Genomic DNA, 57,671 nt, shown 5'->3' with positions numbered 1-57,671 from the left:
TGCCGGTGGAATTTCTTCCCCATCACGCACCACGGTTACACCACGTAACACCACATCCTCAAAATCAATATTGATATTGCCGTCTTTCTCTTTGCATAACAATTTCAACAAATTGACAAGGTTTGTGCCGTAAAGTTGGGAAGATTGGGTTGGTAAACGGCTTGGGAAATCCGTATAACCAATCACTTTCACTTGATTTTCCGTGGTCACCACTTTACCCGCTTCGGTATATTCGCAGTTACCGCCTGTTGCGGCAGCTAAGTCCACAATCACCGAGCCCGGTTTCATTGAATCCACCATTTCTTTGGTAATTAAACGTGGTGCCGGTTTACCCGGGATCGCCGCTGTTGTAATGATAATATCTACTTCTTTGGCTTGTTCAGCGTAAAGTTCCATCGCACGGCGGTTAAACTCATCGGACATTACTTTCGCATAGCCATCGCCGCTACCGCCCTCTTCTTTGAAGTCAATTTCTAAGAAACTAGCGCCCATACTTTGCACTTGTTCTTTTACTTCAGGACGAGAGTCAAACGCTCGAACAATAGCACCAAGGCTGTTAGCCGCACCAATCGCAGCCAAACCGGCTACACCCGCACCAATCACCAATACTTTCGCCGGCGGGACTTTACCGGCTGCGGTAATTTGTCCGGTGAAGAAACTACCAAACTCGTGTGCCGCTTCAATCACCGCACGGTAGCCGGAAATATTCGCCATCGAACTGAGTGCATCCAAGGCTTGTGCACGTGAAATACGCGGAACCGCATCCATTGCAAGTACATTGATTTTTTTCGCCGTTAATTTTTGCATTAACTCAGGATTTTGCGCACGCCAAATGAAACTCACCAGCGTTGCCCCTTCTTTCATTTGTGCGATTTCGTCATCGGTTGGCGGATTCACTTTAAAAATGATATCCGATTGCCAAATCTCGGCTGCCGTGCCGATTTTTGCGCCTGCCTCTACAAATGCCTGATCCTCAAAACTTGCTTTAAAGCCTGCATCGTGTTCTACGATCACCTCAAAGCCCAATTTCAGGATTTGCTGAACCGTTTTCGGCGTTGCCGCCACACGCGCTTCATTATCAAGCAGTTCTCTTGGTACACCAATTAACATACTGTTTCCCTCTGTTTGATGATTGGGTTGATGATTTTGTTGAATGAATTTAGCTTCATTCTTCCGATAAATGACAAAAAGTCAGATCTCGCTAACTGTATCATTTTTCAATTAAAATGAGATATATTTTTTAACTGTTTTTACAATATATTGTGATAGGGATCACAAAAAATAAACAAAAAAGTGCGGTTGATTTTCAGAGTGTTTTTTCGCTACTAAATCGTATGCTGATACCTGCTTCCACTATTTTGGAATTAATTCAACCCAAATCGGTGAATGATCAGATGTGGTGACTTTTTTCGACTTTGCTGTCAAGACTTTCATTCCCCGAACAAATACATAATCAAGCGGATAATGAAAAAATCGTACCCGTTCATCCTGAGGAAAAGACACTTCACTTAACCCCTTTTTCACAATAAATTCATCTAAAATCCGTTTCCTCTCCGCATTCCACGCATTAAAATCGCCTGCCAAAATAACCGCACTTTGATAGGAAGGAATGAGAGAAAATATCCGTTCTAACTGCTCACGGTAGGCTTTGACGCCCCACTCAAAATTGATTAAATGGGCGTTGATAACAAATAATTCATTGCCATTATTCAATGGAAATGACATCACACTAGCAACTTTTGGAATGCGAATCCAAGGTTCAGGCTGCGAAATGCCGCAATAGCTTTTCGGCACAAATTGACTGAACGTTTTCACACCTGATTGCTGCCCTTTATAAGCAAAACTTGAAATAGAAAGTGCGGTGGAAAACGAAGGTAAATTTTGTTCGGGCGTAGCTTCTTGCAAAAGTACAAAATCTTGATTTTGTGAAAAACTGACTAAATCTTGCTGCCAGCCTTTATCCACCCCTTTATGAATATTCCAACTTAATAATCGAATATGTTTTTTTTCTAAGCCGGGCATGGATTCCTTACGGGAAAAACAAAATGTATTTATAGGAGTAAAAGAAAATTGAGAGGGCGTTTTTAAATTAATTTGGAGTGATTCAAAAATACGAAATTGACTAAAAATATAAATTCCAAATGCAATACCTACCACGAGTAAAAACGCAAAAATTTTATTAATCTCTTTCATTATTTTATTTCTCTCAATCCAAACTTTATAAATGATAGCAGTTTGCTTATACTAGACAAACACTTAATTTAATCATGCCTATTATTCTTAGTTTGGAACTAAACCATGAATATTTACACCTATCTCTGTTTTCTTGCCACTATCGCCATTTTAATTAGTTTTATTACACGAAAGATCAACGATAATATTCAATACACTATTGCGATTACTGCGACTTCTATGCTGGGCTCTTTAATATTGGTTTTATTAGGATATTTAAATTGGTTTAATTTAGATGAGATTGCAACAAAAGTCGTTGAACGAATTAATTTTAAAGATTTCTTATTAAACGGTATTCTCGGTTTCTTACTTTTTGCCGGTGCATTAGGCATTAAACTCCCGGTATTAAAAAACCAAAAATGGGAAATCACTACCTTCGCTCTCTTTTCTACCTTTGCTTCTACTTTTTTTATCGGTTTTATGCTTTATGGTCTCTGTCAATTATTCGGTTGGCATATTGATTTAATCTACTGCATTTTATTCGGTGCATTAATCTCCCCTGACGACCCCATCGCCGTACTCGCCATTATTAAAAACTTAAAAGCACCAAAACGTTTAGCGATGCAGGTTGAAGGTGAATCTTTATTTAATGATGGGATCGGACTAGTGATTTTTACTACTGTTTTTGCTGTTGCCTTCGGAGGGCAAGAACCAACTGCCGGCGGTGTATTACATCTCTTTTTTAAAGAGGCCCTAGGTGGTATTGCTTTTGGTTTTGTTCTCGGCTTACTTGCGCATTATTTAATTTCTGCAACCGATGACGGCTCCTTAGAAATTTTGTTGACACTGACAATCCCCACTGCCGGTTTTATGTTAGCGAATTTACTTCATGTTTCCGGTGCACTTGCGATGGTGGTTGCCGGTATTTTAATCGGTAACTGGACACGTTACACCGGATTTTCAAAACAAAGCCGGCATTATTTCAATCATTTCTGGGAAATGATCGATCACTTCTTAAATTCACTTTTATTTATTTTAATCGGCTTAGCCATTCTCCTGATTCATGTGTCATGGCAAGGTTTGATTTTGATCCTCCTCGCCATTCCGGTTTGTTTGATTTGCCGTTACATCAGTGTATGGCTTCCTTTCCAAGTGATGAAACGCTATCGCAAATACAATCCTTATACCCTACGAGTGCTGACTTGGGGGGCATTACGCGGTGGATTGGCGCTGGCAATGGCACTTTCTATTCCTATGGGACAATCTTACATTGAAGGTTTAGATATGGATGTACGCGATCTCATTTTGGGAATGACCTACGCCGTAGTGACCTTCTCTATCCTCGTGCAAGGGATGACTATCGAAAGCATGATACGTAAATCAAAAGAAGTAATAATGCGTGAACGTGGCTATGTTGGCGTAGGTTTAGCGAAAAATAATAAAGAATAATCCCTAAAAGTGCGGTTAAAAATTCGGTTAAACGGTTGCATAACACCAATTTAAAAAAATAAGGTAGCGTTTAAAGGTTTATAATATGCGAGTTTCAATAATTTTACCTCTAAGTTTCCCCTCATCTTTTGGGCAACAACCAAACTTCCGTTTATACTCTCGGCTAAACTGACTCGCACTTTCGTATCCCACCTGAAATGCCGCTTCACTGGCTAGGCGATTTTCCTGCACAATCAATCGCTTGGCCTCCATTAAACGCAAAGATTTTTGATATTGAAGTGGCGACATGGTTGTTATTTTTTTGAAATGGCTGTGAAAGCCGGAAACCGACATGCCACATAATGTTGCAAGCGTCTCAATCGTAACGATTTCTTGCAAATGTTGGCGTAAATACTCCGTTGCTCTCGCAATTTTATGGGTATTTGAATCAACACTTGCCATTTGTTTGAGCTTTTGATCTTGTTCACCCGTTAACAAACGATAGTAAATTTCTTGTTGAATTAAAGGTGCAAGAAAATCAATATCTCTTGGATTTTCATGCAAGAGCAAAAGCCGTTCAAAAGCCTGCCCTAAATTTTGATCAAGTTTCCATTTTCCAAAGCCGTCCTTGCTTTCATTTTTTGAGATAGGCAGCGCAGTTTGCTCCCAAAGAATTTTTTGAACCATTGGAATATCTATTTTCAGTGACATCACTAAAAACGGCTCATTTACCGTTGCCTGTTTAATTTCACCACACATGGGTACATTTACGGGGCAAAACATATAGTGTTGGCTATTAAATTGGTAACATTGATCGCCAAGTTGAACCTCTCTTTCACCCGTTAATACAATGCAAATACTGGGTTCTTGGATAATCCCCTCATAAGAAAAAGGTCGATCAGAATGACGAATAATCAAGCCTTTAATTGGAGAAATATAACTATCATTATGAGGAATAACATTTAAAACACGTTGAATAAATGAGCGTGAAAACATAAGAATTTGTAGAAATAGGCAAGTGTTTTGCAGAAATATTATACCACTTCAAATTTAAACTCAATAAAATAACCCTATCTTAAGTAACTTAACAAAGAGGAAAAACGATGAAAATCTTTTATAAAACTTCAGCAACTGCAACGGGTGGACGTGATGGGCATACTCAAGTCGATGACCATTCAATCGGGTTTGATTTGGTTGGATTTCAAAACGAAAACGGTAAGCAAGGCACGAACCCAGAACAACTTTTTGCAATGGGCTATGCGGCGTGCTTTGATAGTGCAATGAATCACGTTGCGCCAACGTTAGGCTTAAAACCAACTAAATCTTCGACCAATGTTACCGTGGGAATTGGTCAGAAGGTAGATGGTGCATTTGGCTTAGATTTAGACATTACCATTACCGTTGCAGGGTTAAATGAGGAGGAGGCTCGTACGTTAATCCAACGAGCCCATGAGGTTTGCCCTTATTCTAATGCGATTCGTGGTAATGTTGAGGTTCGCTTGCATGTAAATTTAATTCAAACTTTTGATTTATAAAGTTGTGATAGTGGGCTTTGATGCCCACTATTTGTTACCCATCACTTTACTTATTTTCATCTCCTGTTTGATACAAGCGATTTTTGTATAGATAACTTCCCAACAAAGCATAGGCTAGTGCTTCTTTTTTCATTTCTTCCGATACACTTTTGGCAGTCAATGTGTCTGTGGCTTTATCATAATAATAACCTTGTGCGGTTTTGTTTGGCATTTGAATCACCACATCACGATTTCCTTTCATTAAAGCTTGAGTTTGATCAAATTGCATAATGGCACGATCAGGATTGACATTTTGCGTTAAATCATAACCTATCATCGGATAATTACCGCTCACACCTGCTAAAGATAATAATGTTGTCGGCATATCAATTTGGCTAACTAAACGATTATCACGGCGTGGTTCAATTCCCTCACCTAAAATCAATGCGGGAATATGGAAGTTTTTAATTGGTACTAATGAGGCACCGGCGGCTCTTGAATCATGATCGGCAATTACTAAGAAAATCGTATCTTTCCAATAATTGGATTTTTTCGCTAAATTGAAAAAATGTCCAACGGCATAATCCGCATATTTTGCGCTATTATTTCGTGTCGCCTTTGGTTGCTCATATAATTCAATTTTTCCATCGGGAAATTCAAAAGGATCGTGATTACTAGAACTAAATACCAGACTGAAAAAAGGTTTTCCCTCATTTTGCAGTTTTGTAAACGTTTCATCCGCTTTATCAAACAAATCTTCATCACTCACACCCCAAGTGGCGGTGAATTTCGGATTTTGATAGTCTTGCTGATCAATAATCGTTTTAAATCCATTGCCATAGAAAAAACTTGCCATGTTATCAAAGTGCTTTTCACCGCCATAAATAAATGAGGTTTCATAGCCTTGTTTAGCTAAAAAATCGGCAATGGTGAAAAAATTACTTTGTGCATTATTGAGTTTGACCACTGCACGTGCCGGCGTTGGCGTAAAGCCCGTAGTTACCGCTTCAATACCTCGCACAGAACGGGTTCCCGTAGCATAGATATTTTCAAATAACCAGCCTTCTTTAGCCAATCTATCAATATTTGGTGAAAGAGGTTTACCGCCTAGGGTACCGATAAACTGTGCACCAAGGCTTTCTTGTAATATGATGACAATATTTTTAGGTTTACCTTGATAGGTTGCGATATTTTTAGTTAATGTCGGGAATTTTTCAGAAATATAATCACTCACTGCTCTACCACGAGCAGTTTTCACCATGTGTAACATTTCATCTGTATCCATTTTACCGTATATTTCAGAGGATTTTTCTTCATCCTTGAATTGCTGTGCGGCATAAACTACTGAATAACCGGAATTTAATACTAAAGAATTCACTAATGCATCGGAAGAAAATGCCACCATAGCAGGGTTAATCCCTCGGTGCTGAAGGCTTGAACGTGCGCCGATAAAACTCACCGCTATCACCAACAGTGCCACAATCGGGCGGAATTTCCAGCTCATCGGGCGTAAATTTTTCACCACCCAACCGGATATTTTCCAATAAATCAGTGTAGCTAAGGCAGTAAAAACGAGGCTAAAAATGACCGCACTTAGATGCCCTTCCATCAGCATTGAAAAAACTTCTTTAGGGTAAATTAAGTACTCAATAAACAGGCGGTTTGGTCGATAATCGTAGGTTTCAATAAATGCCGGCGTCGCAATTTCCATAAAAATAATGAAAACACTACTAAATGTCAGCCAAATTCGCAGGATCTTTTTCCATAAATCACTGGTGTGGAAAAACACCGTGAATAATGCCGGTACGCCAAATAAGTAGCATAATGCCACAATGTCAATACGTAATCCCTGTAAGAATAATTCTCCCCATCCATTTACAGCGGAAACACGTTCCATTTGCCATAAAGATAAACCCAAACGGGACAAAGAAAAAATAATGAGGTTGATAAATACAAAAACGACGATTGGAAATAAGGGAAAACGTGTTTTTTTCATAAAAAAATATTCTTATTGTTAGGGATATTATGCTCAGTAAAGATTCCTTAATCTTTGCTCAGCTGCTTGCTTGATTTCATTCGGCATACCGTTTGAAACCAAAATCTCACGATAAATTAATGCCGCAAGAGGTTTATTCATTGAAGTACCAATACCTTTTTCGTAGTAAATACCCAAACGTAATTTGGCATCAGGATTCTCTAAATCCGAAGCTTTTTTAACCCATTCAAAGGATTTTGCTCCGTCTTTTTGCTTAAGATAAATTTCAGCCAACATCATCATGGCATCCAAATCTTTGGCTTTTGCCGTAGTTTCAAATAATTTTATGGCTTGTGGAATATCCTTTTTCACATAATCACCACTGTAATACATCATCGCCAAATTATTAATGGCTCGGATACTTCCCATCTCTGCGGCTTCACTAAACCACCAATAAGCTTTTTCTTTATCTTTCTCCACGCCACGACCAAGATTATAAAGCATCCCTAAATTGCCCTGCGCTTGGACATTTCCTTCTAGTGCGAGAGGACGCATAATTTCAAATACAGCCCGCCAATCTTGTTTATTGGCAAAATCCTGTGCGATATTCATACGTTGTTGATCCGTTAATTTGTCTTTCATTTTCGCTTCTTCGGCATAGCTCGAAAAAGTGCTTGAAAGCCCCAAAAGTGCGGTAAAAATAACGAGTGATTTTTTCATTAAATTATCCTGTTAATGTGCCGAGTAAAAGAAATACAAAGAAAATAGCCGTTATTACGAATTCCGTTAGACCGATTTGTTTAACAGAAAGTTTCTTATGCGGTAAATAAATTGCACGGAGCCAACCGATAAAAAATGCTGATGCAAGATAAAATTGCCCCGTTCCGACAAAATATGCGACGAGGAAAGAGTGAAAAAGAATAGATGCGCGTAAATATTTCCGATTTTTCCGTTCACGCATCATTGATTTCACATAAATTGTTGTACCGATGAAAAACAATGAAGGATAAATGGCAACCCAGCAAATTTTCATATCAAAAGTACGCTCAGGAAAATAATATGCGCCCATTCCGGCAAGAGCAAAAATGGCAATTCCGGCAAGATCATTCAATAAATTACGTTCATCTTTTTGCTTAATGTAATAGATATTCACTAAAACAAAAGGCAACATTGCCACGATAAAACAAAGAATTTGCCAGTTATAAAACAATGCAGGAAGGGAGAAAATGAGTGTTGCCAGCCCATAAATGAGAGTCCATTTTCGATATTGCTCGACATTTTTACCTTTGAACAAATTTAAAAAAGGATAAGACATCAAATAAAGCGAGAACCATGCAATCAATAAAAAGGCATGCGCCCACACAGGACTGCTAAGCAACATTCCGTAAAAGAAAGGTAGTAATGCCATGACAACGGCACCATGTTGATTAGAAATTAACAGCTTCATATTAACCTAAAGTGAGAATAATTCTCGAACATTCTACTCCTGTAAACTCGAATTTACAAAGCGTCAGCCACCCTTTAGAATACAATTGGTTTATTTTTAAAGGAAAATATTATGACGATCAAACGAATTCATTCCAGCGAGCGTTTTTGCGAAGTTTCTATTTATAATGGTATTGCCTATTTCGCCGGACAAGTGCCGGAAGCAACCCTGGAAAAAAACGCTTACGAACAAACGAAAGAAGTGCTTTCCCTTATTGATAAATTGCTTGCAGAAATAGGATCTCACAAGGGCAATATTCTCAATGCGCAAATCTTTCTTGCCGATATGCAAGATTATGCACAATTAAACCAAGCCTGGGATGAATGGGTCGATCGTTCAAATCCACCAAGCCGGGCAACTGTTGAAGCAAAATTGGCCGTACCGGAATGGAAAGTGGAAATTGTGATTACAGCGGCAATTTAAATATTAAATTTGTGATCCATAGCAAAGAAATTTTTTTTCATTTTTATTACAATTAAAACATCTTCATAAACAAGTATAGGGAGTAAACTATGCAAGCGTGGACAACTGAAATGTGGCAAGCTGCCGGTATCGGTTTGGTAGTGGGCGTTATCCTCGGCTATTTAATTTTACGTTTAACCAAAGGATCGGTGAAACAACAAGTTCAAACGGAAACTGAGCTAAAAGCGGTGAAAGCCCGACTTGAAACTCAAAACGAACAGCTCGAAAAACATTTCGCAGAGAGTGCGGAATTGTTTAAAACCCTCATCAGCGATTACCAAAAACTCTATCGCCATTATGCTAACTCTTCTAATACTTTATTAGGGGAAAATCCGAAAGGTTTATTCACTCAACAATTAATCACTGCCACGGATAAACCACAAAGTGAACCTCCACTTGATTATTCTGAAGGCTCGTCAGGGCTACTTAAAACAGAAAAAGAAAATCATTAAACAATCCTAAATGCGGTCAGAAAAAACAATTTCAATTCTGACCGCACTTTTTTTAATTTTTTTCTCAACTCCCTTGTTTTTCTTGAACATTTCACTTATTCCTTTGTCTGATGAAACACCATTTAGGTATGAACCTTTCTCTTTCACAAGAAAGATAGTTTTACTTGGAGATTCTATGAAAAAAAGACATTTTATATTAAGTAGTATTGCATTAGGTTTAGGCGTTTTAGGCACATCTATGAGTGCGCAGGCGGACTTGCCAAGTATTGTTATCCAACAAAATAGCCTTGCCCCAATGCTTGAAAAAGTGCAGCCTGCAGTGGTCACAATTTCAGTGGAAGGCAAAGCAAAAAATAGCGGTCGTTCTTTCCTACCCGATGATATTCCTGAAGAATTTAAATTTTTCTTTGGAGATCAGTTTGCCGAACAATTTGGCAACCGTGGGAATGGTCGCAACTTTCGCGGCTTAGGATCCGGTGTAGTGATTGATGCGGATAAAGGTTATGTATTAACTAATAACCATGTGATTAATGATGCCGATAAAATCAACGTAACCTTACAAGACGGGCGTGAATTTAAGGCAAAATTAGTCGGGAAAGATGAACAGTCGGATATTGCGTTAATTCAAATTGAAAAACCATCAAATTTAACCGCACTTAAATTTGCTGACTCCGACAAATTGCGTGTAGGTGATTTCACTGTTGCTATCGGTAACCCATTTGGGTTGGGACAAACCGTCACTTCCGGTATTGTTTCCGCTCTCGGGCGCTCAACAGGCTCTGACAGTGGCGCTTATGAAAACTACATCCAAACTGATGCGGCAGTGAATCGTGGGAATTCCGGTGGTGCGTTGGTGAACTTGAACGGAGAGTTAATCGGAATCAATACGGCAATTATTTCTCCAAGCGGTGGGAATGCCGGGATTGCCTTCGCCATTCCAAGTAACCAAGCCAATAATATCGTTCAACAAATTTTAGAATTTGGTGAAGTACGCCGTGGATTATTAGGGATCAAAGGTGGTGAATTAAATGCTGATTTAGCCAAAGCATTTAATGTAAATGCACAACAGGGAGCCTTTGTGAGCGAAGTATTGCCTAATTCAGCCGCAGAAAAAGCGGGAATCAAAGCTGGTGATGTGATTACTGCAATGAATGGTCAAAAAATCTCAAGCTTTGCGGAAATGCGCGCTAAAATAGCCACTTCCGGAGCGGGTAAAGAAATTGAGCTCACTTATTTGCGTGATGGCAAATCACAGGATGTGAAAGTGAAATTGCAAGCGGATGACGGTAAAGGTCAAAGCGCAAGCAGCATTGAATTGCGAGCCTTAGACGGTGCGGAATTAAACAACTATAATGCGAAAGGGATAAAAGGGATTGAAATCAGTAAAGTTCAACCTAACTCCCTTGCCGCTCAACGTGGTTTGAAAGCCGGTGATATTATTATTGGTGTCAACCGTCAAGCCGTAGAATCAACCCAAGATTTACGTAAGATTTTGGAAGGAAAACCTTCCGCTGTGGCACTAAATATCTTGCGCGGGGAAAATAATTTCTATTTATTGGTACAATAGATTTAAAAGTGCAGTCTGTTTGAACGCAATTTTACTAAAACGGTGTTTTATCAAAGATAAGCACCGTTTTTTCATGGGAAAAACTAGGGAAAAATCCTCTCTTATGCTATAATTCCTACAATTTTTTGATCAAAAAAGGAATACTCATGACGGATTCAATCCAATCCTCAATTACCCCTGTCAATATTGAAGAAGAACTCAAATCCTCCTACCTTGACTATGCGATGTCCGTGATTGTCGGACGTGCCCTACCTGATGTACGTGACGGTTTAAAACCCGTACACCGCCGTGTGTTGTTTTCGATGGATCGTGAAGGCAATACGGCAAATAAAAAATATGTCAAATCTGCACGTGTGGTCGGGGATGTAATCGGTAAATATCACCCTCATGGTGATTCAGCTGTCTATGACACCATCGTCCGTATGGCGCAGCCGTTCTCTCTTCGTTATATGTTGGTGGACGGGCAAGGTAACTTTGGTTCGATTGATGGCGATGCACCGGCGGCAATGCGTTATACCGAAGTACGTATGCAAAAAATCACCCAAGCGTTGCTCACGGATTTAGATAAAGAAACCGTCAATTTCTCGCCAAACTATGATGGCGAATTAATGATTCCTGATGTATTGCCTACCCGTATTCCGGCACTGCTTGCCAACGGCTCATCCGGTATTGCGGTAGGGATGGCAACCAATATTCCACCACATAACCTCAATGAAGTATTAAATGGTTGCTTAGCCTATATTGATAATAACGAAATTACCATTGATGAATTAATGCAGCATATTCCAGGGCCAGACTTCCCTACTGCCGCATTGATCAATGGTCGTAAAGGTATTGAAGAAGCCTATCGTACCGGTCGTGGTAAAGTGTATGTTCGTGCACGTGCAACCGTTGAAACCAACGATAAAGGTCGTGAACAAATTATCGTGTCGGAATTGCCTTACCAAGTCAATAAGGCAAAATTAGTGGAGAAAATTGCTGAACTTATTCGCGAGAAAAAAATTGAAGGGATCAGCAATATTACCGACCTTTCAAACAAAGAAGGGATCCGCATTGAGATCGATATTAAACGTGATGCGGTAGGTGAAGTAGTATTAAATCATCTTTATTCGCTTACCCAAATGCAAGTAACCTTCGGGATCAATATGGTGGCGTTGGATCACGGTCAGCCACGCTTATTTAATCTAAAAGAAATCATTGAAGCCTTTGTGTTACACCGCCGTGAGGTTGTGACTCGTCGCTCGATCTTTGAACTTCGTAAAGCCCGTGAGCGTACCCATATTTTAGAAGGTTTAGCGGTCGCGCGTTCTAATATTGATGAAATGATCGCCATCATTCGCAATTCTAAAAACCGAGACGAAGCCGCTAGCACCATTAGTTCACGCCCTTGGACATTACACTCGGATATTATCAATTTACTTGATATCACCGCCCGTCCGGATGATCTTGAGGAAGGGTTGGGTATTCAAGGCGAACAATATTATTTATCGCCGGCACAGGTCAATGCGATTTTAGAACTTCGCTTACACCGTTTAACCGGCATCGCTTTTGAAGAAGTGGTGAAAGAATACCAAGAATTATTGGTGAAAATTGCCGATCTTCTCCATATTTTAGGAAGCCCTGAACGTTTAATGGAAGTAATTCGTGAAGAATTGGAAGAAGTGAAATCACAATTTGGTGATGAACGTTTAACAGAAATTACCACGGCGTCAGGAGATATTGATTTAGAAGATCTTATCGCCCAAGAAGATGTGGTTGTGACGCTTTCCCATGAAGGTTATGTGAAATATCAACCGCTAACCGACTATGAAGCACAACGCCGTGGTGGGAAAGGAAAATCAGCCACGAAGATGAAAGAAGAAGATTTCATCGAGAAACTCTTGGTTGCCAATACCCACGACACCATTCTCTGCTTCTCAAGCCGTGGGCGTTTGTATTGGTTGAAAGTGTATCAACTTCCACAAGCCAGCCGCGGCGCACGTGGCCGTCCAATCGTAAACATTCTGCCATTACAAGAAAATGAACGTATCACCGCTATCTTACCGGTTTCCGCTTATGAAGAAGATAAATTTGTGGTGATGGCAACGGCAGGCGGTATCGTGAAGAAAATTGCCCTCACCGAATTTAGCCGTCCACGTTCCAGCGGTATCATCGCGTTGAATTTGCGTGATGAAGATGAGCTTATCGGTGTGGATATTACTGACGGTAGCAATGAAATTATGTTGTTCTCCTCTCAAGGTCGTGTTGTGCGTTTCGCTGAAACCGCCGTACGAGCAATGGGACGTTTAGCCACCGGGGTTCGAGGTATAAAACTCGCCTTAACCAACGATATGTCTGAAGATGAAAGTGCGGTCGAAATTGAAGAAATTTCTGATGAAAATGCAGAAGATTCCTTAGATCTCAATATCGACAAAGTGGTCTCCTTAGTTATTCCAAAAGGCGAAGGCGCAATCTTGACCGCAACCCAAAACGGTTACGGTAAACGCACACAATTAAGCGAATATCCAACCAAATCCCGCAATACCAAAGGGGTGATTTCCATTAAGGTGAGTGAGCGTAATGGTAAAGTTGTAGCAGCGACCCAAGTGGAAGAAACCGATCAAATTATGCTGATCACCGATGCCGGTACGTTGGTTCGCACCCGTGTGAGTGAAGTGAGTATTGTCGGTCGTAACACACAAGGCGTTCGTTTAATCCGCACTGCAGAAAATGAAAATGTTGTCAGTCTTGAACGTGTCTGTGATGTCGATGAAGAAGAAATGTCGGAAGATGTCGGTTCTGAAGAATAATTTCTAATATAAAAAGTGCGGTTAAAATTAACCGCACTTTTTTAATGTTTTCCTTAACGATTCACGCCCCAATGACGGGTGTCTTTATCAAATTTCATCCCGGAATGAGATCCTTCCGAACCATTAAAATACACGTCTTTATTGGCACAAGCAGAAATAAGCAATGCTCCCACAACAACGAATAATAATTTCTTCATGACATCTACCTTTGTTTACTATGATTAAATCGCCTCAAATTATAACATAACCCAACGACTTTCAAGCAATAATAATGATTTCCCCTCGAGTACTTTTATTTACATCAAAAATGATAAGCCCCTTGATAAAGTCTATTATCCCTTTTACAATGCCCACCCTTATGTAGTTCGCAAACCTCCTACACAAAAAAACTAGGTACAATCATGAATATTTCAAACCCAAACCGCAATCGAAAAGCGATTGTGATCTTTTCAGGCGGACAAGATTCCACCACCTGTTTATTCCAAGCCATCGCCGATTACGGCAAAGAAAATGTCGAAGCGATCACCTTTCAATACGGTCAGCGTCACGCTATTGAACTAGAAAAAGCACAGTGGATCGCCCAAGATCTTGGCATCAAACAAACTTTAATCGATACCTCCGTCATCAAAGCCATTACCCACAACGCATTAATGGATGAGCAGGCGAAAATCGAACAAAAAAATAACGAAATCCCCAATACCTTTGTCGATGGCCGAAATGCACTATTTTTACTTTATGCAGCGATTTATGCGAAAGGACAAGGTATTCAAGATATCATCACAGGCGTATGCGAAACGGACTTTAGCGGCTATCCGGATTGCCGTGATGTGTTCATCAAGTCGATGAATGTCACCCTCAACCTTGCCATGGATTATCCCTTCACGATTAAAACGCCCCTAATGTATCTCACCAAAACCCAAACCTGGCAGCTCGCCGATGAATTAGGCGTATTAGATTATGTACGCCACCACACCCACACCTGCTATGAAGGCGTAGAAGGCGGCTGCGGGCAATGTCCAAGTTGTCGATTACGCAATCAAGGCTTATCGGAATATCTCGCACAAAAAGGCGGTAACAATGTTTAAAATTTCCAAAGAGTTTAGTTTTGATATGGCGCATTTGTTGGACGGTCACGATGGAAAATGTCAGAACCTGCACGGTCACACTTATAAATTACAGGTAGAAATTATGGGCGATTTGTCTCCACTTGGTGCAAAAAAATCCATGGTGATTGATTTTTCCGATCTCAAAACTATTGTAAAAAAAGCTATTTTAGAACCGATGGATCACGCCTTTATTTATGATGAAACCAACGAGCGTGAAAACAAAATCGCCAAACTATTACAATCACTTGATTCCAAAACTTTTGGCGTACCTTTCCGCACCACTGCAGAAGAACTCGCACGTTTTATTTTCAATCGCTTGAAATACGATGAAAAACTGGCTGTTTCTACGATTCGCTTATGGGAAACGCCAACTTCTTTTTGTGAATACTCGGAGTAAAGTGCGGTGAAAAATCAAAGAGTTTTAGAACCGCATTTTAATATCGTGGAAATTTTTGAAAGCCTGCAAGGGGAAGGCTTCAATACGGGTATGCCGAGTATTTTCGTGCGTTTTGGCAAATGCAATCTCACCTGCCCTTGGTGCGATACCGCCTATAACCAATTTGAACGCCAATCCGCTTCGCAAATTCTGGCAAAAGTGCGGTCATTTTCCGCAAAGAATATTATCATCACCGGTGGCGAACCCACTATCGTGCCGCATATTGAATACTTACTCGAACAATTCAAACAGGCAGGCTATTTTCTTGCCATTGAAACGAACGGATTAAAACCCGTTCCCCCGCAAATTGATTACATCGCCACTAGCCCCAAAGGACTTTATGCACACAAATACGAAAAACAATGTATTGCCTCTGCCAATGAGGTGCGTATTGTGGTGGATGAAAATATCCTGCCTTTTTGTGAGCTGATCGAACAGAAAATTCAGGCCGAGCATTACTATCTTTCCCCTTGTGAAAGAGAAGGGAAAATGAATTTACTGGAAACCATCACCCAGTTAGGCAAACTCAATCAACGCTCTCATACCCACAAATGGAAGCCCAAATGGCAACTGAGTTTACAAACCCATAAATTAGTGGGAATTGAATAAAGCAGTAAATGGCTAACAAAGCAAGCGCAATATGCTCAATCAATGTTTTGGGCTAGCCATTTTTTATTAAATTTCGTACTATACGCTATCTTTTTCTCATTTCTCTTTGACAATGAATAATCTTGAACTTGAACAACTTCTTAACCAAACCCTCAATTCAAACCAAATTTCCGACTATGCGCCAAACGGTTTACAAGTCGAAGGCAAAGCAAATATCAAGAAAATCATTACCGGCGTCACTGCCAGCCAAGCGTTAATTGATTATGCGGTCAGCCAGCAAGCAGACGCCCTACTCGTCCATCACGGCTATTTTTGGAAAAATGAAACGCCTTGTATTCGGGGAATGAAAGGCAAACGGATAAAAACCCTGTTAATCAATGACATTAATTTATATGGCTATCACCTGCCTTTAGATGTGCATCCCGAATTAGGTAACAATGCACAACTTGCCAAACTTTTAGGTATTGAAAACTTACGCCCTCTCGAAAATAACACTCCAAGCATTCCTGTTTGGGGCGAATTAAATCAACCGGTAACGGCGGAGGAATTTGCTTTACGCATTGAACAAGTCCTTCACCGTAAACCGTTAATTTGCACGGAAAACGGACCGCACTTGATCCGTAAAATCGGCATTTGCACCGGAGGGGGGCAAAGCTATATCGACTTAGCCGCCGCACAAGGTTGTGATGCCTTTATTACAGGCGAAGTGTCAGAACAAACCATTCATTCCGCCCGTGAACAAGGCATCCATTTTTTTGCCGCCGGTCATCACGCTACCGAACGTTACGGCATTAAAGCCTTAGGCGAATGGCTAGCTAAAGAATATGGTTTTGATGTGGAATTTAAGGATATTGATAATCCGGCGTAATATACTGGTTCAACCAAAAAGCCGTTTCATTGCTCAAAATTGGCAAAACAGGTATAATCCACACAATTTTTCATTCAACCAATAGGAAAAAATATGGGTTTCTTAACAGGTAAACGAATTTTAGTCACAGGTCTTGCAAGCAATCGTTCTATTGCTTACGGGATTGCAAAATCAATGAAAGAACAAGGCGCAGAGCTTGCGTTCACTTATTTAAACGAAAAATTACAACCGCGTGTAGAAGAATTTGCTAAAGAATTTGGTTCTGACATCGTGCTTCCTTTAGATGTGGCGACCGATGAAAGTATTCAAAACTGCTTTGCAGAATTAAGCAAACATTGGGATAAATTTGACGGTTTCGTACACGCTATTGCCTTTGCACCGGGCGATCAATTAGACGGTGATTATGTGAATGCCGCTACCCGTGAGGGCTATCGTATTGCGCACGATATCAGTGCGTACAGCTTTGTGGCAATGGCACAAGCCGCACGTCCTTATTTAAATCCAAATGCGGCATTACTGACCCTTTCTTACTTAGGGGCAGAACGTGCTATCCCGAACTATAATGTGATGTGTTTGGCTAAAGCCTCATTAGAAGCGGCCACTCGTGTAATGGCGGCTGATTTAGGTAAAGAAGGTATTCGTGTCAATGCCATTTCTGCAGGTCCGATCCGCACATTAGCGGCATCAGGCATTAAAAACTTCAAGAAAATGCTTTCAGCCTTTGAGAAAACCGCCGCATTACGCCGTACTGTTACCATCGAAGATGTCGGTAATTCCGCTGCGTTTTTATGTTCTGATCTCGCTTCAGGGATTACCGGTGAAATCGTTCATGTGGATGCCGGCTTCAGCATCACCGCAATGGGCGAATTGGGTGAAGAATAATTTTTCTTATGATTTATTTCCAGGCAGACTTTTTGGTCTGCCTTTTCTCTTTTTTAAGATATAACTATGTTCCAAGATAATCCACTACTCGCACAACTCAAACAACAAATTCACGAAAGCAAAGAACGTGTAGAAGGTGTAGTAAAAAGTACCGATAAAGCCTATGGTTTTTTAGAATGTGATAAAAAAACTTATTTTATTGCTCCACCTGCCATGAAAAAAGTGATGCACGGCGATAAAATTACCGCCACCATTGAAAAACAAGGCGATAAAGAACAAGCGGAGCCGGAATCCTTAATTGAGCCGATGTTGACTCGCTTTATTGCCAAAGTGCGGTTCAATAAAGACAAGAAATTACAAGTATTGGTGGATCATCCAAGCATTAATCAACCTATTGGTGCACAACAAGCCAAATCGGTAAAAGAAGAATTGCAAGAAGGGGATTGGGTAGTGGCCAATTTGAAAACTCACCCATTACGAGATGATCGCTTTTTCTACGCCACCATTAACCAATTTATTTGCCGTGCTGAAGATGAATTCGCCCCTTGGTGGGTCACCCTCGCTCGCCACGAACAATCCCGTTATCCGGTGCAAGGGGCAGATCACTATGAAATGCTTGATCAACAAACTCGTGAAGATCTGACCGCACTTCATTTTGTGACCATTGACAGCGAAAGCACACAAGATATGGACGATGCGCTCTATATCGAACCTGTGGCGCAAAATGGGGAGCAGACCGGTTGGAAATTAGTAGTAGCGATTGCCGATCCTACCGCCTACATCGCTCTTGATTCACAAATTGAAAAAGATGCGAAACAACGTTGTTTCACCAACTACCTCCCCGGTTTTAATATCCCAATGTTGCCACGGGAACTTTCCGATGAACTCTGCTCTTTAATGGAAAATGAAACCCGCCCTGCCCTAGTTTGCTATATTGAAACGGATTTACAGGGCAATATCACCGCCAAACCGCATTTTGTTTCGGCTTATGTTCAATCTAAAGCCAAACTTGCCTATAACAAAGTGTCTGATTATTTGGAACAAGCACCCGATGCGTGGCAACCGGAAACCGCTGAAATCAACGAGCAAATTCAGCGTTTACACCAATTCACCCTCGCCCGTATCAACTGGCGTAAAACCCATTCATTGTTATTCAAAGAAAAACCGGACTATTCTTTTATACTGGCTGAAAATGGCAAAGTGCAAGAGATCAAAGCGGAACACCGCCGCATTGCTAATCAAATTGTGGAAGAATCTATGATTATTGCCAACATTTGTGCGGCAAAATTCTTAAACGAGCAAGCTCACACCGGGATTTTCAACACCCATAGCGGTTTTGATAAAAAATTCGTGGAAAACGCTCACCAATTCTTAATGGCAAATTTAGCCAATGAAGAAAACCAAGCAGAACTGAATGAGCGTTATTCGGTGGAAAATTTATCCACCCTAAGCGGTTATTGCCAAATGCGTCACGATATTGAACCCATTGAAGGGGATTATTTAGAGTTACGCTTACGCCGCTATTTAACCTTCGCTGAATTTAAAGCGGAACTCGCCCCGCACTTTGGTTTAGGCTTGGAAGGCTATGCCACTTGGACATCACCAATTCGTAAATACTCCGATATGGTAAACCACCGCTTAATCAAAGCCGTGCTCACCCAACAACTTTGTGAAAAACCACAAGATGAGGTATTGGCACGACTACAAGAAGCTCGCCGCCAAAATCGCCTTGTAGAGCGTGATATTGCCGATTGGTTATATTGCCGCTATCTTGCCGACAAAGTGGATGAAAATGCCGAGTTTGATGCGGAAGTGCAAGATGTTATGAGAGGCGGATTACGGGTACAATTATTAGAAAATGGCGCATCCATGTTTGTTCCTGTCTCAGCCCTGCACAACAATAAAGAGGAAATCCAAGTGAATTACGATGAACTCGCCCTTTATATTAAAGGTGAACGCACCTACAAAATCGGGGATATTGTAAGAGTGAAACTCACGGAAGTGAAAGAAAGTACAAGAAGTATTGTGGGTTCTGTGGTGATGTAATATAAGTTCCAGCATAAAAAATGGCGTTTTTAAACGCCATTTTTGTTTGGAAAACTAACCTCACTTTTCTCTCAATCACAATGCAATCTCATCCAAAGATCGCCCGAAACTTGGCATAAATACTTGTAAGAAATAATCCATTTCTTGGCTGTGCCATTGCTGCATTAGGGTTTCTAATCTTGTTTTGGCGGTTTTAAATTCTTGATTGCCGTTATCCAGTTCAAACTGGGCTTTGACATAGGCGCAGATGAGGTCGGCTTGTTTGACGAGGTGTTTTTCCTCTTCAGAAAAGGTTTCGCTATCTAAATAGGGGGCAAAATCCTCTTGTAATTCTTGCGGTAAAAGGCTGATTAAATGAAGCTCTGCCGCACTCTCAATTTGTTTATAGGCTTGGGTAATTTCAGGGTTGAAATATTTGATAGGGGTAGGTAAATCACCGGTAAAAATTTCGGATGTATCGTGATACATCGCCATCACCGCAATACGTTCCGGGTTCACTTTTCCGCCAAAAAATTTATTTTTAATAATCGCCAAGGCTTGCGCCACAAAGGCGACTTGCAGGCTATGTTCCGCAAGATTTTCTTTTTCAATATTACGCATCAACGACCAACGTTGAATCAAACGCAAGCGATCCAAACAAGCAAAAAAATGGCTGGTTTTAATTTCCATACAACCTCTAGTTAGACGGTAATTCTTCCACCATCACAGACAAATCAAACACTCGTCCTAAACGCATCACAGTCACCGTCACTTTTGTATTCGGCTTAGTATTAGAGATAATTTGCATCATTTCACGGGTTGAAATTCCCTCTTGATTATTAAGCTTTAAAATGACATCACCCACTTGAATACCGGCTTTTGATGCAGGGCTATTAGGCGTAACGCCTGTAATCAAAATTCCCGGTTCCGAACTGGAATTAAGTTCACTTTGTACACCAAAATAGCCTCGAATTACCCGACCATCACGAATAATTTTATTCAATACATCATTTGCGATATCCATTGGAATAGCAAAATTCAAGCCTTCGGCAATTTCAGTTGAAGTCTTACCAATACTCAATGTACTAATACCAACTAATTCACCGGCGGAATTAATCAATGCCCCACCTGAATTACCACGATTAATTGAAGCATCCGTTTGAATAAAATTCTGTCTGCCAAGGGAATCCCCCACTGCACTTCGACCTACGGCACTAATAATCCCCTGAGAGACACTTTGCCCAAGATTATAAGGATTACCAATCGCCAAAGCGACATCTCCAACATGAACTTGACGCTCTGCGTTTTGTGGAATAGTCGTCAGATTATCCGCTCGGATTTTTAGCACGGCAAGATCCGTCAAATTATCAGATCCAATGAGGTTTGCTTCATAAATATTGCCATTTTGGAGCGCTACAACGATTTGATCCGCATTTTGAATCACATGTTTATTGGTGAGAATGTAACCGTCTTTACTCATGATCACCCCAGACCCCAAATTATTCACTTGCAGTTGATCATTATCGTTAATACTGGCGGAGGAAAAAGATCGGTTATAAACATTGACGACAGCTGGCGATGCGATACGTACCGCATTTTTAAAAGAAACAATGTCATCAGAAGTAAAAATGTTGTTGCTATTTATTCTTGGCACCGCAAAGAGAATTATTCCGGCAGCGGCTAATCCCCAAAGGGCGGAATAAAAAAGTTTTCTAAGCATTTAAGATCCTTTTGGTGTGTAAAGTAATTTTATGTCATCACCAATTTGTTGAATTTCGTCAAGTTGCCACAAAGGAGCATCGGATAATTGTGTTAAAGGCAAGCTGCATAGACCACGGGCTTTTTCGCCTAATAATTTCGGAGCAATATAAAGGATCAACTCGTCCACCAATTTTTGTTCAATCAAGCTACCGGCTAAATTTTTGCCTGCCTCAATCCAAAGGCTATTAATTTGACGTTTGCCTAATTCAACCATTAATTCGGATAAGAGATTCTCTTTAGGTAAAATAATTTGTTCACAAAAATCGGGAAAATTCGCAAGATCGCGCGCTTCACTTGAAACCAACCACACCGGGGCATCTGTTTCAAACAATTTATGGCTTGGCTGAATACGATGTTGCGAATCTAAAATAACCCGTACAGGCTGACGAACCTTTTCTTTCACATATTCTTTTTTAAGATCATTGGGAAAATCTTCCCAACGCACATTTAAACTAGGATTATCGGCTAAAACAGTAGCAGATGTGGATAAAAGTGCGGATGATTTTGCCCGCATTTTTTGCACGTCTGCACGTGAGGCTACCCCGGTAATCCACTTACTTTCTCCGCTTGCCATGGCAGTTCTACCATCAAGGCTCATAGCTAATTTAAGTTGTATAAGAGGGGTGCCCTTCCGCATACGTTTTAAAAAACCTTTGTTGAGTTTTTCTGTAGAATCACTCAATAAATTGACCGCACTTTCAATGCCCGCTTCAGCGATCATTTTCAAGCCCTTACCCGCCACCTGTGGATTCGGATCTTGCATTGCAGCGATAACTTTCCCGACACCGGCTTCAATTAAACCTAATGCACAAGGCGGTGTGCGACCATAATGGGAGCAAGGTTCCAAAGTCACATAAGCGGTGGCTCCTTTTGCATTTTCACCAGCTTGTGCAAGAGCAACTCGTTCCGCATGAGGCTGCCCCGCTTTAAAATGAAAGCCTTCTCCCACTATCTCACCATTCTTAACCAAAACACAGCCCACAGCGGGATTCGGCGTAGTGGTATAAACGCCTTTTGCCGCTAAATCCAAAGCGCGTTGCATAAATTGGTAGTCTTGAGCGGTAAATTGATCCGACATAATTAATCCTTCAGGCTTTCAATTTCTTTGGTAAATTGGTTGATATTATCAAAACTCAAATATACCGAAGCGAAGCGAATATAGGCGACTTTATCTATTTCTTTTAATTCATTCATTGCCAATTTACCGACTAATTGGCTCGCCACTTCACGCTCACCGGTAGCGCGTAATTGCAAAATAATATGACTAATCGCTTTTTCCACATCATCCGAACTTACCGGACGTTTTTCCAAAGCATGCTGAATACCGCTACGAAGCTTATCTTCATTAAAAGGCTCTCTTGAGCCATCACTTTTAATAATTTTAGGTATAACCAATTCGGCAGTTTCAAACGTAGTAAAACGCTCGTGACAATGACCGCACTCACGACGGCGGCGAACTTGATAACCATCCGAGACTAATCGGCTATCAATGACCTTTGTTTCTTCAGTGGAACAAAATGGGCAGTGCATAGGGGTATCCTCCTAAAAATGGGTATCTATCTTAGCAAAAAAAGTCTATTTTGACGATTCACTTCATGCCTTTATTCAAGGATTTTGCATCATTTTTTTGCAAATAATACGCCAAACCAATCCGTCGTTTGTTTTAGTAATGCCAGCAAATTTTCCCGATTTTCAAATTCCGTAGTTTGCGCCAACAAACGCGCCCAATAAGGATCTGCTTTTTTGGTATAGTTATTCCGTTTTTCATCTTCCGCCAATTTTTGTAATTTCACCAAAACGCCCTCAAAATCAACCGCACTTTCATCTTTTATAATGAAATCCGATATTTTCCCTATAGTGGGTATTGGCTGAATTTCCAGCTGACTTTGTAAATAAGCCTGCACATAGATTTGCAACTGTACCAATGCGATTTCAGGTGATACCGGTGGAAATTCAATGGTTTGATCTTTGGTAATTAATTTTGGCGGTATCGCTGTTTCTTGTGTCACACATTGGATCAAATAATAAAGCCAAGGGCGAATACGATAGCGATCTTTGTAGCCGGCAAAATGCCATTCAATCACCTGTTGTGTATCATTGAAAAGATTATCCATATAACCAAACAAGCGAATAGTCTGTTCTTTTTCTTGCCAAATCACATTCAGTGTAAAATCAACCGAACGATGAGCCGACTCGCCGAGATCAACAATTTTTTCCTTAAATTCCAGCACTATATTACGGGTATTTTCCGCCGCCACTCGCCCAAATTGAGCACGAGGTAGCACACCTTTTACTGCGGATTTTGCGAAATATTCATCAAATTGTTGTTCATCGGCATACACCAAATCATTATTGAGCCTATAGTTATCCAATCCGTCCAAAGTGAAATTCTCGCTATCGGCAATGCGATCATCTTCATCACGGAAATACACGCCAAGTTGTTTTTCAAAGAAAAATTTTACAGGGTTTTCCACAAATCCAACGAAACGATCCAGTTCAATTTCCGTTATCTTTTCTTGATGTTCCATTAAAGAGGCGAACTCTTTTGGCTCAGCCTTCCCACCATTTTTTGCCATAGGTAACCATTTCGTGGCAAAAGAGCGGTTGAAATTATCCTCATTTTTGAAATTGCTCGGGCTGAATGCCGTCATTGCATGCTGCAGCACTTGGAGTTTTCGATCATCCTCTTTCTCTTGATTGATATAATCAATCAGTTGGCTCACCAACACGGAAGGTTCTCTCTCTTGATTATCAATAATAGAACGCCCGATATAGCTGATATAACAATAATCCCGTGCGGCAAGCAGAGCTTCAAGGAATAAATAACGATCATCATCACGGCGCACACGATCGCCTTTTTGATGATGATATTGCATTAAATCAAAACTGTTTGGCGTTTGGCTGCGCGGATAGTCTGCCTCATTCATTCCCAATAAACAAACTACTTTAAAAGGCACTGCCCGCATAGGTAGTAAGGTACAAAAATTCACTTTACCGGCTAAAAATTTCAAACTATTCGGAGATTCTTCCAATTTGTCAGTCATTACATCGGCTATCACGTCCACTTGCAGAGGCAAATCAAAATGAAGTGAAGAAAGCTGCTGCGCTATCTCGTTAATTTTCTCTTGAATGTAAAAGAGGGTGTCATGGGTTTCTTCGTTTTGTGCAAAGAAATCTGCCAAAAGTGCGGTCAATATTTCATGCCATTTTTCTATGGGATGGGCTTGTTGGAGCGTTTCATGCCAATGAGAAAGCACGGTGAAAAAACGTGATAAATTCCCTGCCAGTAAACCTTTTAAACCATAACTACTATCAAACCCTAGACTCTCTTGCCAAATTCCATGTTCTTCACGCATCGCATAGCCTAATACCATCCGCTCTAAACCTGCCTGCCATGAGTTGAAATTAATGCCTTCCCGGTTTTTCTGCAAACCAAAACGAATGCCCGCATCCGCCACCCACTCTCGCACTAAAGGAAGCTCAGAAAGGGAAATCTCAAAACGCTCACGCAATGCCGGAATATCTAATAAAGTGAGTATTTCTTCTGCACTAAAGGGACTTTCTTTTAAACGCAACAAGGTTAAATAGCAAGAAACCAGCACGTCGCTTTCTGATAATTTATTATCAGAAATAGAGAAAGGAATTAGTGGTGCTTCACCATTTCTCTGACCGAAAACCGCTTGAATATAAGGGCTATATTGGTTAATGTCCGCCACCATCACGACCACGTCTTTCGGTGTGAGTGTCGGATCTTGGTTGAATAAATGCAACAAATAATCTTGCAACACTTCCACTTCCCGCATCGCACTATGGCAAGCATGCACAGTCAAAGAGCGGTCATTTTTTTCAATATTTAAGGGCTGATTTTCTAAATGCAAAATATGAGATTGTAATTGCCCAAGCAAGGTAGAGGCTGAAATCTCTTCATAAGCATTCACCGAATAAGTGGGAATCCGCTCTTCATCCCGAATCAATGTGTAAAGGAAATCACGTCCCATTTTTCCCCAAGCTGCCAATAACGGGTTACCCACTTGCAAATGTTCATTATGATAAGTGATTTCAACTAATCCTTGCATTAAAGCGACATATTGCTCTTCTGAAAAGAGCGGTTGAATTTCAGCCTGTTTTTGATGGTTTCGACGTGTACGGTTAGTAAGATAATCCACCTTCAAATCACGAATATCCCCCCAATATTCTTGGCTGGGATTGTTAAAAAATAGGTGAATATCAATCTCCGATGACATGGCTTGCAAAATAGACAGATAAGCAGTCGGCAATGCCGGAATACCAAAAATAAAAAGTCGATTGGGTAATTTTTTCGGTTGGTTTTTATTATTTAATAAGGCAAGAAACTGCTCGTGTAAGGCGGCACGGTGAGTGGCATTTTCTCCCACATCGGCTTTAATCTCCGCAACCAAAGCTCGCCATAATTCCCCTTGCCACGCCACATTGCCGAGAATTTGTTGTAGCAAGGTTTCATTTAAATGAGCCTGTTGTGCCTTAATTTGTGTGGTAATAATCTCATCTTCCCCTTTTTCCCAAGCAAAAATCCATTCAGGGCGATAAACCAAATATTGGTCAAATAAATCCGCAATCTTGCGGCTTAATTGATAGCGTTTATATTGTTCAGAATGAGGCGAGGAAGCCAAATAATGACGTAAAGGGGAAAAAACTTCCCGTTCTAAAAAATCGGGCATCAATTTCATTAAACGCCACATCATGGAATCCTTATCAAAAGGATTTTGTAGGGAAACCGCCGGTAAATTCTCCGCATAAAGTTGCCAAATAAAGGTTGCCGGCATAGGAAAAGCTAAATGGGCGGAAATGCCATTTTTCTTTGCTAATTCCATCTGTAACCATTGTGCCATACCGGGACTTTGTACCAAGATAATATCTTGTTGAAAGGGATCTTCTCGTGGCAGCGTTTTGAACAATTCAGCAAGAATATCTTTTTGTTTTTCAAGTTGATTGGAATAGTAAACGATAAACACAATGGCAACCTATCAAAATAAGCAAAAATGGGGGTCATTTTACCCGTTTTTTACTCATTTTTCAGTGAAAATTCACCTAAAGGAGAGCGAATCACCACTTGATTACCTTGGCATTGTATTTGAAATGCTATGCCATTTTGTTTTACTTGTTGTTCACAAGGTAAACCTAAAAACTGTCGCTGAGCCTGATTTTCCGCAATCTGTAAGGCTTGAAAATCATGATAGATTTTCACCGCACTTTGGCGTTGATTTGCCGTCCAGCGATTAAACACAAGAAACAATGTGCTAAACACCATAAGCGTAAACAACACGGAAGTCAGCGACATTCCCTTATTCACTCGGGGCTTTAAAATCACTCCAACTTTTCTCCGCTAATTGCCATTTACTGTATTGTTGCACCAAAGGCTCAATGATCTTTTTACCATAGGCAACGGTCACACCTTCTAATAGGAGCTTTCCGCCTGTAATCACCGCACCACTCACCCGACCTTTACCACGCAGGGTTAAATCCCCTTCCGCGACCAAAATGCCTTGTACTATGCCATTCACTTCCCATTCGGTTTGCTTTCCTTGAAACCAATATAGCTGTGGCGTTTTATTCGTGACTAAAGGATGGGGAGGCGTTGAAAAGTGCGGGCGAAATTCATCAAGATTTTCTAAGTGAATAAAATTTGCCAACAAACCTTGATTATCACCTTTCGTTGGTGATTTTTTAAATATCGTAGTACGCTGACACCAGAGCGAATACTGAATGGCATCTTCTGTGTCCGCCATATGTATAGAAACCTGTCGAACACGATCCGAATTATCCAAAGGCAATGATAAACAAGCGTTTTCTTTTTCTTGCGATGTCATTTTTTGTAACACTAATGCTCGTTCCACATAATTTTTACGCTGCATTTGCAGTGCACGAAAAAAACTCAGGGTACTATCATCAAAAAGCAAGATCACCGCCAATAATCCTGAAAGAAAGATCAAAATATTGAGTGTTACTATGCCCTTTCTTCCCCTATACAGAATCATTGATTCCACAATGCCACCACCATAGCCGTTTCATATTGAATAGCCGGATAGCTTTTTAAATTGCCGGCAAGCTGAATTTCAACCCCTTTCCCCTCCGCCACCCAATTAAATTGCAAGTGAGTAATTTCATATTCATTTTCATCCAGTAAATCCGTCCAACCTCCCCCGGCATTACAAGCGGTTTGTTGAAGTGCTTTTTGACATTCAGTTGATTGGCACTTGCTATTAATTGCACTTTTATAGGTTTGTTTCGTTTCAATCATTTTACTATTCAATTTATAGCCAAAAAGCTCTTTTTCGATGCTTTTTGCCACATTTTGCCCCCCATTTAAACAAGTATTTTTCGTGAATTTTTCACCGATACATCCGTTTGCATTGAGATCGTAAAAAAATAAAGCACAACTATTTCTCGGTGCATTGTCTGCTTGAGAAATAAACAGTGCCAAGCCTTTTCCGTCTAACTCAAATAAACTGACATTGCTTTCAATTAACTTATTATTTAATGCCCGAAACCCTGCACGACGAAGATCTTTACCGATAAGCTGAATCGTTCGTTGCAATTCCGCCTGAAGTTTCAATCTCAACAGCATCTGTCGATTCTGAACTTGTATATTGGTGTAAAACCGTGACACCACCAACAAAAGTGCGGATGAAATAGCTAATGAAATCATTAACGCCAATAATGTTTGCCCTTTTTTCATCTTATTATCTCGCACAAGCACTGGCTGATTGATTTGGTTTCAATTTCAAACTACCTACATTAAAAAAGGAAAATAAGGTACGTTCCTCGCCTGCTTGCAATAAAAAACAGTTGGAATCAATGGTATTGCGTATGCCATTAAAACGCGCCACTTCCACGGGATAAATCTTCGGACTGATGAGCATGGTTTTCTCCGCAAAATAGGGATAATAAAAGTGGGCATAAACTGCTTTGGGGCAAGCTGTGGGATTCAAACAATCACAGAGTTTGTCATTTTTCACTTGAGCTGTCATACACCAACGCTTCGTTGTGGGATGACGGTTTGCCAAAATAAACCAAATCTCGGAAGAATTTTCCGCCCGCCCCTGGATTTGTCGCAAAAATAAATAAAGGCGATGCTGCTCTTTCGCTAAAATTCTCTTGGGATTATCAGTTTTCCAGAGGGGGACAGTAAAACTCAATGCAATACTGATAATCGCCAAACCGATTAATAATTCAATCAATGTCGCACCTTTTCGCATAAAACTTTCCTCAATTTCGACCGCACTTTAATGACTTTTCTCGCAAGTACAACAGTAATGAATCATTTTTTCGATTCAGATCGCAAAAGCCATAAAAAGATAAGGAAAAAATATTGTTTTATGATTTTCAGCTGGTTATTTTCATAAATGCCGTTATAATGGCGCGGAAATTTTCTGTTCTTTAAAATCTGGTGGAATTATGAATCCAATGTTAAATATCGCCATTCGCGCGGCGCGAAGAGCGGGCAATGTCATTGCTAAAAATTATGAACGCCGTGATACTATCGAAACAACGCAAAAAGGTATTAACGATTATGTGACCAACGTAGATAAACTTGCTGAAGCGGAGATTATTGAGATTATCCGTAAATCTTATCCTGATCACACAATCATCACTGAAGAAACCGGTGCCATTGAAGGGAAAGAAAGCGATATACAATGGATTATCGATCCACTAGACGGCACCCGTAATTTTATGAATGGTTTGCCGCACTTTTCTGTATCAATCGCTATCCGTGTGAAAAACCGAACCGAAGTTGGCGTGGTTTATGATCCTATCCGTAATGAATTATTCACTGCCGTGCGTGGTGAAGGTGCAAAATTAAATGAAGTGCGTTTACGGGTTGATGCAAAACGTGAACTTCAAGGCTCAATTCTTGCCACCGGTTTCCCATTCAAACAACCCAAACTGATGCCAACCCAATTTGCTATAATGAACTCATTAATTGAAAATGTTGCGGATTTCCGCCGTACAGGTTCTGCCGCATTAGATTTATGCTATGTCGCAGCAAGCCGTGTTGACGGTTATTTTGAAATGGGTATCAAAGCCTGGGATTGTGCAGCAGGTGATTTAATTGTACGTGAAGCCGGGGGGTTAGTTTGCGATTTCGAAGCAGGCAACGGCTATTTACGTAGTGGAAATATCATTGCCGCTCCAAGCCGAGTATTAAAAGAGATGATAAACAAAATTCGTCCTTGTTTAGGCGCTGATTTTAAAAACTAAAAAACTTTGAAAAAAACAACCGCACTTTTTATATCTCAAAGTGCGGTTATTTTTTTATCGTTTTTTCAATATCTTTGGAAAAAAAAGATATTCCCCTTTAATTGTTTTTTCCACTCCCCCATCGGATCAAACGTTCAACTAAATCCAATAATTCACTGCGCTTATCATTTTCTAATTCTTGTAATAAACGCTCTAAACGACGGGCTTGATCCATTGATCGATTGCTACTATCAATCACAAGGTCGGCAACCTCACAATGAAAAATCTCTGATAGTTCTACCAAACGAAGAATAGTAGGAACGGTTTTCCCTCGTTCCATTCGCGATACTGCATCATTGCTCATATCTAAAATTTCCGCCAATTGCGCCTGAGTCAACCCAGCTGCCTGACGATATTTAGTAATAGCACGACCAACAGTAAGCATTAATTGTTGTTTCTTGTCCGGCATTGCTTTCCCCTATATTGAAAGCAGCAATAATAAACCTTGACTTTCTCACATAAACAACTTTTAATTCCTTCACTAGACCTGAAAAGTCTAACAAAATCAAAATATTCAGAATAATAAAAAAATTTTTGTTTTCGACACAACCTGACACTTAAAATGAAAAAATTTTTGATAAATTATGTGACATCAATTCACAACGATGTAAAAAATGAAAAAGAATAACCAACTCGCACAACGTTTAGCAAAAATATTAAGCAAACTCAATCAAGGGATTCGCCTTGATATTCACCAATTAACCGAAGAATTTAATGTGTCATTACGCACCATTCAGCGTGATATAAACCGCTTTGATTTTCTTGAATGGGAAGAAAAAGGCGCAAGATACTACAAAATTAACCGTCAAAGACTGGGGTTTCTCACGGAAGAAGATATTCAACGCTTTGCCCTTTTTGTGAGCGTGGCAGATTTATTCCCTAAAATCGACCAACAGTTTTATCAAGAAAAACTGACCCAAAGTGTGCAAGTTAAAGGTTTTCAATATGAAAGCATTCATCATCTTGAAAAAGAATTTAACCAACTGCAACAAGCCATTCAACAACGCAATTTCGTTAGTTTTAAATATAAGAAATTGAATACCGAAGAAGGCAAATATTACAAAATCGCCCCTTATAGCCTGATTAATAAAAATGGTATTTGGTATCTCATCGGGACAGATCAAGATAAACAAAAAACCTTTTGTTTTACCCAACTAAGTGCGGTCGATATTTTAGATGAATTTTTCACGCCTAATCCGCAACTGCTAGAGGAAATCACAAAAAATGACAGCATTTCCCACGGCAACCAATTAAATGAAGTACTTATTAAAGTCTCCGCCTTCGCCGCTCCCTATTTCTTACGCCGAAATTTACTGCCGAATCAAAAATTGGTACATAAATCTGAAAACGGTGAATTGATTCTCGCCAGCGAAAATGTCCACGAACTGGATATTGTACCACTGGTGCAGTATTGGATACCCCATTTGACGATTATTAGTCCCGAAGCACTACAAGCTAAAATGATAGAGAAATTGAGCGTATATGTGGCTAATAATTAGGTAATATAATTGAACACTAAAATTAACTTAAATCTCAAAAAGGAAAATTATGAAACATCATATTCAACTGACCTATAATCCATTTTTAACAGAAAATAAAGCGATTTTTAAAATTGATGGGGTGGAACAAGAGAGAGATTACAGACACCTTAATCTACAATCTTGGATTAGCGACTTTTTTAATACAGAGTCAGAGAGATTAGAGGGTTGTAAATTATTTGACTTTGAATTTACAGGTTTAGAAGTAGATTGTCGGGATATGAGCGAAATAGTGGAAAGAGCTACTAAATCTCAAGGATTTGACATTAACTTTAAAGTAAATGCAATCCCATTTTCAGCTTCTGAGCGTTTAGAGAAGTTAGAAATACTTTTAGAAGACATGAAAGGAGATCCAATTTTTAAAGAGAAAATGGAAAAACACAATTCCTTTAAAACATTGGAAGAAAAGGTATTTGATGTTCTTGTTATTGCTACAATGTCTGCTGGTAAATCAACATTTATTAACACAATGTTAGGCTGTGATTTATTACCTGCTCATAAAAAAGCAACTACTGCAGGAATTACAGAAATTTTACATAATCCTGTGTTAAAACAAGGTGAGTTTATTGTCTCTCGTAAAAATATAAACGGTGAATATCTAGATAAAAATATTCAGTTAGATTTAACTAAACCTGAAAAAGCTCAGGAGGCAAAAGGATTAATAGCTAGTTGGAATAAAGAAATTGATAATGAAGAAATAAGCGAAGATAAAAGAACTGCAACCATTCATTTAGAAGGAAATTTAATAAACATTGATGTTCCATATAAGTTAAAATTACGTTTAAGTGATACACCGGGACCAAATAGTGCTAATAAGCTTAGGCATTCAGATATAATGTTTAAGAAAGTTAAAGATACCCAAAATAATCCTTTAATTGTTTATTTGTTAAACAGTGAAAACCCTGAAGCAAACGATGATGATAAATTATTAAAAGCTATATCGAAAGAAATGAAGAGTAAAGGGAAATTAGCTTCCGATCGTTTTATGTTTGTGCTAAGCAAAATGGATGAATGCTTTACTGACGATGAAGATATAAATCAGACGATTATAGATATGAAGGATTATTTAATTAGGCATGGAATTAAAAACCCTGAAATTTATCCTATCACTGCGGAGTTGGCAAAATTAGCCAGAATTGAAGAGCTGGATATTAAGTTATTAAGTGAAAATCAAAAGCTAAGACTTGATGGCTTAAAAAAATGTATTTTATCAGAAGAACGTTTTGATTTATCAAGATATATGCCAATGAGAACTGACTTAAGAGATCTAGAAGATAGCCTTTTAAAGCGTTCTGGTATACCAGCAGTTGAAATGGCGATTTCGAATTATATTAAAAAATATAATGAACCATATCGTATTATGCAGATGATAAAAGCAATGGAAGAAATAATTTCAGAGATCAAAGCGAATGTTGATACTGATATTTATCTAAAGGGAAAAAGTCTAGATGAACTTAATGAGTTAGCTAAAGGGCTCAAGAACGTTCAAGATAAACTAAAAAAATCTAACTATATTGAGCAAAGAATTGATGAGCTAAAAAAGGATGAAGAAGGACTAGATAATGAGATAGCAAATTTTTTCAATGCAAAGAGCTCCGCAATTTCATCTGAAATTGCGAAGTATCAAGAAAAGCTTAATAAGCAGGAGGACGAATTATCTTTAGATGAAGCTAACAAGTTAATGAGTGAATTGGCTCAAGAATTAAACTATCTAATTTTTGATTTACGTGCTGGAGTAGAAAATTTGGATTCTGAACTTCAAACTAAGACTCTAGAAAGGCTAAATGATGAGTTTGAAAAAATAGTTTCTGATCATTTTGATGATTTATTTGATAATCTTAGTGATACTGAAATAATGAAAAATATCAGTATACAAACTATAAATCTACAACATTATTTACATTTAGATGATGTAGAAATTTATGAAGAAGAAAAGATTGTAGGTAAAAGAAAAAAAAGCGTGTGGGAAAAAATTAAAGGTTTTTTTAAGTTGGATTTTTCTGATTACGAATATATAAAGCGTAATTTTAAATTTGTTGATATATCTAAATTTAAAGAAAAAATAATAAGTATAGACGTTAATTTTTCAAACGAGATTTATAGGTTGAGTGATAATTTAAAACAAAATGCGGCTAATTTAACTGAAAATTATTGTAAGCAATTAGAACAGAATCTTAAAAAGGAATTAAAAAAAATACTTGAAGATACCCAGAATAAAATTGCGATAAAAATTGATGAAAAAGGTGAGGTTCTAGAAAATATCGTTAAATCAATTGAAGCATTGAATAGCAAATTAAATTATTTTATAGAACAATTAGAAAGAAATAAGCATTTACAAGGAGCTTAAAATGAGAAATGAATATATCAATCAATTACTTTCAGATCAAAAAGAAAAATGCAAGGAGAAAATTGCACAATATGCTAAAAATCCAGATTCTAATATTAAAGAAGCCTTAAAAAGTGGGAATGTTAATTTATTGCGTTCAATTATTAAATTGGATTTAAATGAACCTAAATTATCTTTTGAAGAGTTAATGACTAAAACGCTATTTTTAGCTGAACAGGATTTACCTATTTTTATTCCGTTTGAAGTGTCAAAACTTCACTTAGATATTGAGATAGATAAAGAACTCTGGACAGCAGATTACTTCTTAAATCATAAAAGTTACTTAACTGTGAATTTTTCATTAGAAAGAATGATTCATTTAATTGATGTTAAAAGATATTTACAGGGCACTCTAGAAGATGAAAAAATCATTGTTGACCCAATGAAACATCATCCGAAAGGAATGACCGAGAAAATACAAGAAGAATTTGGTAAATTTAGACAAAACCCAACAAAATGGATGAAAGAAAATCCTAAGAAAGCGATTGGTGTTCTCGTAATTTTTGCAATCTTAACTTGGTGTTTATTATAGTATGAGGTTTTTATGTCAAACATAGCTACAAAGTCTGAAAATAACTCGGCTAAAGAGATATTCAATAAGGCAATAGCAATACTAGATATAGGTGAAAACTGGTTAAATAAAAATTACTTATCTGATTTAGAAAAATATAAAGTAAAAGATTTTGATGAAAAACAATTACTTAAATTAGGTATTAGTGATGTTAGCTTATTTCGATTAGAGCGAATAAATCTTGAAAATAAACAATCAATGTTAGAAAGTTTAACTTCGACTTATTATGCGTTAGGTACACAAGGCTATACCGTTTTTCTCCTGCTTGATTGTAAAAATAATGTTACTCAACTTTATTTAGGGGTAAAAAAATCAAAGGGGCAAGGAAAAGAAGGGGGCGATTTACTTAATGCTGTATTAAAAGGTCATTTTGCAGGAAGCCAATATACGAAAGAAGCAAAACCATCGGAAATACTTGAATTGTTGTCGCCTGAGCTTGATTTCTATCGATCAGTGACCAGCTTAACTAGCGTGCCTTCATTAGCTTTAGATGAACGTGAGCATTTTATGCAAGGCTTAGAAAAGTTTATTGATGCAGCAGAGCAACAAGATTTTCAAGCATTATTTTTAGCAGAACCCGTTTCTCTCATTGATTTAAATAGTGCAGAAAAACAATATGCAAATATAGCGACCCAATTATCTCCGTTAATTAAGCAGCAGCTTTCATTTAATGATACTGCAACACAAAGTATTGGTGAAAGCATTAGCAATGCTATTACAGAAAGTTTAACCCAAACTGAAACAACAGGGACTTCCATCACGCTTACCGTAAATGAATCTAAAACTAACAGTATAAACTTGGGAGGTGGAATAAATATAGGACACCCCAAAGTTGGTATAAATTTGAATGGTGGATTAGGTAAGGCCAGTGCTTATGGTGTTGCTAAGGCAGAAGGGGAGAATAGTTCCAGCGCTGTTGGAAGAAGCAAAGGAGAAACTAAAACTCTCGGACAAAATATAGGGTTTAGTGAAAGCACATCTCGTAATGTTGCTTTTGATACGCTCAATAAAGGTATTGAAAGAGTGATGCAATTGGTAGATACACACCTAGAACGTATCCAAGAAGCAAAATCTTACGGTGGTTGGTTAACTGCTACTTACTTTATTAGTCAAACAAAATCTCAAAGCCAAGCACTTGCGAGTATCTATTTAGGGCTTATGCGAGGAGAAAAATCTCATACTGAAATAGCTACCTTTTCAACTTGGCGAGATGAAGATGCAAAAGCTATTTTCAAATGGCTAAGAAATTTAACTCATCCCTGTTTCCATTCAGATTGGTATGATAATGATATTACTCCGGCAACACTTGTTTCTGGAAAAGAGATGGCTGTTCAATTAGGGTTTCCTCGTTGTTCTACTTCTACAGTATCTGTAGTAGAGACACTGCCATTTGGTCGTTCCATTCAAACAACAGGTACAGAAAAAGAAAGGCCAGAAAAATCGGTGCATTTAGGTACGATTTACCACTTATGGCAAGATACAAAACTAGCAGTTAATTTAGATGTAAAAAAATTATCTAGCCATTTATTTGTAACTGGCTCAACAGGCTCAGGAAAAAGTAATACGGTCTATCAACTACTTAATGAATTAGATCAGCATAAAATTCCATTTATGGTGATTGAGCCTGCAAAAGGGGAATACAAACACGTTTTTGGACATTATGAAGATGTTTCAGTATTTGGTACAAACCCTTTACAAGCACAATTACTTAAAATCAACCCATTTAAATTCCCTAATGGGATACATGTTTTAGAGCATATTGACCGATTGATTGAAATTTTTAATGTCTGCTGGCCAATGTATGCGGCAATGCCTGCGATATTAAAAGATGCGATGCTCAATGCTTATGAAACAAGCGGTTGGGATTTAACAACTTCTTGCAACTCAGTGTCAGATAGTCTTTTCCCAAGTTTTATAGATTTATTAGGTGCATTGGAAAAAGTCATCAACTCATCAGCCTATTCTGACGAGATGAAAAGCAATTACATTGGTTCGCTTGTTACACGAGTGCGTTCTTTAACTAATGGCTTAAATGGTCAGATTTTCTCGGCAAATGAGATCGACAATACCGTATTATTTGACTCAAAAGTAATTATTGACCTAAGCCGTGTCGGTTCGCAAGAAACAAAATCTCTGATTATGGGGATTTTAGTGATGCGTTTAAGCGAACATAGAATGTCTAATGCAGATGGCATGAACCAACCACTTAAACATGTCACCGTTTTAGAAGAAGCTCACAATATTTTAAAACGAACCTCGACAGAACAGAGCAGTGAAGGCTCAAATGTTGCAGGTAAAGCAGTGGAAATGCTATCAAATGCTATTGCCGAAATGCGTACTTATGGCGAGGGCTTTATTATTGCAGACCAGTCACCAAGTGCGGTCGATATTTCGGCTATTCGCAATACGAATACTAAAATTATTATGCGTTTGCCTGATGAGGCGGATCGTCAATTAGCTGGGAAATCAGCGGGGGTAAAAGACGAGCAATTGGAAGAAATTGCAAAATTGGCAAAAGGCGTGGCAGTAGTATATCAAAATGATTGGCTAGAGCCTGTGTTGTGTAATATTCATCATTTTAATTCAGACGAAAAACAGTATGAATATAAGCCTGTCAATGAGCTGGAAATGACAAAAAAAGCCTTCAATCAACATATGGCAGACTTATTATTTAGCAAGAAAACAAACAAGCGGTTAGATTTTACTGAAATTTCTCAAAGTATTAGGCAATCTCAATTAGGGGTTGAATATAAAAATTACTTCTTAGAAGTAGTAAATCGCCTTGAGCAAAATGTAGTATCACCTATTTTAGAAAAAGATGATGCTTATTTAATGGATCTCTATCAGCGAATTATTCAACAGCATATTGACAGAGTAAATGTCGATTTATCTGTTGAAGTACAGAAACATTTAGCAAACATTATGTAGAGGTTACTATGTTAGAAAAATTTAATCTTTCAGATGTGCGTCCTTTAAATGAAAGGATAGATGTTGATCCTTTTAAAATGCCAGATATTAGTGAACTACCGTTATTTGATGAGTCTGGATCAAACGAAAAAATGGATTCAATTCCTGATATAAGTACACTTCCCCCATTAGATGCAGAAATCGTTAATAAAACAAGAGATTCGGATATATCTAAAAATGGATATAATACAATCGAATCAGAAACTCAAGATGTAAATGATGATATCAAAAGTATTTCATGTCGAAATGAAGCATTAGCGGGGCTGGCTCACCCAGAAACTGGTGTTATGTTTGAAGAGAAAATTGTAGAAAATGCTGATGGGGAAAAAGTAAAGGGAGTATTTCCTGTTTTTGAGTCTACTTTCGATGCTCAATTAGGTGATGAATTACTTCAGGCATCAGATAAAAAGCAATTTGAAAAATGTAATCAGTATCTTAAAGAGGCAGTTGAAAATAATCCTGATTTGAAATCTAAATTCTCAAAAGAGCAGTTAGAGCAAATTGATAATGGGGATACTCCTGATGGTTATACTTGGCATCATCACGAAGAAAAAGGTAAAATGCAGCTAGTCGATACTGCAATACATAATAAAACAGGACACACAGGTGGCAAAGCCATTTGGGGTGGCGGTTCTGAACATAGATAATAGGAGAAAAGAGTCATGACAGAATTAACGTGGAAATATGTTAAACCTATCAAAGATAAAAATGCTTTGATCAATTTTGAAAAAAATGCAGGAATTCAATTTCCTAATGATCTCAAAGAGATTATTTTTAAATTTAATAATGGCAGACCATCAAATAAATATTTTGATACTGTCAGTGAAAAGGAGTGCGAATTTAAAAAATTATTATCACTTAATACCGATGATACTGAAAATATTTATGATTTTTTAGGGCTTGATACACAATTTAAAAGTTTAGTTGCCTTTGCGAGTAATTCTGGGGGTAACCTTATCTGTCTTTATCAAGGGAAAATCGTTTACTGGAAACATGAAAGTGACCAAATTGAGCCTTTAGCGGATACATTCTCCGAATTTTTAGAGAAACTATATTAGTCTAGTAAAATCGACCACAAGTGGTCGATTTTTTTGAATTTTACAATCAATTGAACAATACCATAATAATCGTGAATTTTTACGATACGAGGATTATGTCTATTACTAATAATTTTATTTATTAGGATCTTCTTGATTGTGGTAATGGGATTTCATTTTAAGTGGATTATACACCATGAAAAAATATAGCACTATTCTATCTAATAGAATAAAGTTGATAAATAAGTTTATTCTAGGGTTAATTATTGTTAATGCTATTGTCGTTGGGCTAGATACTTATCCTGCTATTTCTAATAAGATAGGAAATTATTTGACAATAATTAGTAATTTTTGTTTAGCTATATTTGTTTTAGAGATTTTGTTTAAAGTTATTTATACAGGGAGAGTGTTTTTTAAAAGCTGTTGGAATATATTTGATTTAGGGATTGTTTTTATCTCGGTACTTGCTGAGTTTGGTCTGCTATCGGTATTTAGAATTATCCGTGTTATTCGTATATTACGTTTTTTATCTGCGATCCCTAAAATGCGGATTATTACACAGGAGTTATTTAAATCTCTCCATTCTATGCAAGGTGTTGCAGTTTTATTATTTATCGTATTATATATATTTATGCGGTATTAACAACACATTTATATAGTGATGTATACCCTCAATATTTTGGTAGTTTGACGGAGAGCTTTTACACGCTATTTCAAATAATGACTTTTGATAGTTGGTCTTCAGGCATTGTGCGTCCTATATTACAAATAGATCCGTATGCTTGGGTTATTTTTATTAGTTTTTTACTTATTGCTAGCTACATTGTTTTAAATATTGCTATTGGTATTATTGTTGATTGTATTACCGAAATCAAAGAATATGAAATGCATTTAAAAATTCAAGAAAAAGAAGACAAACTATTTGAAAAAATTAATCTATTAGAAAATGAAATAAAAGAATTAAAAGATATCATTCAGAAAAACTATTCTAAACAATGATATTTTAGAGAAAACCTTAACTCCTTATAAAGAACAATAGTTAAAAACACTATTTATCTTGAGAAAGCAATAAATAAAGAACACCCAGACTAGCATAAAAATAAATTTATTGCTTTCTCTTTGGTAACCACCTCTCACATAGAAACGAATATAAACATTATTTTTGTAATATCTACTAAACATCTGAAATATATATAATTAAAATATGATTAATTATTAAAAGTAACCAAACTTAATCATCTAGGACAAATTTTAATATAATGCTATTATCTGTTAGAAATAAATACTAGAGGATAAAGTAACAATGCCTACCGCCCAAACTCTTAAAACCTATTTCCAAGAACATAGAAATATCGACAATTACACCGAGGATTTCCGTTTACGGATTCACCGTGCAATTAGTTGGTTAGAAAAATCTGAAAATGCAAAAGAATTGGATGATTTGGATACACAATTTATTGCATTATGGATTTCATTTAATTCGGCGTATGCAAGGGAGATGGATATTTATCCCGGTGAAAGAAAAGAATTTAATCGCTTTTTACTTTCAATTTGTGAGTGTGATAAATCTCAGCGACTTTATGATCTGATCTGGAATAAATTTGCAAAGGCTATCTGTGTATTAATTGAAAATAAATTTGTCTATCAGACTTTTTGGAATTATCAGAATGGACAAATTTCAAAAAAGCAATTTAAACAGTCTTTCAAGAATAATAGAGAAAAAGCTTATTTGGCTTTAGAAAATGTTGATACCCCCTATATTCTAAGAGTTGTTTTTTCTCGTTTATATACTCTGCGTAATCAAATCCTACATGGTGGAGCAACCTATAATAGCCAAACAAATCGTGGGCAATTAAAAGACGGTTGCCGAGTGTTATCTTTGCTTATCCCTGAAATATTGCAAATCATGATGGAAAATCATCAAGAAATAAATTGGGGGAAACCATACTACCCTGTTGTCAAGGATTAAAATAAGGAAATAAACGAGCCAAACAAATTCTTTTTGGGATAAGGTCAAATCCCTCTTTTAGTTTAGGCAATCCCTATATTTTATAGACCTCCCTACTGCATTCGGTTTCACTCATAAAACCCCGCACTTAGCCTTAAAATAAGCAATACTCAGGTAAAGTGCGGTTATTTTTTTATCGTTTTTTATTCCGGGAAAATCTCCTCCAAAATCAGGGCTAATCCATCCTCATTATTTGTTGCGGTAACACGATTGGCGGCTTGTTTGATCTCTTCGGGAGCATTGCCCATTGCCACACCAAGCCCGACATTTTCCAGCATATCCAAGTCGTTAAAATTATCTCCAAAGGCAACCGTTTCCTCAATTTTGACATGGAAATAATCTTCTAAAAAACGCACTGCATTGCCTTTTGTGGCGGATTGATGCATCACTTCCAAGAAATTTTGGTGAGAACGAAAAATACTTAAATGTGGAAAAGCCGCTTTTAGACGTTTCTCAATCTCAATGATTTCATCTGTTTCACCAATAATTTGAATTTTGTGTGGCGAATAAACCGCACTTTCATCATAAGGATCGATTTGAATCTTCGTCACACTCTTCTCAAAAATGACCCATTTATTATTGACATCACGCGCCACACAATCGTCATTGGTGTAATAATTCACACCTAATTCCGGATACTGTGCCAAAACCTGATTAATTTTTTGAATATCCTCTGAGGAAATATTCACGGAATAAAGTGCGGTCAAATTTCGATCTAAAATCAACGCACCGCTAAATGCCACAATGACATTATAATGTTCTATTTGCTTGGCATAAGGCAAAATACCAAGGGGGGAACGGGCTGAAATAGGAACAAAAGGAATACCATTGCGGGTGATACGTTGAATTGCCGCCAAGGTTCTTGGGGAAATTTTATGATCTGAGGTTAATAGCGTTCCGTCAAAATCGCTGAATACGGCTTTATACATGGTGACTCCAAATCATTTCATTCTTTTTCTAACAAATAGGGATCAGCAAAACCTAAATTTTGCATAATCTGTGTTTCTAGGCTTTCCATTTCTTCGGCCTCCTCATCTTCGATATGATCATAACCTAATAAATGCAAACTGCCGTGCACCACCATATGCGCCCAATGCGCCATGAGTGGTTTTTCTTGCTCGATGGCTTCACGCTCTACCACTTGGCGACAAATCACTAAATCGCCCAATAAAGGCAACTCAACTTCATCAGGACATTCAAAGGGAAAAGAAAGTACATTTGTTGGGCGATCTTTTCCACGATAAGTGAGATTGAGTTCGTGGCTTTCCCCTTCATCTACAATACGCACTGTCATTTCCACGTTATCGATTTCCGGCTGCACAGCTGCAGTTGCCCATTGAGTAATTTGTTGTTCCGTTGGCAAACCTTGCGTATTTTCAGTGGCGATCTGTAAATCAATTAACATATTTCCCATACTATCCTTCTCAATTCTCGGTTAAAACTGACCGCTCTTTTTCCCGCTCCGCTTTGCGTTCTTCGGCTAAGGCTTTACGGCGGATTTCATCTTGGATTTCCCATGCTTCATAGGCTTGTACCACTTTTGCCACCACCGGATGACGCACAATATCTTGACTATCAAAATAATTGAAACTTAGCTCAGGGACACTTTCTAATACTTCAATGGCATGGCGTAAACCTGATTTGGTACTACGCGGTAAATCAATTTGGGTCACATCACCGGTGATCACTGCTTTAGAATTAAAGCCGATACGGGTGAGGAACATTTTCATTTGCTCCACTGTGGTATTTTGACTTTCATCTAAAATGATAAAACTATCATTTAATGTTCGCCCCCGCATATAGGCTAACGGGGCAATTTCAATCACATTACGTTCCATCAGTTTTTGCACACGTTCAAAGCCTAGCATTTCAAATAAAGCATCATAAAGAGGGCGTAAATAAGGTTCGATTTTTTGCCCTAAATCTCCCGGTAAGAAACCGAGTTTTTCTCCAGCCTCAACTGCCGGACGGGTTAATAAGATACGTCGGATCTCTTGCCGCTCAAGGGCTTCCACTGCTGCGGCTACGGCTAAAAAGGTTTTTCCTGTGCCTGCTGGGCCGATACCAAAACTAATATCGTGAGTCAAAATATTATGTAAATATTGAATTTGATTTTCCCCGCGTGGCTTAATCACACCACGTTTGGTTTTAATCGTTGTGCTATAAACCTGACTTTCCGTTCTTGTCGATTCCGATTGAGAAAGCATTCGGCTTTCTTGTAGAGCAATGTGCACATCTTCTAAATCTAATTCATTCACTTTCCCCTTGATCGGCGCAGTTTCCACATATAAATCTTGGATTAATTTAACCGCACTTTGAATGAGTTTTTCGTGGTAGGGTTTGGGGTTATCTTCATTTGATTTAAGGGTAAAAGTGAAATTATTGCGGGCAATGCTCAGATTAAACTCTTTTTCGATCAGTTTGAGATGTTCATCAAATGCACCACAAAGGGATTGAAGGCGTGTATTATCTTGAGGTTCTAGGGTAAATGTTGTCATTAATATTTGATGTTGAGTGATTTAAATTTGGGGCTATTTTAGCTTAATCTGATTCTATTTACATCGGGTTTCACCGATGGCGAAACCCGACATTTTATAAACGCCAACTTTTCCATTGACGATATTATTTCATTTCAGGAAATAACATTTTGAGCACATCCAAGGTGACTCTGCGTGATTGTCCTGCATACGGGAAAATATGCATCATCATCATTGGATTAAAATTGGCTTCAATCACGCCCCAAGATTGGAGATGAGGCTCAGCCGGTTTTGTTAAATCCGGAATAATTAAATCGACACCACATACGGCCGCCCCCATAGCATGAGAAATGTCCACGGCAAGCTGCTTATAACTTTCGTGCATTTGATCCGTCATATCAATGGAATCTCCCCCGGTACTAATATTTGAATTAGCCCGTAATTGCACAATAAGATCCCTTGGGGGTATAGAATCAATCGTCCATCCCTGTTCTTTTAATTGAAGTTTTTCAATATCGCCGAGGACAATTTTCTTCAATGGGGTACGGCTACCATCACCGCGTAATGGGTGATCATTTTTCATTGCCACTAATTCTTTAATTGAATGTACCCCATCACCAACCACATTTGCCGGTACACGTAATAATACAGCTAAAGTTTGATCACCTAACACAAAGAAACGATATTCCGTGCCGACCAAATAATCTTCCACCATAATTTCTTTATCTTCACGGAAAGCAATTTCTACGGCTTTGGCAAAATCATCTCGGTTTTGTACGCCATATTGGAAAATCGTGATACCAAGCCCGAAATTTGTGGATTTTGGTTTAATCACCACCGCCCGATTTTCAAAAAGTGGGAAATTTTTGACCGCACTTTCTATATCGGTAAATTCCACACTTTGCGGCACATTAAAACCGGCTTTTGCCAACACTTTTTTCGTGACGACTTTATTTTCCATAATTAAGGGTGAAATATAACGATCATGTGAAGTCATATTGCCATTTTTCACATATTCAATATGATCGCCATATTGCAGGCTTAAAAACTGATCACGTTCATCTAAAATTTCAACTTTCAAACCTTTTTGAATCGCATCAAACATTAATGCTTGGGTTGAAAGCTCCATATTGTCAAAGGCGGATAAGGCATAAAAACGTTCAAAGGCATTTTTCTTATTACCTTTCGCAATATCCGCCCCCAATTTTTGATAACCCCCAAACTTCTCAATAGCAACGACAACATTGGCACAAAGTGTGTCACGAGGATTAGCAAATTGTGCAAATTTGTCTTTTACGATAGTTTTAATTTCATCACTTGCTTGAAGAGCTTCAAGCATCTTTTGCATCTCAAGTAATACTAATTCCCCTTCCACAGAGTAGGTCGTTGGTGATAAAGGATCTTCCCAAGCCACTTCCGCAAGACGGGTTTTGCCTAATTCTACGTCATCTTGATCAGCCGTGTGCTCCAACCATGCCATCAATAAAATGAAATAATGGATAAATTTCGCATCTTCCAACGTCATACCATAAGGGGCAAAAGGATTGAGATCAAAAAGGCGGAACTCAAGATATTGGATACCGGTTTTGACTAAATCACGGGCTTTATTCGCACCACGCAAACGAACATTAGAATAAAATTCTTTCTCCGCAATCAACTTTCCACTGTTCACCCAATGTTCAAGGCTATCGGCGTAGGATTGTAAGCTTTCAAAAGAGACTTTGATTTCCGGATCGTTTACATAACCAAATTGGCTTGAGCGTAGGCTACGCACATATTGATTGGGTTTAAGTGGGCTACCGTTACGGAAGTAATTTTTATCAACTGTCGGTGTAGCAGAAAATAAATAAAGTAGAATCCATTGATAACGAAGGAAATTTTTCGCAATTTTTAGATATAAATCATTCTGAAAATCTACCGCACTTTTTTGTTCCGTTTGAGCCTCAAATAGCGCTTGCACAAATGCCGGATCAAGTTGGAAGTTATAGTGAATTCCACTCACCATTTGTTTATATTTACCGTAGCTTTTCACCAAATGTTCACGATATGCCACATCTTCCGGATTATCTAATTGTGCAACTTTGATTTGATTTTCCGGTGGCAACCCTGCCGGCATACTAAATGGGAAAATATATTCATCTTCGGGGAGGGTACGTAACGTTACTTCGTGAATAGCGGAAAGCCAACGCATTGCATTTTCTAATGTTTTACTCGGCGGAGTGACCAATTCCAGCTGGCTTTCAGCAAAATCTGTTTGGATATATGGATGAAAACTACGATTACCAAAGGCCTTCGGGTGATCAGTCGTTACAATCGAACCGTCCGCATAGACACGCTGGCTTTCTTTTTCAATACCAAATAAACCTTGTTGGAAAAGTAATTCAAGATGATGTTGTTTAATTATGTTCTGGATATTCATAGTAAGTCCTTTTAGAAAAATGTCCTAGTATTATGGTTGGATTCTTCAGAAAAATAAATAAGAAATTTGAATAGATCAAAAATATTAATTTATATAAAAAATGCGATCATTTTTGACCGCACTTTTTTACTATTTCATTAATTTTCTCATTCTGATATTCAACATTTCCACTACTACGGAAAAGCCCATAGCAAAGTAAATATAGCCTTTTGAGATATGTATATCAAGACTTTCTGCAATGAGGCTGATTCCCACTAGAATTAAAAATGCTAAAGCGAGAATTTTTAAAGTTGGATGGGTATCCACAAAATCACCGATAGGTTTGGCGGCAAACATCATCACCCCTACCGCAATAATAATCGCTAAAACCATCACCGGTAAATGTTCTGCCATACCGACAGCCGTAATCACAGAGTCAAGGGAAAACACAATATCCAGTATGGCTATTTGGATCAATACACCAAGATAACTCACTTTCTTTTGACTTTCATTTTTATGATGTTCTTCAGGATGGAGCGCTTCTTTAATTTCTCCGATACTTTTGACAATTAAGAATAAACCACCCAAGAATAAAATTAAATCCCGTCCGGAAATCTCTTGATTAAACACAGTGAACAACGGATGAGTCAATTTCATCATCCAAGCTAACGACATCAAGAGTAAAACTCGGGTGATCATCGCTAAAGATAAGCCGATAACACGACCGGACTGACGTTGATGCGCCGGTAAACGTCCCACTAAGATACTAATAAAAATAATGTTATCTATCCCCAAAACGATTTCAAGTGCGGTTAGTGTTGCAAGAGAAAGCCAAGCTTCGGGATCACTAAGCCATTCAAACATAATTTGTTCCTATAAAAATTCAAAAAAACGGATCATAATCACTTTATAAAGAAAAGCAATGAGTATTTCACTAGCTTTTCAAAGTTTCATAAATCGTCTCTGCCAATTTCTTTGAAATCCCCGGAACAGAAGCGATTTCGTCCAGGGTGGCATTTTTCACGCCCTGTAAACCACCAAGGTATTTCAATAAGGCTTGACGGCGTTTTGCCCCTACCCCCTCAATGGTTTCCAAACCACTTTGGGTGAAAGCATTTTGGCGTTTTTTACGATGTCCGCTAATGGCGTGATGGTGACTTTCATCACGAATATGCTGGATTAAATGTAAAGCCAAACTGTCATCAGGTAAATGGATTTCACGATTTTGTTTGCTGATAATCAGCACTTCCTGCCCTGCTCGGCGATCTACGCCCTTTGCTACGCCGATTAAGTGCGGTCGATTTTTATCCCATTTTACATTCAAATTCTGAAATACATCCAAAGCACGATTGAGTTGCCCTTTTCCGCCATCAATAAAGATCACATCAGGAATTTTGTCTTCTTCTAAATCACGGTCATAGCGTTTTTTGAGGGCTTGCTCCATTGCCGCATAGTCATCACCACCGGTAATGCCTTCAATATTAAATCGCCGATAATCAGATTTTAACGGACCTTCTTGATTAAACACCACACAAGATGCCACCGTTTGATTCCCCATGGTATGACTAATATCAAAACATTCCATTCGCTTAATTTCCGACATACCGAGTAATTCGCATAATGCCTGATAACGCTCGGACATTCGTGAGGATTGCTTGAGTTGGGTAGCGAGTGCGGCTTTTGCATTCACCTGTGCCAACTGTAAATATTTACTTTTATCCCCTTTCACCGTATCTTGGATCGTCACTTTTCTGCCCGCTTGTTCTGTGAGTAGGGTTTCCAATTCTGCTTTTTCCGTGAGTTTCCGATCCACAATAATACGATTTGGAATACTTCTGCCTTGATGTCCTTGCAAATAAAATTGCCCTACAAAGGTTTCCGTTAACTCGGAAAGATCCGTATTTGCCGGCACTTTGGGGAAATAACTGCGATTGCCCAATACTTTTCCTTGACGGATAAACATCACCTGTACACAAGCAAGACCGTGTTGATAGGCAATGGACATAATATCCATATCGTCTAACCGCTCATTGGAAACAAACTGTTTTTCGATAACCGATCGCACCGCTTGGATTTGATCACGATAACGCGCGGCTTGTTCAAAATCCAAATCCCGACTTGCCTGATCCATTTTGCCAATCAAATAATCCAACACTTGTTGATCTTTGCCTTGTAAAAATAAACGGGCCAATTCCACTTGTTGTGAATATTCTTCATCTGTCACATAGCCAGATACACAAGGCGCAGAACACCGTCCGATCTGATATTGCAAACAAGGGCGTGAGCGATTGCCATAAACGGAGTTTTCACACTGTCGTACCGGAAATAATTTTTGGATCAAGGATAAGGTTTCCCGTACTGCCCCTGCATGGGGATAAGGTCCAAAATATTCGCCGGCAATTTTTTTTGCACCACGATAAGCAGTAATGCGTGGGTGGCGTTCTTTGGTTAATAAAATAAAAGGATAGGATTTATCATCACGCAACAGCACGTTATAACGGGGCTGATAAAGCTTGATGAAATTGTGTTCCAATAATAAAGCTTCTGTTTCGGAAGAAGTGATCGTGGTGTCAATATGATGAATAGACGCCACTAATGCTTCTGTTTTCTTACTGCTGAGATTGGAGCGGAAATAACTCGACAGACGTTTTTTTAAATCCTTGGCTTTGCCCACGTAAATTACCTGATCTTTATCGTCATACATACGATAAACACCGGGTTCGTGAGAAACATCCGTCAGAAATTTTTTCGCATCAAACATCTTAATTCGCCGCTAAAATCGACCGCACTTTTTCTAGATCTTCCGCCGTATCCACGCCCACGGCAGGCACTTCTTTTGCCAGTTCAACGTGGATCCGTTCACCATTCCATAACACACGTAATTGTTCCAGTTTTTCTAAATTTTCCAACTGTGTCGGCGCCCATTGCACATATTTCTTGATAAAACCGGCACGATAAGCATAAAGACCGATATGACGTAAATAAACCTCCGCCAAGGTGGCTTTTGTGATATCTTGCAAGCCCATAAATTGATCTCGATCGTATGGGATGACCGAGCGGGAAAAATACAGCACATAGCCGTCTTTATCCGTTAGCACTTTGACGACATTCGGATTAAACAATTCTTCTGCGTCGTGAATTTTCACGGCAAGAGTTGCCATATTCACCTTAAATTTTGCTAAGTTTTCCGCCACTTGATGAACAATCACGGGCGGAATAAGGGGTTCATCCCCCTGAATATTCACAATAATTTCATCATCGGGAATGGCAAGCTTTTCCACCACTTCCGCTAAACGCTCTGTGCCTGAATTGTGATGTTCGGATGTCATACAGACTTCTGCGCCAAAACCTTGCGCAACCTCTGCCACTTTTTCATTATCGGTGGCAATAATCACTCGGTTTGCGCCTGATTGTTGGGCTTTTTCAAATACATGTTGAATCATTGGTTTCCCGGCAATCTCGGCAAGGGGTTTTCCCGGCAAACGGGAGGAAGCAAAACGAGCAGGGATAATCACAGTAAATGACATAAGATATTCCTTCTTAACTTTAAATTCTGGGGCGGCAGATGTGTAATCACCTAATCCGCAATCTTTTCCGCTTTTTCCGCAGTTAATAGAGGCACGCCATTTTCAATGGGATAAGCCAACTGCTCATAGCGACAAATTAATCGTTGATTTTCAGCATCATATTGCAAACGAGCCAAGCAACGAGGGCAAGCGATCACTTCAAGCAATTTTGGGTTTAATCGCTCAGGCATTTTTATATCGCTCCACGAGCGCCTCTATTTTTTTCCAAAAGTGCGGTAAATTTTCACCTTGTTTTTCCGCTTCCACCATCTCAGCCTCCACCGGCACATACCACCAATTTTCTTTGGCAAAGGCTTGGCATTTTACGGCATCTTTTTCCGTCATAAAGAGCGGTTGATTTTGCGAAAATTTTTCTAGCTGTGTTGCATCAAAATGTTGATGATCTTGGAAACCTTGGGTTTGCACTAAATTTATCTCTAATTTTTCCAACATGGTAAAAAAACGTGGCGGATGACCAATACCGGCAATGGCAGCGCCTGATTGAAAAGCACTCAAAGGGCGTTTTTCATGAGTTTTTAAATTGATCGCATAATGAGGCACTAAGGTCATCACTGCATCGGAATATTGATTTTTACCGCCGTTAGTGATCACAAAATCCACAGTTTTTAACCGGCTTGATAATTCACGTAAAGGACCGGCAGGTAACACAAAGCCATTGCCGAGAGCTCGTTCTGCATCCATCACTACTATTTCCATATCTCGCTGTAATTGATAATGTTGCAATCCGTCATCCGAAATAATAATGTCGCAATCTTTATGCCTTAAGAGTAACTCAATGGCTTGTCGGCGGTTTGGTGAAATCATCACCGGTACACCGGTGCGTTGAGCGATGAGAACCGGCTCGTCTCCGCCTTCATGGGGATTTGTCTCTGCGGTGACGAGTAACGGATAAGTTTTCGCATGGCTACCATACCCACGGGAAATCACCCCTACACGTAATCCACGTTTTTTTATTTCTTCCACCAGCCATACCACTACCGGTGTTTTTCCATTACCACCAACGGATAAATTCCCTACTATCACCACAGGTTTCGGCGCTCGATAAGAGGATTTTAGCCCAAGCCTAAATAAAACTCGGCGAAATTGACTTATCAGCCAAAATAAAAATGAGAATGGCAAAAGAAACCAAGCGAGTTTGGAATTCGAATACCAAAATGGCATAAATGTTCCCTCTAAAAAGTGCGGATAAAATAACGCGAGTTTTTCAACCCGCGTTAAACTTAACCGCTAAACTGCATACTATGGAGTTGTTTGTATACACCCGCTAAAGCAAGCAGTTCATGATGACTACCGCGTTCACGAATTTCGCCGTGTTCAATCACTAAAATTTCATCGGCATTTTCGATGGTTGATAAGCGATGAGCAATGACAAGCACAGTACGGTCTTTTTTCAACTCATCCAGTGCCGATTGAATCGCTCGTTCGGATTCCGTATCAAGGGCAGAGGTCGCTTCGTCTAAAATTAATACCGGAGAATTACGCAGTAAGGCTCTCGCTATCGCTAAACGCTGACGCTGTCCACCGGATAAACTCGCGCCATTCTCGCCGATGACGGTATCAAAACCTTGTGGTAATTTTTCAATAAACTCTAATGCATAAGCTGCTTTGGCGGCAGCAATAATTTCTTCACGGGTGTATTTATCCTTTGCCGCATAAGCGATGTTGTTCGCAATCGTATCGTTAAACAAATGCACCTGTTGAGAAACCACCGCACAATTTTGACGTAAATTGGATAAACGGTAATCCTGAATATTCACTCCATCAAGCAAAATTTCACCTTGTGAAATGTCGTAGAAACGAGTGACGAGATTGGCAATAGTGGATTTACCTGAACCTGAACGCCCTACTAATGCCACGGTTTTTCCAGCCGGAATGTTGAATGAAATATTATTTAAGGCGAGATCATCTTTACCTTGATAAGCAAAACTCACATTTTTAAATTCTAATTCGCCTTTTGCCGGTTCCGCTTTATAGCTACCGTTATCTTTTTCCGGTTCTAAATCTAAAATCGCAAACAATGTTTGGCAAGCCGCCATTCCGCGCTGAAACTGGGAATTGACATTCGTTAAAGATTTAAGCGGACGCATCATGGCAAGCATGGAGGAAAAAACCACAGTAAAAGAACCGGCACTTAAATTATCATCTGCAATCAATGGGGTGGTTGCCAAATAAAGCACCACAGCCAAAGCTAAAGAAGCAATAATCTGCACGACAGGATCGGAAATCGCATCCGCTGTGACCATTTTCATCCCTTTACGGCGCATATCATTACTCACGTGATTGAAACGTTCCTCTTCCACATACTGACCGCCGAAAGATAAGACAACTTTATGCCCTTTTAACATTTGTTCTGTAGTAGAGGTGAGTTCCCCCATAGAATCTTGTAAATTTTTACTGAGTTTACGGAAGATTTTTGACACCATACGAATCAGTATGGCAATAATCGGTCCAATCACAAATAACACTAAGGTTAATTCCCAGCTGGTATAAAACATCACAGCAAGCAAAGAAAGGATATAAGCCCCCTCACGTACAATCGTTACCAATGAGCTAGAAGAGGAACTCGCAATCATTTCAGAATCATAAGTAATACGGGAAAGCAACTTGCCGGAAGGATTACGATCAAAAAAGCTCACCGGCATAAACATCAGATGCTTGAATAAGCGGCGGCGCATTGTCATCACCACTTTGCCGGATACCCAAGCCAAACAATAGCTAGAAATAAAATTACTTACGCCACGTAAAAAAATCATTCCTACCACAACAAAAGCCATCATTTTCAAAAAAGAATGATCGGCTTTACCAAATCCCTCATCAAGTAAGGGTTTTAATAAATAAATTAAACCGGAATCCGCTAAGGCATTAAGTACAAGCGCAACAGCAGCCACTACCAGTCCGGATTTGAACGGTTTAATCATTGGCCACAAACGTTTGAAAGTCTGCATCGTAGATAGGTCTTTATCTTGCATTTTTTGATCCTGCATAGTTATTATCGTCCGAAAAAATTCGTCGCATTGTACCTTTTATTCCGTTGATAATCCAATCGGGCGAGCATACCAAGGAGAAAACGCCTTCCTTTGGCGTGAAACTTTCCATTTGTCACGGTAAAAACTAACACGAATTTGTCCCGAAACCGCCGTATTTTCGACTGCACTTTTATGTTGTTTAAGACGTTTAATGACAGATGGATGAGGAAAATGCCAAGGATTCCAACGTCCGCTTGAAATAATTGCAAGATCCGGCTTGCTGTGTGAAAGTAAAACCTCACTTGTGGAAGTTTTGCTGCCATGATGTCCTATTTGTAGGACATCAATTTTTCCTAAAGTGCGGGCAAAAATCAGCTCGTTTTTTATTTCCGCATCACCGGTAAGCAAGACACGATATTTGCCATCTTCTAGTAAAATGACACAAGAATTCGAATTGCCCGCCCGAGCGACGACTTTCTGCGGTGAAAGAATGCGAAAATGAATTCCCTGCCATTCCCACTCTTTCCCTGCAATACATAGCCCTCGATGAGTTTCACCATAGTTTTTTTCAGATGAGGTGATGAGCTCTACATTCGGATAGTTTTTTAAAATGACTTCTGCACCACCGGAATGATCATTATCATCATGGCTTAAAATAAGTTTATCCAGTATGACTCCCTCTCGTTGTAAATAAGGCAAGATTTCCAGCTCAGTCATTGAACCGCCTTGCCATGACGCCCCCGTATCATACAAAATTCCTCGACCATTCTTGACAATTAGCGTTGCCAAACCTTGCCCTACATCTAAGGTATCCAGCTGCCAAATCGGTTGATGATATTGGCGAATAATGACGATTAATAAGGATAAACCAGCAATGCCGACAGAACCCCAAACAGCTTGTTTTTTCCAAATTATCGGTAATGACCTATTGAGATCGAGTGTAAAATATTTTGCCGTTTTTATTTTCCAATCCTTTTGCGAAAACCTTTTTTCACGATAGATAACAAGGATGATCAGAAGAAAAAACAGGCTGAAAAGTGCGGTTAAAATTAATGATAAATTCAATGAAATGCTAAACCATCTTCCCTGAAAAAGAGTAATAATCTGTGTAATACCCTCTGCCAAATAATTTGCCAATCGCCAAGAATACAATGCACCATCGCTTAACACCGCAAATAAGATCACTGGGACAAGAAAAAAACTGTATAAGGGCACCGCCACCAAATTGGCAAAAAAACCGCTCAGTGATATTCCATTGAATAAAAGAAGTTGTAGCGGTGTAAACAGCATTAATAGACCGAACTGCAAATGAAATAAGCCCAAAATCCACCGCACTTTGGGTGAAAAATGTTGATATTTCCATTGAAATAAAGAAAGCGGGATGTAGCGATACCAAATAATCAGACAACATACTGCCCCTATCGAAAGCCAAAAACTTGTCGAAAGGGGCATAAGAGGGTCACACAATAAAAGGAAGGCGATGATTAAGATAAAAAGTCGGAAAGCTGAATAATAGCGACGTTGTGATTGTATGACTAAAACAAAAAGCAAGGCGGAAATTGCCCGGAAAGTAGGGATACTAAAGCCCGATAGATAAGCATAAAATAAGGCGAAAAAAGCCCCACTCCACAGAGGAAAAACGGGTTGAATATTATTGGTCGGAAAGAAAAATTGTGCGGTTCTAGCCAGTAAAAATCCCATCCCCATGGCCAACCCGATATGTAACCCGGAAATTGCAATTAAATGACCCGTATTCGTCTGCTGATAAATTTGCCATATAGTTCGATCTAACCATGCCCGCTCCCCAAAAGCTAAAGCGATCAGTAAACCTTGTAAAGAAAGAGTTTCCGTTTGTTTTAATGCCCGCCATAATTTTTTCTCCCTCCATGAAAAATCATCACTAATTTTAACCGCACTTTTTAAACTTCCGTTCGCCGTGACGCCTTGCGAGAAATACCATTGTTGACGATCAAAGCCACCCCCATTCAATCTTGCAGAAAGCGGTCGCACAGAAACTTCACCTTGCCATTTTTCCCCTAAAAAAGGTTTTGCTTCTCCCTTCCAATTAAGAAAAATTCGTTGCTCCTCTTTGTTCAATACCGTGCGAGCGATCAGGATTTGATATTCTTGCTGATGTAATAAATTTTCAATTTGTAAAACTAAATTTTGTTTCTCCGGCAACATCTCATCGGCTTGTCGTAATAAATCCAGTGCAAAAGAATGGGTATAGCCGGATGCCAAAATAATGACATTCAAGATACTGAAAAAATGAAACCACCACATTTTTTTGAACCAATAGAATAAGAATGCGGTCAGAGTGAAAATTAAATTACATAGCAGCGTTTGTTTCCAACCGATTAACATAAAATCAGGTAGGAATAGCAACGACAATGAAGCACAAATAAGACTTATTGCCAAAGTAAACAAATTTATAGGCATGAGAATAGCGCAATGAACGAAATGTGCGCACACTATGTATTTTTAAATCAACAAACAATTATTTCTCTTAAATTTTGAGATCTTGATCGCAAAATATAATTTTAGTGAGGAAATTTTGTTTGCTAAAAGGGGCAACATCTGTTATTTATAACGCCCTCAAAAAAACAGGCTTCTCAACACTCAATAAAAGTTGAGAACCAATTATTAATGATAATGACAGGAAGTCGTGAAGTTCACGCTTAAATTCTGTTTGTATTAGGAGTGAGATATGTCAAAAGCAACGTTAAGTTTATTAGAGCTGGCAGGCGTAAAACCATATCAACCAAAAAAAGATGAAGAGTACATGAATGAAAGTCAACTTCTTCATTTTAAAAAAATCTTAACGGCCTGGCACGAACAAATCGTGGAAGAGGCTTCGCGTACCGTTGCTCATATGCAAGATGAAGCGGCTAACTTCCCTGATCCTGCGGATCGTGCAACGCAAGAAGAAGAATTCAGCCTAGAATTACGCAATCGTGATCGTGAGCGTAAGCTAATGAAAAAAATCGAAGCGACATTGAAAAAGTTGGATACCGATGATTTTGGTTACTGTGATTCTTGCGGTGAAGAAATTGGCATTCGTCGTTTAGAAGCCCGTCCAACGGCAGATTTGTGTATTGACTGCAAAACGCTTGCAGAAATTCGCGAAAAACAAGTTGCGGGTTAATTTACCATTCATTTAGAAAAAGTGCGGTCAAAAAAACCGCACTTTTCGCGTTTAAAAAACGGAGTTTATTATTCTTACTTATATTAAAAATTTGTTTGGCAAAAAGAAAAAAGTGCTACAGCAAAAAGCACCCCAAGCAAAAGCTCATTCTAGACGAGTTGAGCAACCTGTTACACAACAATATGCGAATAAAAATACAGCCCATCAATTTCATCGCTATGATAAAAGAGTGATTAAGGCAGCAAATTTTGGCATTCATCCACGTATGTTCAGCCGTAACGCACTTTCCGTGGTTGAAAAATTACAACGCCAAGGATTTGAAGCCTATATTGTTGGCGGTTCCATTCGTGATATGTTACTGGGCAAACATCCAAAAGATTTTGATGTGGCTACCAATGCCCGCCCGGAACAAATTCAAAATATTTTCCAACGCCAATGTCGCTTGGTCGGTCGCCGTTTCCGTCTTGCGCATATTATGTTTGGCCGCGATATTATCGAGGTGGCAACTTTTCGTGCCAATCATAGCGATGCACGTAATGAACGCCAAGCAAAACAAAGCCATGAAGGAATGCTTTTGCGTGATAATGTCTATGGCACTATTGAACAAGATGCGGAACGCCGTGATTTCACAATAAATGCCCTTTATTACAATCCGCAAGATAATACGTTACGCGATTATTTCAATGGTATTGAAGATTTAAAAGCTGGTAAGTTACGCTTAATTGGTGATCCGATAACCCGTTATCAAGAAGATCCCGTACGAATGCTACGTGCAATCCGTTTTATGGCGAAATTGGATATGTTTCTTGAAAAACCAAGCGAACAGCCTATTCACGAGTTAGCCCATTTGCTAAAAAATATTCCACCGGCACGTTTATTTGATGAAAGTTTAAAATTACTACAAACCGGCCATGGCGTAAAAACCTATCGGTTATTACGCCAATACGGCTTATTTGAGCAGCTATTTCCTAGCCTCATACCTTTTTTTACGGAAAAAGAAGATAGTTTTGCCGAGCGTATGATCGTGACTGCGCTTACCTCAACTGACGAACGTGTCGCTGATAAATTACGTATTAATCCTGCATTTTTATTTGCTGCATTTTTCTGGTACCCATTGCGTGAAAAAGTAGAAATATTAAAAAATGAAGGTGGATTAAACAACCATGACGCCTACGCTCTTGCTGGTAATGAAGTTCTGGATTTATTTTGTCAAGCCTTGGCTGCCCCACGCCGCCATACTGCAGTCATTCGTGATATTTGGTTTTTGCAGTTACAATTACTTAAACGTACCGGCTCTGCACCTGTACGGGTAATGGAACATCCTAAATTCCGTGCAGCTTTCGATCTATTAGCAATGCGCGCTGAAGTTGAAGGTGGGGATACCATTGAGCTTGCCAAATGGTGGCATGAATATCAATTCAGTAATAGCGATCAGCGTAACCAGCTTGTAAAAGAGCAACAAACCTTACACCCAAAACCGAAGAAAAAATACTTCCGCTCGCGTAAACGCCGTAAACCAAGACCGATAGAGAATAACCAATGATAACTGCATATATTGCTCTTGGTAGCAATCTAAATACACCGGTAGAACAGCTTAATAGTGCGTTGAAAGCAATAAAAAACTTGCCGCAAACCCAACTTATTGCGGTAAGTTCGTTCTACCAAAGTAAACCGCTTGGTCCGCAAGATCAGCCCGATTATGTCAATGCAGTAGCAAAAATCGAAACGACTCTTCCTCCACTATCGTTGTTGGATGAATTACAACGTATTGAGAATGAACAAGGACGGGTACGCTTACGCCGCTGGGGTGAACGGACATTGGATTTGGATATTCTGCTTTATAGCAATGAAATAATTCAAAATGAACGTCTAACCATACCCCATTATGATATGTATAATCGGGAATTCGTTATTGTACCTTTATTGGAAATTACACCGGATCTTATTTTTCCTGATGGGAAAAAACTCTCTGAATTAGCATCGAATTTTATCGATCATTCAATGAAAAAAATCTAAAAAATAACCGCACTTTAATGCCCTCAAAGTGCGGTTATTTTAACTGAGTTTTTACGCAGTAATGTTTATTTAGATTTTTTCAATAATTCTGCATGAGACTTCTTTTGCTCTTTCATCTTTCCACTGATTTCGCGGCGCTGTGTAGAAAGTTCTGCACTACGAATCGTGTAATCATCAATACGTGCTTCATAGTCATCACGCATGTTTTCAATAATAGCGCGTACATCTTCGATATCCATATCATCACGAATATATTGGTTCAAATTATCAAGTAATAACACGCGTTTTTGGTTGTCACGAATTTTACGGCTGATATCTTCAATATCACGTTTTAGCTTATTTTTTAAACGATACATACGCACATATTCCAATACTTCTTGAAAGGATTGTTTGTTTACGGTTTCCATAATTGCTCTCTCTATTTAGATAAAATAACTGCCCGTAATTTAGCTTTTTTTCCCCCCTTCGTCAAAACCTTAAATTTAAATTTTGTGGCTTAATCAAAAAAAAGCACGGTTTTTTCTAAAAAGCGTTGATTATCCGCTTTTCTAGTGATAAAACGTAACGCATTATTTTTCTAAAAATAAGGAAAGCACAATGTCTCAAGTCTTCAATTTTAGTGCCGGCCCGGCAATGATTTTTCCTGAAGTATTACACCAAGCACAAGCAGAACTGACCAATTGGTTAGGGCAAGGTGTTTCCGTGATGGAAGTCAGCCATCGTGGCAAATATTTTATGGAACTTATCGCTGAAGCAGAAAAAGATC

The 57,671-nt window shown here is 38.9% G+C and carries 55 protein-coding genes and 1 riboswitch (2 of these 56 cut by a window edge); of the genes, 26 read left to right on the top strand and 29 right to left on the bottom strand.

What is annotated here, in order from left to right:
* Positions 1-1,110: the 5' portion of a Re/Si-specific NAD(P)(+) transhydrogenase subunit alpha gene (pntA, locus tag BKG94_RS05820; protein WP_077435145.1), read on the bottom strand. 429 nt of this gene lie to the left of the window's left edge; only the first 1,110 of its 1,539 coding nucleotides appear in the window; its start codon is at positions 1,108-1,110; the stop codon falls past the left edge of the window.
* A 243-nt stretch (positions 1,111-1,353) separates the two neighbouring features.
* Positions 1,354-2,193, bottom strand: a complete 840-nt coding sequence (locus tag BKG94_RS05815) for an endonuclease/exonuclease/phosphatase family protein (RefSeq protein WP_077435143.1) — start codon at positions 2,191-2,193, stop codon at positions 1,354-1,356.
* A gap of 105 nt (positions 2,194-2,298) precedes the next feature.
* Here BKG94_RS05815 and BKG94_RS05810 point away from each other — a divergent pair, with 105 nt between their 5' ends.
* Positions 2,299-3,621, top strand: a complete 1,323-nt coding sequence (locus BKG94_RS05810) for a cation:proton antiporter (protein WP_077435141.1) — start codon at positions 2,299-2,301, stop codon at positions 3,619-3,621.
* A gap of 78 nt (positions 3,622-3,699) precedes the next feature.
* Here the strand turns inward: BKG94_RS05810 and BKG94_RS05805 are convergent, their stop codons facing one another.
* On the bottom strand, positions 3,700-4,596 hold the full coding sequence (locus BKG94_RS05805) for an AraC family transcriptional regulator (RefSeq protein ID WP_077435139.1): 897 nt from the start codon (positions 4,594-4,596) through the stop codon (positions 3,700-3,702).
* Between the two features lie 107 nt (positions 4,597-4,703).
* On the opposite strand from BKG94_RS05805, the gene BKG94_RS05800 reads away from it, so the two are divergent.
* The gene (locus BKG94_RS05800) at positions 4,704-5,135 is read left to right on the top strand and encodes an organic hydroperoxide resistance protein (RefSeq protein WP_077435137.1); all 432 of its coding nucleotides are present in this window, start codon (positions 4,704-4,706) and stop codon (positions 5,133-5,135) included.
* 46 nt (positions 5,136-5,181) lie between these two features.
* On the opposite strand, the gene BKG94_RS05795 is transcribed toward BKG94_RS05800, so the two are convergent.
* Genes BKG94_RS05795 through BKG94_RS05785 form a run of 3 tightly spaced genes read right to left on the bottom strand, consistent with a single transcriptional unit; the run spans position 5,182 to position 8,536 of the window.
* On the bottom strand, positions 5,182-7,110 hold the full coding sequence (locus BKG94_RS05795) for an LTA synthase family protein (RefSeq protein ID WP_077435135.1): 1,929 nt from the start codon (positions 7,108-7,110) through the stop codon (positions 5,182-5,184).
* Between the two features lie 33 nt (positions 7,111-7,143).
* Positions 7,144-7,809, bottom strand: coding sequence for a tetratricopeptide repeat protein (locus tag BKG94_RS05790; protein ID WP_077435133.1), 666 nt, complete (start codon positions 7,807-7,809; stop codon positions 7,144-7,146).
* Positions 7,810-7,813: 4 nt separating this feature from the next.
* Positions 7,814-8,536, bottom strand: coding sequence for a YwiC-like family protein (locus tag BKG94_RS05785; protein ID WP_077435131.1), 723 nt, complete (start codon positions 8,534-8,536; stop codon positions 7,814-7,816).
* Between the two features lie 111 nt (positions 8,537-8,647).
* On the opposite strand from BKG94_RS05785, the gene BKG94_RS05780 reads away from it, so the two are divergent.
* From BKG94_RS05780 to gyrA, 4 genes are all read left to right on the top strand, one after another.
* On the top strand, positions 8,648-8,998 hold the full coding sequence (locus BKG94_RS05780) for a RidA family protein (RefSeq protein ID WP_077435130.1): 351 nt from the start codon (positions 8,648-8,650) through the stop codon (positions 8,996-8,998).
* An 89-nt stretch (positions 8,999-9,087) separates the two neighbouring features.
* The gene (locus BKG94_RS05775; protein WP_077435128.1) at positions 9,088-9,489 is read left to right on the top strand and encodes a Z-ring associated ZapG family protein; all 402 of its coding nucleotides are present in this window, start codon (positions 9,088-9,090) and stop codon (positions 9,487-9,489) included.
* A 175-nt stretch (positions 9,490-9,664) separates the two neighbouring features.
* Positions 9,665-11,056, top strand: coding sequence for a DegQ family serine endoprotease (locus BKG94_RS05770; RefSeq protein ID WP_077435126.1), 1,392 nt, complete (start codon positions 9,665-9,667; stop codon positions 11,054-11,056).
* Between the two features lie 146 nt (positions 11,057-11,202).
* Positions 11,203-13,845 (top strand): DNA topoisomerase (ATP-hydrolyzing) subunit A, encoded by a 2,643-nt coding sequence (gene gyrA, locus BKG94_RS05765; RefSeq protein ID WP_077435124.1) that lies wholly within the window; start codon positions 11,203-11,205, stop codon positions 13,843-13,845.
* Positions 13,846-13,898: 53 nt separating this feature from the next.
* Here gyrA and BKG94_RS10000 read toward each other — a convergent pair whose 3' ends face one another.
* Entirely contained in the window at positions 13,899-14,042 is a 144-nt protein-coding gene (locus tag BKG94_RS10000) for a hypothetical protein (RefSeq protein ID WP_164703637.1), read from the bottom strand.
* Positions 14,043-14,199: 157 nt separating this feature from the next.
* Positions 14,200-14,244, top strand: a riboswitch (PreQ1 riboswitch).
* A gap of 2 nt (positions 14,245-14,246) precedes the next feature.
* On the opposite strand from BKG94_RS10000, the gene queC reads away from it, so the two are divergent.
* The 6 genes from queC (at position 14,247) to rnb (ending at position 19,792) form a co-directional block, all read left to right on the top strand.
* Positions 14,247-14,930: a 7-cyano-7-deazaguanine synthase QueC gene (queC, locus tag BKG94_RS05760; protein ID WP_077435122.1), complete on the top strand. Its 684-nt coding sequence runs from the start codon at positions 14,247-14,249 to the stop codon at positions 14,928-14,930.
* Positions 14,923-15,348: a 6-carboxytetrahydropterin synthase QueD gene (gene queD, locus BKG94_RS05755; protein WP_077435120.1), complete on the top strand. Its 426-nt coding sequence runs from the start codon at positions 14,923-14,925 to the stop codon at positions 15,346-15,348. Before queC ends, queD begins: the two co-directional genes overlap by 8 nt.
* Positions 15,349-15,354: 6 nt before the next feature.
* Positions 15,355-15,996, top strand: coding sequence for a 7-carboxy-7-deazaguanine synthase QueE (locus tag BKG94_RS05750; RefSeq protein ID WP_077435118.1), 642 nt, complete (start codon positions 15,355-15,357; stop codon positions 15,994-15,996).
* Between the two features lie 112 nt (positions 15,997-16,108).
* Positions 16,109-16,864 carry a Nif3-like dinuclear metal center hexameric protein gene (locus BKG94_RS05745; protein WP_077435116.1) on the top strand — a complete coding sequence of 252 codons (756 nt, stop codon included), beginning with the start codon at positions 16,109-16,111 and terminating at the stop codon, positions 16,862-16,864.
* A gap of 93 nt (positions 16,865-16,957) precedes the next feature.
* Entirely contained in the window at positions 16,958-17,746 is a 789-nt protein-coding gene (locus BKG94_RS05740; protein ID WP_077435114.1) for an enoyl-ACP reductase FabI, read from the top strand.
* A gap of 66 nt (positions 17,747-17,812) precedes the next feature.
* The gene (gene rnb / locus BKG94_RS05735; protein ID WP_077435112.1) at positions 17,813-19,792 is read left to right on the top strand and encodes an exoribonuclease II; all 1,980 of its coding nucleotides are present in this window, start codon (positions 17,813-17,815) and stop codon (positions 19,790-19,792) included.
* A gap of 75 nt (positions 19,793-19,867) precedes the next feature.
* Here the strand turns inward: rnb and yfbR are convergent, their stop codons facing one another.
* From yfbR to BKG94_RS05690, 9 genes are all read right to left on the bottom strand, one after another.
* On the bottom strand, positions 19,868-20,461 hold the full coding sequence (gene yfbR / locus BKG94_RS05730) for a 5'-deoxynucleotidase (RefSeq protein WP_077435110.1): 594 nt from the start codon (positions 20,459-20,461) through the stop codon (positions 19,868-19,870).
* A gap of 7 nt (positions 20,462-20,468) precedes the next feature.
* On the bottom strand, positions 20,469-21,491 hold the full coding sequence (degS, locus tag BKG94_RS05725) for an outer membrane-stress sensor serine endopeptidase DegS (protein ID WP_077435108.1): 1,023 nt from the start codon (positions 21,489-21,491) through the stop codon (positions 20,469-20,471).
* Complete coding sequence (gene ribD, locus BKG94_RS05720; protein ID WP_077435106.1) at positions 21,492-22,610, bottom strand: bifunctional diaminohydroxyphosphoribosylaminopyrimidine deaminase/5-amino-6-(5-phosphoribosylamino)uracil reductase RibD; 1,119 nt, start codon at positions 22,608-22,610, stop codon at positions 21,492-21,494.
* Between the two features lie 2 nt (positions 22,611-22,612).
* Positions 22,613-23,062, bottom strand: a complete 450-nt coding sequence (gene nrdR, locus BKG94_RS05715) for a transcriptional regulator NrdR (protein ID WP_077435104.1) — start codon at positions 23,060-23,062, stop codon at positions 22,613-22,615.
* 89 nt (positions 23,063-23,151) lie between these two features.
* On the bottom strand, positions 23,152-26,523 hold the full coding sequence (recC, locus tag BKG94_RS05710; RefSeq protein ID WP_077435102.1) for an exodeoxyribonuclease V subunit gamma: 3,372 nt from the start codon (positions 26,521-26,523) through the stop codon (positions 23,152-23,154).
* A 50-nt stretch (positions 26,524-26,573) separates the two neighbouring features.
* Positions 26,574-26,849: a DUF5374 domain-containing protein gene (locus BKG94_RS05705; RefSeq protein ID WP_143538908.1), complete on the bottom strand. Its 276-nt coding sequence runs from the start codon at positions 26,847-26,849 to the stop codon at positions 26,574-26,576.
* A gap of 4 nt (positions 26,850-26,853) precedes the next feature.
* Positions 26,854-27,546, bottom strand: coding sequence for a DUF2572 family protein (locus tag BKG94_RS05700; protein WP_077435098.1), 693 nt, complete (start codon positions 27,544-27,546; stop codon positions 26,854-26,856).
* Positions 27,543-28,247, bottom strand: coding sequence for a PulJ/GspJ family protein (locus BKG94_RS05695; RefSeq protein ID WP_077435096.1), 705 nt, complete (start codon positions 28,245-28,247; stop codon positions 27,543-27,545). The genes BKG94_RS05700 and BKG94_RS05695 overlap by 4 nt, the downstream gene beginning before the upstream one ends.
* A 4-nt stretch (positions 28,248-28,251) precedes the next feature.
* Positions 28,252-28,767 carry a type II secretion system protein gene (locus tag BKG94_RS05690; RefSeq protein ID WP_077435094.1) on the bottom strand — a complete coding sequence of 172 codons (516 nt, stop codon included), beginning with the start codon at positions 28,765-28,767 and terminating at the stop codon, positions 28,252-28,254.
* A 199-nt stretch (positions 28,768-28,966) separates the two neighbouring features.
* Between BKG94_RS05690 and suhB the strand changes: the two genes are divergently transcribed.
* A complete protein-coding gene (suhB, locus tag BKG94_RS05685; protein ID WP_077435092.1) occupies positions 28,967-29,770 on the top strand; it encodes an inositol-1-monophosphatase in 804 nt (267 codons plus the stop codon).
* Between the two features lie 97 nt (positions 29,771-29,867).
* On the opposite strand, the gene BKG94_RS05680 is transcribed toward suhB, so the two are convergent.
* On the bottom strand, positions 29,868-30,218 hold the full coding sequence (locus BKG94_RS05680; protein ID WP_077435090.1) for a helix-turn-helix domain-containing protein: 351 nt from the start codon (positions 30,216-30,218) through the stop codon (positions 29,868-29,870).
* 205 nt (positions 30,219-30,423) lie between these two features.
* Between BKG94_RS05680 and BKG94_RS05675 the strand changes: the two genes are divergently transcribed.
* The 9 genes from BKG94_RS05675 (at position 30,424) to BKG94_RS05635 (ending at position 40,277) form a co-directional block, all read left to right on the top strand.
* Positions 30,424-31,308, top strand: a complete 885-nt coding sequence (locus BKG94_RS05675; RefSeq protein ID WP_077435088.1) for a helix-turn-helix transcriptional regulator — start codon at positions 30,424-30,426, stop codon at positions 31,306-31,308.
* Between the two features lie 49 nt (positions 31,309-31,357).
* On the top strand, positions 31,358-33,694 hold the full coding sequence (locus tag BKG94_RS05670) for a dynamin family protein (RefSeq protein WP_077435086.1): 2,337 nt from the start codon (positions 31,358-31,360) through the stop codon (positions 33,692-33,694).
* Between the two features lies 1 nt (position 33,695).
* Positions 33,696-34,265, top strand: a complete 570-nt coding sequence (locus tag BKG94_RS05665) for a hypothetical protein (protein ID WP_077435084.1) — start codon at positions 33,696-33,698, stop codon at positions 34,263-34,265.
* A gap of 12 nt (positions 34,266-34,277) precedes the next feature.
* On the top strand, positions 34,278-37,232 hold the full coding sequence (locus BKG94_RS05660) for an ATP-binding protein (RefSeq protein WP_077435082.1): 2,955 nt from the start codon (positions 34,278-34,280) through the stop codon (positions 37,230-37,232).
* An 8-nt stretch (positions 37,233-37,240) separates the two neighbouring features.
* A complete protein-coding gene (locus tag BKG94_RS05655; protein WP_077435080.1) occupies positions 37,241-37,918 on the top strand; it encodes an HNH endonuclease in 678 nt (225 codons plus the stop codon).
* A gap of 15 nt (positions 37,919-37,933) precedes the next feature.
* Positions 37,934-38,329 carry an SMI1/KNR4 family protein gene (locus BKG94_RS05650; protein ID WP_077435078.1) on the top strand — a complete coding sequence of 132 codons (396 nt, stop codon included), beginning with the start codon at positions 37,934-37,936 and terminating at the stop codon, positions 38,327-38,329.
* Between the two features lie 175 nt (positions 38,330-38,504).
* Positions 38,505-38,951, top strand: a complete 447-nt coding sequence (locus BKG94_RS05645) for an ion transporter (protein ID WP_077435076.1) — start codon at positions 38,505-38,507, stop codon at positions 38,949-38,951.
* A 44-nt stretch (positions 38,952-38,995) separates the two neighbouring features.
* Positions 38,996-39,307 carry an ion transporter gene (locus BKG94_RS05640; protein WP_425272260.1) on the top strand — a complete coding sequence of 104 codons (312 nt, stop codon included), beginning with the start codon at positions 38,996-38,998 and terminating at the stop codon, positions 39,305-39,307.
* Between the two features lie 304 nt (positions 39,308-39,611).
* Positions 39,612-40,277 carry a HEPN domain-containing protein gene (locus tag BKG94_RS05635; protein WP_077435072.1) on the top strand — a complete coding sequence of 222 codons (666 nt, stop codon included), beginning with the start codon at positions 39,612-39,614 and terminating at the stop codon, positions 40,275-40,277.
* A gap of 182 nt (positions 40,278-40,459) precedes the next feature.
* Here BKG94_RS05635 and BKG94_RS05630 read toward each other — a convergent pair whose 3' ends face one another.
* The 11 genes from BKG94_RS05630 to BKG94_RS05580 all read right to left on the bottom strand — a co-directional run bounded on the left by BKG94_RS05630 (position 40,460) and on the right by BKG94_RS05580 (position 54,183).
* Complete coding sequence (locus BKG94_RS05630; protein WP_077435070.1) at positions 40,460-41,245, bottom strand: Cof-type HAD-IIB family hydrolase; 786 nt, start codon at positions 41,243-41,245, stop codon at positions 40,460-40,462.
* A 17-nt stretch (positions 41,246-41,262) separates the two neighbouring features.
* Positions 41,263-41,730 carry an rRNA maturation RNase YbeY gene (ybeY, locus tag BKG94_RS05625; protein ID WP_077435068.1) on the bottom strand — a complete coding sequence of 156 codons (468 nt, stop codon included), beginning with the start codon at positions 41,728-41,730 and terminating at the stop codon, positions 41,263-41,265.
* 10 nt (positions 41,731-41,740) lie between these two features.
* The gene (locus BKG94_RS05620; RefSeq protein WP_077435066.1) at positions 41,741-42,814 is read right to left on the bottom strand and encodes a PhoH family protein; all 1,074 of its coding nucleotides are present in this window, start codon (positions 42,812-42,814) and stop codon (positions 41,741-41,743) included.
* 124 nt (positions 42,815-42,938) lie between these two features.
* On the bottom strand, positions 42,939-45,212 hold the full coding sequence (gshAB, locus tag BKG94_RS05615) for a bifunctional glutamate--cysteine ligase GshA/glutathione synthetase GshB (protein ID WP_077435064.1): 2,274 nt from the start codon (positions 45,210-45,212) through the stop codon (positions 42,939-42,941).
* 129 nt (positions 45,213-45,341) lie between these two features.
* A complete protein-coding gene (locus BKG94_RS05610) occupies positions 45,342-46,055 on the bottom strand; it encodes a TerC family protein (RefSeq protein ID WP_077435062.1) in 714 nt (237 codons plus the stop codon).
* A gap of 70 nt (positions 46,056-46,125) precedes the next feature.
* A complete protein-coding gene (uvrC, locus tag BKG94_RS05605) occupies positions 46,126-47,952 on the bottom strand; it encodes an excinuclease ABC subunit UvrC (RefSeq protein ID WP_077435060.1) in 1,827 nt (608 codons plus the stop codon).
* A gap of 1 nt (position 47,953) precedes the next feature.
* Positions 47,954-48,718 carry a 3-deoxy-manno-octulosonate cytidylyltransferase gene (gene kdsB / locus BKG94_RS05600; protein ID WP_077435058.1) on the bottom strand — a complete coding sequence of 255 codons (765 nt, stop codon included), beginning with the start codon at positions 48,716-48,718 and terminating at the stop codon, positions 47,954-47,956.
* 50 nt (positions 48,719-48,768) lie between these two features.
* Positions 48,769-48,948 carry a Trm112 family protein gene (locus BKG94_RS05595; protein WP_077435056.1) on the bottom strand — a complete coding sequence of 60 codons (180 nt, stop codon included), beginning with the start codon at positions 48,946-48,948 and terminating at the stop codon, positions 48,769-48,771.
* The gene (lpxK, locus tag BKG94_RS05590; RefSeq protein WP_077435054.1) at positions 48,941-49,939 is read right to left on the bottom strand and encodes a tetraacyldisaccharide 4'-kinase; all 999 of its coding nucleotides are present in this window, start codon (positions 49,937-49,939) and stop codon (positions 48,941-48,943) included. The genes BKG94_RS05595 and lpxK overlap by 8 nt, the downstream gene beginning before the upstream one ends.
* A 59-nt stretch (positions 49,940-49,998) precedes the next feature.
* Positions 49,999-51,762: a lipid A ABC transporter ATP-binding protein/permease MsbA gene (gene msbA / locus BKG94_RS05585; protein ID WP_077435052.1), complete on the bottom strand. Its 1,764-nt coding sequence runs from the start codon at positions 51,760-51,762 to the stop codon at positions 49,999-50,001.
* Positions 51,763-51,801: 39 nt separating this feature from the next.
* Complete coding sequence (locus tag BKG94_RS05580; RefSeq protein ID WP_077435050.1) at positions 51,802-54,183, bottom strand: DNA internalization-related competence protein ComEC/Rec2; 2,382 nt, start codon at positions 54,181-54,183, stop codon at positions 51,802-51,804.
* 268 nt (positions 54,184-54,451) lie between these two features.
* On the opposite strand from BKG94_RS05580, the gene dksA reads away from it, so the two are divergent.
* The 3 genes from dksA to folK all read left to right on the top strand — a co-directional run bounded on the left by dksA (position 54,452) and on the right by folK (position 56,905).
* Entirely contained in the window at positions 54,452-54,889 is a 438-nt protein-coding gene (dksA, locus tag BKG94_RS05575) for an RNA polymerase-binding protein DksA (RefSeq protein WP_077435048.1), read from the top strand.
* A gap of 229 nt (positions 54,890-55,118) precedes the next feature.
* Positions 55,119-56,432: a polynucleotide adenylyltransferase PcnB gene (gene pcnB / locus BKG94_RS05570; RefSeq protein WP_143538912.1), complete on the top strand. Its 1,314-nt coding sequence runs from the start codon at positions 55,119-55,121 to the stop codon at positions 56,430-56,432.
* The gene (gene folK / locus BKG94_RS05565) at positions 56,429-56,905 is read left to right on the top strand and encodes a 2-amino-4-hydroxy-6-hydroxymethyldihydropteridine diphosphokinase (RefSeq protein WP_077435044.1); all 477 of its coding nucleotides are present in this window, start codon (positions 56,429-56,431) and stop codon (positions 56,903-56,905) included. The genes pcnB and folK overlap by 4 nt, the downstream gene beginning before the upstream one ends.
* Before the next feature lie 65 nt (positions 56,906-56,970).
* Here the strand turns inward: folK and BKG94_RS05560 are convergent, their stop codons facing one another.
* Complete coding sequence (locus BKG94_RS05560; protein ID WP_077435042.1) at positions 56,971-57,312, bottom strand: DUF496 family protein; 342 nt, start codon at positions 57,310-57,312, stop codon at positions 56,971-56,973.
* A gap of 190 nt (positions 57,313-57,502) precedes the next feature.
* Here BKG94_RS05560 and serC point away from each other — a divergent pair, with 190 nt between their 5' ends.
* On the top strand, positions 57,503-57,671 hold the beginning of the coding sequence (gene serC, locus BKG94_RS05555) for a 3-phosphoserine/phosphohydroxythreonine transaminase (protein WP_077435040.1). 926 nt of this gene lie beyond the right edge of the window; only the first 169 of its 1,095 coding nucleotides appear in the window; its start codon is at positions 57,503-57,505; its stop codon lies beyond the right edge, outside the window.

The sequence above is a fragment of the Rodentibacter ratti genome (genome assembly GCF_002000485.1).
GTDB lineage: Bacteria > Pseudomonadota > Gammaproteobacteria > Enterobacterales > Pasteurellaceae > Rodentibacter > Rodentibacter ratti.
Note: the sequence above shows the minus strand (reverse complement) of the source record. Positions and strands in the feature narration are given on the sequence as shown.

Coding starts and splice junctions, on each gene's coding strand:
- gshAB (WP_077435064.1), bottom strand. CDS start 45,212: ATGAATATCCAGAACATAATTAAACAACATCATCTTGAATTACTTTTC.
- BKG94_RS05660 (WP_077435082.1), top strand. CDS start 34,278: ATGTCAAACATAGCTACAAAGTCTGAAAATAACTCGGCTAAAGAGATA.
- BKG94_RS05785 (WP_077435131.1), bottom strand. CDS start 8,536: ATGAAGCTGTTAATTTCTAATCAACATGGTGCCGTTGTCATGGCATTA.
- BKG94_RS05665 (WP_077435084.1), top strand. CDS start 33,696: ATGAGAAATGAATATATCAATCAATTACTTTCAGATCAAAAAGAAAAA.
- BKG94_RS05770 (WP_077435126.1), top strand. CDS start 9,665: ATGAAAAAAAGACATTTTATATTAAGTAGTATTGCATTAGGTTTAGGC.
- suhB (WP_077435092.1), top strand. CDS start 28,967: ATGAATCCAATGTTAAATATCGCCATTCGCGCGGCGCGAAGAGCGGGC.
- queD (WP_077435120.1), top strand. CDS start 14,923: ATGTTTAAAATTTCCAAAGAGTTTAGTTTTGATATGGCGCATTTGTTG.
- BKG94_RS10000 (WP_164703637.1), bottom strand. CDS start 14,042: ATGAAGAAATTATTATTCGTTGTTGTGGGAGCATTGCTTATTTCTGCT.
- BKG94_RS05630 (WP_077435070.1), bottom strand. CDS start 41,245: ATGTATAAAGCCGTATTCAGCGATTTTGACGGAACGCTATTAACCTCA.
- BKG94_RS05560 (WP_077435042.1), bottom strand. CDS start 57,312: ATGGAAACCGTAAACAAACAATCCTTTCAAGAAGTATTGGAATATGTG.
- BKG94_RS05595 (WP_077435056.1), bottom strand. CDS start 48,948: ATGCCTGAGCGATTAAACCCAAAATTGCTTGAAGTGATCGCTTGCCCT.
- BKG94_RS05790 (WP_077435133.1), bottom strand. CDS start 7,809: ATGAAAAAATCACTCGTTATTTTTACCGCACTTTTGGGGCTTTCAAGC.
- BKG94_RS05795 (WP_077435135.1), bottom strand. CDS start 7,110: ATGAAAAAAACACGTTTTCCCTTATTTCCAATCGTCGTTTTTGTATTT.
- BKG94_RS05740 (WP_077435114.1), top strand. CDS start 16,958: ATGGGTTTCTTAACAGGTAAACGAATTTTAGTCACAGGTCTTGCAAGC.
- BKG94_RS05780 (WP_077435130.1), top strand. CDS start 8,648: ATGACGATCAAACGAATTCATTCCAGCGAGCGTTTTTGCGAAGTTTCT.
- BKG94_RS05635 (WP_077435072.1), top strand. CDS start 39,612: ATGCCTACCGCCCAAACTCTTAAAACCTATTTCCAAGAACATAGAAAT.
- ybeY (WP_077435068.1), bottom strand. CDS start 41,730: ATGGGAAATATGTTAATTGATTTACAGATCGCCACTGAAAATACGCAA.
- rnb (WP_077435112.1), top strand. CDS start 17,813: ATGTTCCAAGATAATCCACTACTCGCACAACTCAAACAACAAATTCAC.
- BKG94_RS05645 (WP_077435076.1), top strand. CDS start 38,505: ATGAAAAAATATAGCACTATTCTATCTAATAGAATAAAGTTGATAAAT.
- BKG94_RS05800 (WP_077435137.1), top strand. CDS start 4,704: ATGAAAATCTTTTATAAAACTTCAGCAACTGCAACGGGTGGACGTGAT.
- BKG94_RS05610 (WP_077435062.1), bottom strand. CDS start 46,055: ATGTTTGAATGGCTTAGTGATCCCGAAGCTTGGCTTTCTCTTGCAACA.
- gyrA (WP_077435124.1), top strand. CDS start 11,203: ATGACGGATTCAATCCAATCCTCAATTACCCCTGTCAATATTGAAGAA.
- BKG94_RS05620 (WP_077435066.1), bottom strand. CDS start 42,814: ATGACAACATTTACCCTAGAACCTCAAGATAATACACGCCTTCAATCC.
- BKG94_RS05745 (WP_077435116.1), top strand. CDS start 16,109: ATGAATAATCTTGAACTTGAACAACTTCTTAACCAAACCCTCAATTCA.
- degS (WP_077435108.1), bottom strand. CDS start 21,491: ATGCTTAGAAAACTTTTTTATTCCGCCCTTTGGGGATTAGCCGCTGCC.
- uvrC (WP_077435060.1), bottom strand. CDS start 47,952: ATGTTTGATGCGAAAAAATTTCTGACGGATGTTTCTCACGAACCCGGT.
- BKG94_RS05695 (WP_077435096.1), bottom strand. CDS start 28,247: ATGAAAAAAGGGCAAACATTATTGGCGTTAATGATTTCATTAGCTATT.
- BKG94_RS05810 (WP_077435141.1), top strand. CDS start 2,299: ATGAATATTTACACCTATCTCTGTTTTCTTGCCACTATCGCCATTTTA.
- yfbR (WP_077435110.1), bottom strand. CDS start 20,461: ATGGAAATTAAAACCAGCCATTTTTTTGCTTGTTTGGATCGCTTGCGT.
- kdsB (WP_077435058.1), bottom strand. CDS start 48,718: ATGTCATTTACTGTGATTATCCCTGCTCGTTTTGCTTCCTCCCGTTTG.
- dksA (WP_077435048.1), top strand. CDS start 54,452: ATGTCAAAAGCAACGTTAAGTTTATTAGAGCTGGCAGGCGTAAAACCA.
- folK (WP_077435044.1), top strand. CDS start 56,429: ATGATAACTGCATATATTGCTCTTGGTAGCAATCTAAATACACCGGTA.
- BKG94_RS05705 (WP_143538908.1), bottom strand. CDS start 26,849: ATGTCGCTGACTTCCGTGTTGTTTACGCTTATGGTGTTTAGCACATTG.
- BKG94_RS05680 (WP_077435090.1), bottom strand. CDS start 30,218: ATGCCGGACAAGAAACAACAATTAATGCTTACTGTTGGTCGTGCTATT.
- BKG94_RS05650 (WP_077435078.1), top strand. CDS start 37,934: ATGACAGAATTAACGTGGAAATATGTTAAACCTATCAAAGATAAAAAT.
- BKG94_RS05815 (WP_077435143.1), bottom strand. CDS start 2,193: ATGAAAGAGATTAATAAAATTTTTGCGTTTTTACTCGTGGTAGGTATT.
- nrdR (WP_077435104.1), bottom strand. CDS start 23,062: ATGCACTGCCCATTTTGTTCCACTGAAGAAACAAAGGTCATTGATAGC.
- BKG94_RS05655 (WP_077435080.1), top strand. CDS start 37,241: ATGTTAGAAAAATTTAATCTTTCAGATGTGCGTCCTTTAAATGAAAGG.
- BKG94_RS05675 (WP_077435088.1), top strand. CDS start 30,424: ATGAAAAAGAATAACCAACTCGCACAACGTTTAGCAAAAATATTAAGC.
- msbA (WP_077435052.1), bottom strand. CDS start 51,762: ATGCAGGATCAAAAAATGCAAGATAAAGACCTATCTACGATGCAGACT.
- BKG94_RS05670 (WP_077435086.1), top strand. CDS start 31,358: ATGAAACATCATATTCAACTGACCTATAATCCATTTTTAACAGAAAAT.
- BKG94_RS05690 (WP_077435094.1), bottom strand. CDS start 28,767: ATGCGAAAAGGTGCGACATTGATTGAATTATTAATCGGTTTGGCGATT.
- BKG94_RS05775 (WP_077435128.1), top strand. CDS start 9,088: ATGCAAGCGTGGACAACTGAAATGTGGCAAGCTGCCGGTATCGGTTTG.
- queC (WP_077435122.1), top strand. CDS start 14,247: ATGAATATTTCAAACCCAAACCGCAATCGAAAAGCGATTGTGATCTTT.
- BKG94_RS05580 (WP_077435050.1), bottom strand. CDS start 54,183: ATGCCTATAAATTTGTTTACTTTGGCAATAAGTCTTATTTGTGCTTCA.
- lpxK (WP_077435054.1), bottom strand. CDS start 49,939: ATGCCATTTTGGTATTCGAATTCCAAACTCGCTTGGTTTCTTTTGCCA.
- BKG94_RS05805 (WP_077435139.1), bottom strand. CDS start 4,596: ATGTTTTCACGCTCATTTATTCAACGTGTTTTAAATGTTATTCCTCAT.
- BKG94_RS05700 (WP_077435098.1), bottom strand. CDS start 27,546: ATGATTCTGTATAGGGGAAGAAAGGGCATAGTAACACTCAATATTTTG.
- ribD (WP_077435106.1), bottom strand. CDS start 22,610: ATGTCGGATCAATTTACCGCTCAAGACTACCAATTTATGCAACGCGCT.